The sequence below is a fragment of the Fibrobacter sp. UWH9 genome, assembly GCF_900129715.1.
GTDB lineage: Bacteria > Fibrobacterota > Fibrobacteria > Fibrobacterales > Fibrobacteraceae > Fibrobacter.
Window position 1 is genome coordinate 57,672 of the sequence record NZ_FQWP01000002.1, and the last position, 57,671, is coordinate 115,342.

At 47.8% G+C, this 57,671-nt stretch carries 38 protein-coding genes and 2 pseudogenes (2 of these 40 cut by a window edge); 20 read left to right on the plus strand and 20 right to left on the minus strand.

Annotated features, from left to right (window positions below):
- The 5 genes from BUB94_RS02080 to BUB94_RS02100 form a co-directional block, all read right to left on the minus strand.
- Window positions 1–467 carry the start of an NAD(+) synthase gene (locus BUB94_RS02080; RefSeq protein ID WP_073233795.1) on the minus strand. It extends 1,573 nt beyond the left edge of the window, so the window shows 467 of its 2,040 coding nt (coding positions 1–467); it begins with the start codon at window positions 465–467; its stop codon lies beyond the left edge, outside the window.
- A gap of 83 nt (window positions 468–550) precedes the next feature.
- A complete protein-coding gene (locus tag BUB94_RS02085; RefSeq protein ID WP_073233798.1) occupies window positions 551–2,068 on the minus strand; it encodes a sigma-54 interaction domain-containing protein in 1,518 nt (505 codons plus the stop codon).
- Window positions 2,069–2,234: 166 nt separating this feature from the next.
- On the minus strand, window positions 2,235–3,443 hold the full coding sequence (locus tag BUB94_RS02090; RefSeq protein ID WP_073233800.1) for an LL-diaminopimelate aminotransferase: 1,209 nt from the start codon (window positions 3,441–3,443) through the stop codon (window positions 2,235–2,237).
- Window positions 3,444–3,597: 154 nt separating this feature from the next.
- Complete coding sequence (dapF, locus tag BUB94_RS02095; protein WP_073233803.1) at window positions 3,598–4,488, minus strand: diaminopimelate epimerase; 891 nt, start codon at window positions 4,486–4,488, stop codon at window positions 3,598–3,600.
- A 196-nt stretch (window positions 4,489–4,684) separates the two neighbouring features.
- Window positions 4,685–6,235, minus strand: a complete 1,551-nt coding sequence (locus BUB94_RS02100) for a fibrobacter succinogenes major paralogous domain-containing protein (RefSeq protein WP_073233814.1) — start codon at window positions 6,233–6,235, stop codon at window positions 4,685–4,687.
- A gap of 135 nt (window positions 6,236–6,370) precedes the next feature.
- Between BUB94_RS02100 and BUB94_RS02105 the strand changes: the two genes are divergently transcribed.
- Complete coding sequence (locus BUB94_RS02105) at window positions 6,371–7,132, plus strand: SDR family NAD(P)-dependent oxidoreductase (RefSeq protein ID WP_073233817.1); 762 nt, start codon at window positions 6,371–6,373, stop codon at window positions 7,130–7,132.
- 389 nt (window positions 7,133–7,521) lie between these two features.
- Here the strand turns inward: BUB94_RS02105 and BUB94_RS02110 are convergent, their stop codons facing one another.
- On the minus strand, window positions 7,522–8,862 hold the full coding sequence (locus BUB94_RS02110; protein ID WP_073156569.1) for a glutamate synthase subunit beta: 1,341 nt from the start codon (window positions 8,860–8,862) through the stop codon (window positions 7,522–7,524).
- 142 nt (window positions 8,863–9,004) lie between these two features.
- Window positions 9,005–13,426 carry a glutamate synthase large subunit gene (gene gltB / locus BUB94_RS02115; RefSeq protein ID WP_073233820.1) on the minus strand — a complete coding sequence of 1,474 codons (4,422 nt, stop codon included), beginning with the start codon at window positions 13,424–13,426 and terminating at the stop codon, window positions 9,005–9,007.
- 592 nt (window positions 13,427–14,018) lie between these two features.
- Here gltB and BUB94_RS02120 point away from each other — a divergent pair.
- Together BUB94_RS02120 and BUB94_RS02125 are read left to right on the plus strand one after the other, a co-directional pair.
- Window positions 14,019–16,076 (plus strand): glutamine synthetase III family protein, encoded by a 2,058-nt coding sequence (locus BUB94_RS02120; RefSeq protein ID WP_073234174.1) that lies wholly within the window; start codon window positions 14,019–14,021, stop codon window positions 16,074–16,076.
- Window positions 16,077–16,290: 214 nt separating this feature from the next.
- Window positions 16,291–17,328 carry an FISUMP domain-containing protein gene (locus tag BUB94_RS02125; protein ID WP_073233823.1) on the plus strand — a complete coding sequence of 346 codons (1,038 nt, stop codon included), beginning with the start codon at window positions 16,291–16,293 and terminating at the stop codon, window positions 17,326–17,328.
- Window positions 17,329–17,434: 106 nt separating this feature from the next.
- Here the strand turns inward: BUB94_RS02125 and BUB94_RS02130 are convergent, their stop codons facing one another.
- Window positions 17,435–19,204 (minus strand): S8 family serine peptidase, encoded by a 1,770-nt coding sequence (locus tag BUB94_RS02130; protein WP_073233825.1) that lies wholly within the window; start codon window positions 19,202–19,204, stop codon window positions 17,435–17,437.
- Between the two features lie 462 nt (window positions 19,205–19,666).
- Between BUB94_RS02130 and pyrG the strand changes: the two genes are divergently transcribed.
- From pyrG to BUB94_RS17135, 10 genes and pseudogenes are all read left to right on the plus strand, one after another.
- Window positions 19,667–21,337, plus strand: coding sequence for a glutamine hydrolyzing CTP synthase (gene pyrG / locus BUB94_RS02135; protein ID WP_073156558.1), 1,671 nt, complete (start codon window positions 19,667–19,669; stop codon window positions 21,335–21,337).
- A 188-nt stretch (window positions 21,338–21,525) separates the two neighbouring features.
- Window positions 21,526–21,729, plus strand: a complete 204-nt coding sequence (locus BUB94_RS02140) for a hypothetical protein (protein ID WP_139260102.1) — start codon at window positions 21,526–21,528, stop codon at window positions 21,727–21,729.
- 18 nt (window positions 21,730–21,747) lie between these two features.
- Window positions 21,748–24,966, plus strand: a complete 3,219-nt coding sequence (gene carB / locus BUB94_RS02145) for a carbamoyl-phosphate synthase large subunit (RefSeq protein ID WP_073233831.1) — start codon at window positions 21,748–21,750, stop codon at window positions 24,964–24,966.
- A gap of 195 nt (window positions 24,967–25,161) precedes the next feature.
- Window positions 25,162–25,341: a hypothetical protein gene (locus BUB94_RS02150; protein ID WP_073156548.1), complete on the plus strand. Its 180-nt coding sequence runs from the start codon at window positions 25,162–25,164 to the stop codon at window positions 25,339–25,341.
- Window positions 25,342–25,902: an ATPase gene (locus tag BUB94_RS02155; RefSeq protein ID WP_073233834.1), complete on the plus strand. Its 561-nt coding sequence runs from the start codon at window positions 25,342–25,344 to the stop codon at window positions 25,900–25,902.
- Between the two features lie 347 nt (window positions 25,903–26,249).
- Window positions 26,250–29,189, plus strand: a complete 2,940-nt coding sequence (locus tag BUB94_RS02160) for an ATP-dependent helicase (RefSeq protein ID WP_175549671.1) — start codon at window positions 26,250–26,252, stop codon at window positions 29,187–29,189.
- A gap of 2 nt (window positions 29,190–29,191) precedes the next feature.
- Entirely contained in the window at window positions 29,192–31,033 is a 1,842-nt protein-coding gene (locus BUB94_RS02165; RefSeq protein WP_073233840.1) for a site-specific DNA-methyltransferase, read from the plus strand.
- Window positions 31,026–33,728 (plus strand): DEAD/DEAH box helicase family protein, encoded by a 2,703-nt coding sequence (locus tag BUB94_RS02170; RefSeq protein WP_073233843.1) that lies wholly within the window; start codon window positions 31,026–31,028, stop codon window positions 33,726–33,728. Before BUB94_RS02165 ends, BUB94_RS02170 begins: the two co-directional genes overlap by 8 nt.
- Window positions 33,729–33,917: 189 nt before the next feature.
- A complete protein-coding gene (locus BUB94_RS16115; RefSeq protein ID WP_083538027.1) occupies window positions 33,918–34,109 on the plus strand; it encodes a PIN domain-containing protein in 192 nt (63 codons plus the stop codon).
- 422 nt (window positions 34,110–34,531) lie between these two features.
- A pseudogene (locus tag BUB94_RS17135) lies at window positions 34,532–35,296 on the plus strand (hypothetical protein); the annotation flags it as partial.
- A gap of 265 nt (window positions 35,297–35,561) precedes the next feature.
- On the opposite strand, the gene BUB94_RS02190 reads toward BUB94_RS17135, so the two are convergent.
- Both BUB94_RS02190 and BUB94_RS02195 read right to left on the minus strand, forming a co-directional pair.
- Window positions 35,562–35,975: a PIN domain-containing protein gene (locus BUB94_RS02190; RefSeq protein ID WP_073233849.1), complete on the minus strand. Its 414-nt coding sequence runs from the start codon at window positions 35,973–35,975 to the stop codon at window positions 35,562–35,564.
- Window positions 35,972–36,205, minus strand: coding sequence for a hypothetical protein (locus BUB94_RS02195; protein ID WP_073233851.1), 234 nt, complete (start codon window positions 36,203–36,205; stop codon window positions 35,972–35,974). The genes BUB94_RS02190 and BUB94_RS02195 overlap by 4 nt, the downstream gene beginning before the upstream one ends.
- A 207-nt stretch (window positions 36,206–36,412) precedes the next feature.
- Here BUB94_RS02195 and BUB94_RS17425 point away from each other — a divergent pair, with 207 nt between their 5' ends.
- The gene (locus tag BUB94_RS17425) at window positions 36,413–36,565 is read left to right on the plus strand and encodes a helix-turn-helix domain-containing protein (protein ID WP_112132805.1); all 153 of its coding nucleotides are present in this window, start codon (window positions 36,413–36,415) and stop codon (window positions 36,563–36,565) included.
- 116 nt (window positions 36,566–36,681) lie between these two features.
- On the opposite strand, the gene BUB94_RS02205 is transcribed toward BUB94_RS17425, so the two are convergent.
- Window positions 36,682–39,315: a hybrid sensor histidine kinase/response regulator gene (locus BUB94_RS02205; RefSeq protein WP_073233854.1), complete on the minus strand. Its 2,634-nt coding sequence runs from the start codon at window positions 39,313–39,315 to the stop codon at window positions 36,682–36,684.
- A gap of 329 nt (window positions 39,316–39,644) precedes the next feature.
- Window positions 39,645–39,692 (minus strand): annotated as a pseudogene (locus BUB94_RS17430) (stage V sporulation protein M); the annotation flags it as partial.
- 285 nt (window positions 39,693–39,977) lie between these two features.
- Here BUB94_RS17430 and carA point away from each other — a divergent pair.
- Window positions 39,978–41,096 carry a glutamine-hydrolyzing carbamoyl-phosphate synthase small subunit gene (carA, locus tag BUB94_RS02210; RefSeq protein ID WP_073233857.1) on the plus strand — a complete coding sequence of 373 codons (1,119 nt, stop codon included), beginning with the start codon at window positions 39,978–39,980 and terminating at the stop codon, window positions 41,094–41,096.
- A 118-nt stretch (window positions 41,097–41,214) separates the two neighbouring features.
- The gene (gene carB, locus BUB94_RS02215; protein ID WP_073233861.1) at window positions 41,215–44,478 is read left to right on the plus strand and encodes a carbamoyl-phosphate synthase large subunit; all 3,264 of its coding nucleotides are present in this window, start codon (window positions 41,215–41,217) and stop codon (window positions 44,476–44,478) included.
- A 168-nt stretch (window positions 44,479–44,646) separates the two neighbouring features.
- Here the strand turns inward: carB (BUB94_RS02215) and BUB94_RS02220 are convergent, their stop codons facing one another.
- The 5 genes from BUB94_RS02220 to BUB94_RS02230 form a co-directional block, all read right to left on the minus strand.
- Window positions 44,647–45,759: a nucleotidyltransferase domain-containing protein gene (locus BUB94_RS02220; protein WP_073233864.1), complete on the minus strand. Its 1,113-nt coding sequence runs from the start codon at window positions 45,757–45,759 to the stop codon at window positions 44,647–44,649.
- Between the two features lie 5 nt (window positions 45,760–45,764).
- Complete coding sequence (locus BUB94_RS02225) at window positions 45,765–46,220, minus strand: hypothetical protein (RefSeq protein ID WP_073233867.1); 456 nt, start codon at window positions 46,218–46,220, stop codon at window positions 45,765–45,767.
- Between the two features lie 272 nt (window positions 46,221–46,492).
- Entirely contained in the window at window positions 46,493–46,618 is a 126-nt protein-coding gene (locus BUB94_RS17290) for a hypothetical protein (protein ID WP_254917750.1), read from the minus strand.
- Window positions 46,619–46,629: 11 nt separating this feature from the next.
- Window positions 46,630–46,767, minus strand: coding sequence for a hypothetical protein (locus BUB94_RS16650; RefSeq protein WP_158278287.1), 138 nt, complete (start codon window positions 46,765–46,767; stop codon window positions 46,630–46,632).
- A complete protein-coding gene (locus BUB94_RS02230) occupies window positions 46,764–51,569 on the minus strand; it encodes an InlB B-repeat-containing protein (RefSeq protein ID WP_073233870.1) in 4,806 nt (1,601 codons plus the stop codon). Before BUB94_RS02230 ends, BUB94_RS16650 begins: the two co-directional genes overlap by 4 nt.
- A 902-nt stretch (window positions 51,570–52,471) precedes the next feature.
- Here BUB94_RS02230 and BUB94_RS02235 point away from each other — a divergent pair.
- The 4 genes from BUB94_RS02235 (at window position 52,472) to BUB94_RS02260 (ending at window position 55,412) form a co-directional block, all read left to right on the plus strand.
- Window positions 52,472–53,290: a DUF6261 family protein gene (locus tag BUB94_RS02235; RefSeq protein WP_139260103.1), complete on the plus strand. Its 819-nt coding sequence runs from the start codon at window positions 52,472–52,474 to the stop codon at window positions 53,288–53,290.
- Window positions 53,291–53,365: 75 nt separating this feature from the next.
- Complete coding sequence (locus BUB94_RS02240) at window positions 53,366–53,608, plus strand: hypothetical protein (protein ID WP_073233875.1); 243 nt, start codon at window positions 53,366–53,368, stop codon at window positions 53,606–53,608.
- Between the two features lie 14 nt (window positions 53,609–53,622).
- Complete coding sequence (locus tag BUB94_RS02245; RefSeq protein ID WP_073156511.1) at window positions 53,623–54,051, plus strand: EamA family transporter; 429 nt, start codon at window positions 53,623–53,625, stop codon at window positions 54,049–54,051.
- Window positions 54,052–54,167: 116 nt separating this feature from the next.
- Entirely contained in the window at window positions 54,168–55,412 is a 1,245-nt protein-coding gene (locus BUB94_RS02260) for a glycosyl hydrolase (protein ID WP_083538035.1), read from the plus strand.
- Between the two features lie 41 nt (window positions 55,413–55,453).
- Here the strand turns inward: BUB94_RS02260 and BUB94_RS02265 are convergent, their stop codons facing one another.
- The 3 genes in view from BUB94_RS02265 to BUB94_RS02275 are tightly spaced (at most 15 nt apart) and all read right to left on the minus strand, a layout consistent with a single transcriptional unit that may run on beyond the window.
- Complete coding sequence (locus BUB94_RS02265) at window positions 55,454–56,458, minus strand: hypothetical protein (protein WP_073233892.1); 1,005 nt, start codon at window positions 56,456–56,458, stop codon at window positions 55,454–55,456.
- A gap of 15 nt (window positions 56,459–56,473) precedes the next feature.
- Complete coding sequence (locus BUB94_RS02270) at window positions 56,474–57,019, minus strand: hypothetical protein (RefSeq protein ID WP_073233895.1); 546 nt, start codon at window positions 57,017–57,019, stop codon at window positions 56,474–56,476.
- Window positions 57,020–57,034: 15 nt separating this feature from the next.
- Window positions 57,035–57,671: the 3' portion of a hypothetical protein gene (locus BUB94_RS02275; protein ID WP_073233898.1), read on the minus strand. The gene runs 50 nt beyond the window's last position; only the last 637 of its 687 coding nucleotides appear in the window; the start codon falls outside the window, past its right edge — the gene reads right to left on this strand; the stop codon is at window positions 57,035–57,037.

The following is a 57,671-nucleotide window of genomic DNA, read 5'->3' on the forward strand; positions in this document are numbered from 1 at the left end:
TTGGTTACCGGTACTTCGCCAAAACCCGGGAAATCCCAGGAAATACGATCTGCAGAATTCAGCAAGTCGCGTCCGCTATTAAAGTGGCGCTTTTCGTAGAATTCACGCTGGTTGGGCAAATGAATTTTCGGAGTCACCGCAATCAGGTTTCCGCGTTGCACAAAGGCAGCACAGTTATAGAGGCGGCCAAACATGCGCAAGGGCAAACCCACCGCCACAATCATATCGGTATCGGCAAATGCTTCTGCAATCTTCTGCAAGCTGGCATAAGCGTTCTTCAGCAGCAGTTCCTGATGGAACAAGTCACTGCAAGTATAACCCGTAATGCAAAGTTCCGGGAACACCGTTACCGCAGCCCCCTCAGCCTGGGCAAGCTTACCGCAACGGATAATTTCAGTAGTATTAAAAGCAGTGTCCGCAACCTTCAGGTTGGGGCAGACAGAAGCAAATCGATAAAATCCGAACATACTGTAAATATAAAAAAGGTCCCCCTCGCGGGAGACCCTTCTTCACTCAAATAACATCTAGTTCCGCGAACTTGCCAAGCTGATTATTTAGAATTCAGCCCCAGCTTGTTCATGCGGTAGTTCATCATGCGGGGGCTTACGCCCAGTTCGCGGCCAGCAGCAGAAATGTTTCCGTTGTGGCGCTTGATGGCTTCGGTAATCAATTCGCGTTCGTAGTTATTCATCATCACATCCAGCGGGGCGCTCTTCATTTCGGCAGAAATGATGGAGCCGGTGCTAAGGCTGGTCTGCAGCGAAGGCGGCAGGTTGTAGCTGTGGATGCAATCGTCAGCGGCAGTGAGAACTGCACGCTCCATGCAGTTTTCAAGTTCACGGACGTTACCCGGCCAATGATAGCTCATGAGCAAGTTGATGGCCGTTGTAGACAAACGAGCGACCTTCTTGTTGTAGCGCAGGTTCATCTTTTCGATGAAATGTTCTGCCAGCAAGATGATGTCGCTCTGGCGCTTGGCCAGATCCGGCATGGAAATCGGGAAAATGTTCAGACGGTAGAACAAGTCTTCGCGGAACAGTTTCTTTTCCATCAGTTCTTCCAGGTTGCGGCTAGTTGCAGCCAGGAAGCGGACATCGGAATGAAGCTCTTCGTTACTACCCACGCGGCTGAAAGTCTTTTCTTGCAGGAAGCGCAACAGCTTCACCTGGGTCTGCATGGTGAGATCGCCAATTTCGTCCAGGAACAGAGTGCCGCCATTGGCTGCTTCTGCACGACCGATACGGCGGTTCACGGCGCCAGTAAAGGCACCCTTTTCGTGACCGAAGAGTTCGCTTTCTACAAGGTTTTCGGGAAGGGCGGCACAGTTCAGGGTAATGAACGGCTTGTCCTTACGGGCAGACAGGTTCACGATAGCGCGGGCGATCATTTCCTTACCGGTACCGCTACCACCACGAATCAAAACGGTAGCATCGGAAGGAGCCACCTGGCGAACCTGTTCGTACACAATCTGCATTTCGCGGCAGTTACCCACCAGTTCCGTGGGATTGCCAGACAACATGTCACGGAGTTTCTGGTTTTCTTCCAGCAAGGCGGCATGTTCAGAATGGACTTCCTGGCATTCGTTGGCTGCATCACCCGTAATGTTGGCGATAATTTCCAGCAAGGCCACATCGTGGTCCAAGTCCGTGTTCACATCCACCGGACGGTCCACAGAAAGGGTTCCAATCAGCTCCTCGTCATGAATCAGGGGCACGCAAATAAAGGCCACCTGGCTATCGTAATTACGAGAGCCAGTGCGGTTCAGGAATCTGGAATCCTTGCGCAGGTCAGGAATCACATGGCTACGGCGAGTTTCAGCCACATGTCCAGTAATACCTTCACCGATATGATACTGGCCCAGCTGCTTTTCAGCTTCAGTCATGCCATGGGAGGCTTCAATCTTCAGGGTATCGCCAAAACGCAACGTGAAAGTACCGCGCAACATGCCAAGTTCTGTGTCCAGAATGGCAAGAACGTTGCTCAGCAGCTTTTCAGCGTCGCGTTCATGGATAATGGCAGCGCTGATTTTCTGGATGACAGATATTTCTGGACCGATGGGCTGTTTCATAATAGTCTCTAGGTTCGGGTCTTTTTCAGGCACTCTTGTTTTTATAAAAATTGCGGGGCCTGTCAGCAATCCTTATAAGAATCCTTTATAAAATACATTCGATTTTACATGAAATGTAAGATTTTCACAAATTCTACATAGGATTTTGCAAATTCCGTGCTAATTTTTACAATTTTTCCTTAATACGCTTCAGGGCAACCTTGGTCTGTTCGTGGTCACCGAAGGCGGTCAAGCGGAAATAACCTTCGCCGCAGGGGCCAAAGCCACTACCCGGAGTACCCACCACTTCGCAAGTGCCAAGGAGGCGATCGAAGAAGTCGAAGGACTTTTCGCCGTTTTCAAGTTTCCACCAGATGTAGGGAGCATGTTCGCCACCAAAGACGGTGTAGCCGGCAGCAGTCAATTCAGAGCGGATCATGAAAGCGGTATCCATGTAGCCCTTGATCACAGCCTTGGTCTGTTCCCAACCTACGGGGCTGTAGATGGATTCGGCAGCGCGCTGCACAACGTAGTTCACACCGTTAAACTTGGTGCACTGGCGGCGATTCCACATGGCGCGGAGCTTGCCCAGTTCGTGAGGAACGATGGTGTAGGCGCAACGGACGCCGGTAAAGCCAGCAGTCTTACTGAAGCTGCGGAATTCAATGGCGCAGGTGCGGGCACCCGGAATTTCATAAATGGAGTGAGGCAGGGATTCATCCTGGATGTAGCAGTTGTAAGCACCATCGAAGAGGATGATGGCACCTGTTTCGTTGGCGTAGTCCACAAACTTCTGGAGGGTTTCGCGGGAAAGAACGGTACCGGTGGGGTTGTTGGGGCTGCACAGGTAAATCAGCTGCACCGGGTTCTTGGGAAGGTCCGGCTGGAAATTGTTTTCGGCAGTAGAAGCCAGGTAGGTGACTTCAGAAAAATGGCCGTCTTCCTGCATAAAGCCGGTACGGCCAGCCATCACGTTAGAATCCAGATAGACAGGATAAACCGGGTCGGGAATGGCGATCTTCACGTCGGCAGCAAAAAGTTCCTGGATGTTGGCCACGTCGCACTTGGAACCGTCACTGACGAACACATCGTCCGGATCCATTTCGACACCGCGGGGAGTATATTCGCCGCGAATGATGGCTTCGCGCAAAAAGTCATAACCCTGTTCCGGACCGTAACCGCGGAAGGTGTTCTTGCATGCCATTTCGTCTACGGCCTTGTGCATGGCTTCAATAGCGGCAGGGATAATGGGAGTGGTCACGTCGCCGATACCCAGACGGATAATGTCGGCATTGGCGTGGGTGCCCTGGTATTCCTTGATCTTCTTGGCGATAGTAGAGAAAAGGTAGCTGCCAGGAAGACGATCGTAAAATGGATTAATGATAGATTCGTTCATAATAAAAGTGGTTAGTGATTAGTGGTTAGTGGTTAGTGAACGGGCGAAGCCCTTATCTTTTTTGCGAGCACCAGCTCGCCACTCTAAAAAAGAACTGTCAACTAACCACTGTTTACTTTGTTTAAATTTCACCTTTTTGACGCATGGCGGCGAGCTAAACCTCGCCTCTGAAGCATTCCTTAGCGGGGCCGGTCATCAAAACCGGGCCACCTTCTTCGTGCTTGATGTGGAGGGTTCCGCCATCCAGGACCACGTCGGATTCCAGGCCAACGCGACCGGTGCGCTGGGCAGCCACCAGAGTGGCGCAACTGCCGGTACCGCAAGCCATGGTCACGCCACAGCCGCGTTCCCACACGCGCATACGGATCTTGCCGGGAGCCACCACCTGAGCAAATTCAATGTTGCAGCGGTCCGGGAACTGCTTATCGTGTTCCAGGACAACGCCCCAGTTTTCAAGCTGGATCTTTTCGATATCGTCTACAAAAATCACGGTATGGGGATTGCCCATAGAGACCGTTTCACCGGTAAAATCAAAGGAGCCTGCAGAGAGCTTGATGGTGCCCAGGAAATCACGGGGAGCACCCATGTCTACGCAAACCTGCATTTTTTCTAGGTCTGCGGCACTTGCTGCGGAACCCAAAATACTCGGCTTGATCAGACCGCTCTTGGTGTGCAGAACAAAAGAGGTCCCGTTGCCCAGGCCACGAGACACAATAAACTTTGCAACGCAACGGGTGGCGTTTCCGCACATGGCGGCTTCGGAACCGTCAGCATTAAAAATGCGCATTTCGAAATCTACACCATTGCCTTTCTTGTTCCAGTCGTAGCCGGCACGGACATCCTTCTCGCCCACCACATATTCTTCGGAGCTAGAAAGCGGAGTCACCACCACCACGCCATCGGCACCAATGCCAAAACGACGGTCGCACAGTTCAATCACGCGCTGGTCCAGGGCTGCACCCGGAGTCATATCAAAAGCTTCACCCGGTTCCACCAGAACGAAGTCGTTTCCGAGGCCGGTCCACTTGGAGAATTTCATTGACATAAATTGTAATCCTTATTTTCGCCCTCAAATAGCAAAAAGCATGCCATTTTTACATTTTCAGTAAAAGTTGAAATTTTCGCTAAAAAAGGGAATTTATAAGGATGACGTCAATTTCACGATTTGAAAGTGTTTACATATTTTGTAAAAACAACTTTTGTATTTTACATCATTTGTAAAGTTTACTTTTTCGGTAAAATCAGTCTTTTATGCAACGGACAGATGCACCATACTTTTTACTGCCAGGCCAGAAATCAACCTCACCAGAATAATAGCCAAATCGTGCTTCCCAGGCGTTATATCCATTATCTTCAGTGCTGGCCCAGAATTCCGTGCGTTCGCCTGCACCGCCAAAACGATCAGGATCTTCCCAAAAGCCCGTAGGCACTGCAGAAAAACCGTAATCATCCGTTCCGTTTCCATTTTCTGCCCAACCATCTGTAGCCTTCAACTTCGGAGCAGCAGTAAACCTACCTCCCACCGCACTAAACAAGGTATTCCACTCGTCTTTGCTGGGAATATGCCAGCCTTCCGGACAAACACCACGGGTTTTCAAATTAGGCCTTTCGCAGACATGATCCCAGTTGCCTTCGGCATAACCGCAATGCTTGCCCGCCGTTCCAAATACAGCAGCAGAATCCATGGCGGCACTCCACAAATACAGGCGACCAAACTGAGCGCAGGATTCCGGATTATTTTCGAAACAGATGCTGGAAGAATCCAAAGTCGCCGTCGGAAGATTGTAGGCATAGTTCAGATTTTCAGCCATCCAGGTCTGCGTTCCGATAGTCACCGTCTTGTAAGTCTTACCGTCACGGGCATCCGTCATGGACCCCTTCACAACGGTCGAGGGATCAACAAGCGAAGCGGAAGAGGAAGAATTGTCCTGAGTCCCACTAGATTCCATTATACAACGAGCCGAGACAACAATTTCCTTTTCCAAAGAACTTCTCGACGGTTTCGGGCTCTCGTAGCCAAAAACGAAGCCAATACTTTCTTCACAGGAAGCCCCTCCCACCGTGCAATTTTCCGTGGCAGTCCAGAAAATAGCGGAGCTGCCATTGGAAGAGAAAAATCCATAAGATCCATAACCAGCAGCCAACACAGCAAAGTCATAATCATTTTTAGGTGGCATGCCCCCAGCCCATCCCTGGGAGAATCTTAAGTCTGCATCACCCACTTCATCAACCAGGGCATACCAGTCCAATTCACTGGGCAGAGTCCAGCCTTCGGGACAAGCATCCGTTGCGGCATCCCAGGAATACAGGCGACCAAAAACTTCGCAATAACCAGAGTCATCGTTATAGCAGGCGCTGCCTTGAGCTGTTTCGTAGTTCAAGTTCTCGGCCATCCAGACCTGGTTACCAACCTTCACCGTCTTGTAGGTCTTGCCATCACGGGAATCGGTAAAGGTTCCGTCAGAATTGAGATCGCCCGCAGGGTTTGATCCTGAAGAAACGGAGCTGCTGGATTTATTGAAAACAGAAGAACTTGATCCTACCGATTCCACCGAGCTACCGGATTCGTCAACCGTAGAACTTGACAAGTTCACAACCTCCGCAGAGGACAAAGTTTCCGTCGCGGAACTCGTAATCAAGTTCTGTGATGAACTCAAATTTTCATCAGCAGAGGAACTGCTTTCAAATTCGGGATTATTATCTTCGCTGGACGAGGTACCGCCATCACTGCCGCAAGCAGAAAATACTCCGCACAAGGCAAGACCAAAGCCTAATGTAGCAAGACGATTCATACAAACTCCTAACCTTTTCGAACAAAAAAAAGATAACACCTTTTCGCGTTAACTAATGTAAAAAAAAACAAACAAAAATCAAGTAAAGAAAAAATTGAAAACACACCCCATCTAAAATTATCTATACTTTCTTTTATGAGATACGCAGTAATTACAGGCGCCAGCTCGGGCATCGGCGCCGAATTCGCAAAGGATTTGTCTGCCCGCGGTTATGGCCTTATTCTGGTTGCACGTCGTGAAGATCGACTGCAGGCCTTGGCCAAGGAATTAGGTACCCCCGCAGAAGTTTTCACTGCAGACCTTTCCAGCCAAAGCGAATGCGAACGCCTGGGAGAATTCCTGGAGAAGTTCGACGTGGGCGTGTTCATCAACAACGCAGGCTTCGGCGACTGCGGCGCCTTCGCCGAAACAGACCTGAACAAGGAACTGCGCATGATCAACGTGAACGTGATTGCGCTGCATCTGCTTTCGAAATTGGCGGTCCGCATTCTGGCCAAGAACGGTGGCCACCTCTTGAACGTAGGCTCCAGCGCAGGCCTGATGCCTTCCGGCCCCTACATGGCCACCTACTACGCCACCAAGGCCTACGTGGTCAGCCTCACCCAGGCTATCGCCATGGAACTTCAGGAATCAAGGTCTAACGTATCCGCCAGCGTTCTCTGCCCGGGCCCCGTAAAGACGGAATTCAACGACGTGGCCAACGTACAGTTCGCCCTGCCGGGAATCTCCCCCAAGTTCTGCGCCAGTTACGCCCTCAAGCAGATGTTCAAGAAGAAGACCATCATCGTTCCCAGCCTCTTCATGAAACTTGCCACCATAGCAGGAAAACTCCTCCCCCGCTACGTCGCCTCTAAGGTGGCCGGCACCCAGCAGAAAAAGAAGTTGGGCAAGGCATAAAACGCCAGACATCCAAAAGATTTCTAAAAAAACAAAATCCAGCCTCCCGAAGGAGACTGGATTTTTTTGGGGGTTAGGAGGATCCTTTGATTCGCTTTTTCAGCGATATTCATCTTTACAGGAAATAAGATACAAACTTTTTGGTGGGTGAGTCAGATAACAAAAAATCAAACTATTAAAAGTGTGTTAAGTGATATATTCTAGACCCTTTTTTTTAATCAAAATGGAACGTTTAATCCCAAAAAAAACATTCCACGCCGGACTATAAAAAATGGGCCGCCGGCAGTTTTACCCACCAGCGACCCGTGTTGTTACACAAGGAACTCTTTTAGCGTAAAGCGGAAAGTTTAAAGCGTAAAGACATTACCCTTTATCCTTTAACCTTTATCCTATAAGCTCTTGACCTTTGCCTTTGCGTCGGCCATGGCTCTTACAACCAGGCTAGCTCCGTTAGCGCAGTCACCTACAGCGTAGATGTTGCGGGACGGATCCTGAATGATTGCAGTACGCGGAGTCAATTCAAGGCCCAGGTCCTTCACAATACCTTCAGCCGGAACGCCGGTAAAGCCCATAGCCAGAACCACCAAATCAGCGTCAATGATTTCTGTAGAATTGGGAACTTCATTAGGCTTGATGGGACGACCGTTGGGAGCCATTTCCCATTCAACCTTCACGGCTTCTACGCCAGCCACCTTGCCATCCTTCACAATGAACTGCTTGGAAGACACATTCCAGCGACGTTCGCCACCTTCGTGGTGAGCATAGCTGGTGCGCAGCATGTACGGCCAATCCGGCCACGGAGTAGACGGGGAACGTTCTTCAGGAGGCTTGGGCATGAATTCCACCTGGAGAACGCTCTTGCAGCCTTCACGGAGGGATTTGCCCACGCAGTCGTTACCGGTGTCGCCACCGCCAATGATCAAGACCTTCTTGCCCTTGGCATTATACTTTTCACCTTCACCATGAAGGAAGTCCAGAGCCAGGTAGATACCTTCTGCATCGCGTCCAGGAATGTTCAAATCGCGAGCGTTGGGAGTACCGATAGCCAGGAACAGGTAATCGAAATTCTTGCGGATGTATTCAGCAGAAATGTCCTTGCCGATTTCGCAGTTGCAGACAAACTTGATGCCAGCCTTTTCCATGAGGGAAACGCGACGGTCGATGACTTCCTTTTCCAGCTTCCAGTTAGGAATGCCGTAACGGAGGAGGCCGCCAACCTTGGGCTTCTTTTCGTAGACGGTTACTGCGTAACCCTTGCGGCGGAGGCTTTCTGCAGCAAAGAGGCCTGCAGGACCAGAACCGATCACAGCCACCGTCTTGCCGTTGGGAGCAGCTTCGGGCAGTTCCACCCAGCCTTCCTTGAAGGCGGTTTCGATCATAAACTTTTCCACCTGGCGAACCATGACGGCGTCATCGTTCAATTGGCGGGTGCAACTTGCTTCGCAGAGGGCGGGGCAAACACGGCCCGTGAATTCCGGGAAGAAAGCAGTCTTGCTGATAATGTCGTAGCCCTTGCGGATGTCGCCTGCAGCTACGGCGGTATTAAATTCGGGAATGAGGTTACCCAGAGGGCAGCCTGCTCCATGGCAGAAGGGAATGCCACAGTCTGCGCAGCGGCCTGCCTGTGCCTTAATTTCTTCTTCTGTGAAGAGGCGTTCAACTTCCTTCAAGTCCTTAACGCGTTCTTCTACGGGGCGGTACACGTCCTGGATTCTCTGTACTAATGCCATATAATGTTCCTTATTTAGCGTAAAGCGGAAAGGTTAAAGGTTAAAGTAGTGTAAAGCGGAAAGTTCTATTTAGCGTAAAGCGGAAAGTTTAAAGGTTAAAGAAACTCCTTCAACCTTTAAACTTTATCCTATAAGCTTTAAACTACAACTTGGCAAGAGCGTTGCGGTATTCCACCGGGAAGACCTTCACGAACTTCGGACGAGAGTTGTTCCAGTCTTCGAGAATGCGCTTACCCTTTTCAGAGCCGGTAGCTTCCACATGCTGACGGATGATGTCCAGCAATTCGGTTTCGCTTTCGGTACCCGGGAGAACGCTTTCCAAGTCAACGGAATCCACGTTGCAGCTCAAGTCGAAGTGACCGGTTTCGTCATAGACGTAAGCGAAGCCACCAGTCATACCTGCTGCGAAGTTCACGCCTACACGACCCAGCACAACCACGCGGCCACCAGTCATGTATTCGCAACCATGGTCACCCACGCCTTCGGTAACGAGAAGCATACCGGAGTTACGGATACCAAAGCGTTCGCCAGCAAGACCATTGATGAACACCTTACCGCTAGTACCACCGTAGCCGATCACGTTACCGGCGATAACGTTGTCTTCAGCCTTGAAGGTTGCGTTCTTGGACGGGCGAACGATGATCTTACCACCGCTAAGGCCCTTGCCCATAAAGTCGTTGACTTCACCTTCGATATCGAGGGTTACACCCGGTGCGAGGAAGGCGCCAAAGCTCTGGCCAGCCACACCCTGCAGGTGAACCTTGATGGTATCTTCCGGCAGGCCCTTTGCACCAAAGTGTTCAGCCACTTCACCAGAAAGTTCAGTACCCACGGTACGGTCCACGTTGTGGATCATGGCGGAAATTTCTACCGGCTTGCCGGTCTTCAGGGTATCCTGTACGAAAGGCAGGAGTTCGCGACGGTCGAAGTTCACCAGTTCTTCAGGAACGAAGTTCGGGTCATGCTTCTTGATCTGTTCCTTACCGTTACCGGCATCCACAGAAGCGAAGATCTTGCTGAAGTCCAGCTTCTTTGCCTTGTAGAATTCGATTGCAGAATTCATGTCAAGGAGATCGTTACGACCGCAGGCTTCATCCAAGCTCTTGAGGCCAAGGCTTGCGAGAATTTCACGAACTTCGTCAGCGATGAAGAACAGGAAGTTTTCAACGTATTCCGGCTTGCCCTTGAAGTGCTTACGGAGTTCCGGATCCTGAGTTGCGAGACCCATGGGGCACTGGTTGGTATGGCACTTACGGTCCATAATACAGCCAAGGCTTGCCAACAGGTTGGTAGCGAAACCGAATTCTTCTGCACCGAGGAGGGCTGCGATCACAACGTCACGACCAGTCTTCAACTGACCATCCACCTGGAGCTTCACGCGGCCGCGGAGGTCGTTAAGAACGAGAGTCTGTTCTGCTTCGGCAATACCCAATTCCCAGGGAAGACCGGCATGCTTGATAGAAGTCAGCGGAGATGCACCGGTACCGCCATCGTGGCCGGAGATAAGGACCACGTCAGCATGAGCCTTGGCAACACCTGCAGCAACCGTACCCACACCCACTTCAGAAACCAACTTCACGGAAACGCGAGCCTTGGGGTTGGAGTTACGGAGGTCATAGATCAACTGAGCCAAGTCTTCGATAGAGTAAATATCGTGATGCGGCGGAGGAGAAATGAGGGACACATTCGGGATGGAGTGACGGATGCGAGCCACAAATTCGTTCACCTTGTGAGCAGGCAGCTGGCCACCTTCACCGGGCTTTGCACCCTGAGCCATCTTGATCTGCAAATCCTTTGCCTTGCGGAGGTAATCGATGGTCACACCGAAACGACCAGAAGCGATCTGACGGATAGCGCTGCTACGGATATCGCCGTTGGGAGCCGGAGTATCGCGATCCGGATCTTCACCACCTTCACCGCAGTTGCTCATGGCACCGTTACGGTTCATAGCAATAGCGATAGCTTCATGAGCTTCCGGGCTCAAGGAACCAAGGCTCATTGCGCCAGCAACAAAGTGCTTGATGATGGATTCGCGGGATTCCACTTCGGAGATATCGATGGGAGTAGTTTCCTTGAACTTGAAGAGACCGCGGAGAGTTGCCAAGCGCTGTGACTGATCGTCAACGAGCTTGGAGTAAGTCTTGAACTTGGAGTAGTCACCCAGCTGAACAGCCTGACGGAATGCGCCCAGAGACTGGGGGGTCCACAAGTGCATTTCGCCATCCTTGCGGAACTTGTACTGACCACCTTCCTTCAGGATCGGGCTAGCGTCCTTCAGGGAAATGTTGTTGCGCTGTTCCACTTCCTGGGCGATTTCAGCAAGACCGATACCTTCGATGCGGCTTGCAGTACCCGGGAGGAATTTTTCGATAATTTCGTGGTTCAGACCAACAGCTTCGAAGATCTGTGCGCTACGGTAGCTACGGAGAGTTGAGATACCCATCTTGGACATGATCTTCAGAAGACCCTTGTCCACAGCCTTCACGTAGTTGGCAGCGGCGGTGACAGGACCCACATCCAGTTCGCCGGTGTGGCACATGTTGGTGATGCTCTGGAATGCCAGATACGGGTTGATGACGGTTGCGCCGTAACCCAGGAGCAAAGCGAAATGCATGACTTCGCGAACTTCACCGGACTGGACGATCAAACCGATTTCCGGACGGACACCTGCTTCAACCAAGGTACGGTTTACAGCTGCGGTTGCCAGGAGAGACGGCATGGGAACATAGCCCCAATCCACATTCTTATCAGAAAGAACGATAATGTTGAAACCTTCCTGAACGGCACGGACAGCGTCGCCAGCCAGGTTCTGCAAGGCAGCTTCAAGAACTTCGCCGTTACCACCCATGGGGAACTGCATCTTGAGCACCTTGGCCTTGAAGCTCTTATCGCCAATGTTTTCGAAGTGCTTGATTTCGTCTTCAGTAACAATGGGACGAGGAATCTTGATGAGGTGAGCCTGTTCCGGAGTTTCTTCCAGAATGTTACCATGGTTACCGATGTAAGTGGTAAGGGACATGACCAGTTCTTCACGAATCGGGTCGATAGGCGGATTGGTGACCTGAGCGAAGAGCTGCTTGAAGTAGTTGAACAGGGGCTGGGGCTTATCGGAAAGGACAGCCAGAGCAGCGTCGTTACCCATAGAACCGATAGGTTCCTGACCATTCTTGGCCATGGGCTGCAAAATGACACTCAGATCTTCGGCAGAGTAGCCGAAACGCTTCTGCTGGATCAGCAAATCATCAGGTACGTCAGACGGATTAATTTCGCTGAAGAGGCCACGGACGCTCATCTTGTTTTCGGCGACCCAACGACGGTAGGGTTTGCTACGAGCAACGAAAGCCTTCATTTCGGCATTCTTCAAGATACGATGGTTTTCGATATCCAGGTAGATAATTTCACCGGGTTTCAGACGGCCCTTTTCTTCTACTTCGTCATCGTTAATATCGAGAACGCCAGTTTCAGAAGCCATCACGAAGAGGCCATCCTTGCAGAGGGTATAACGTGCGGGACGAAGACCGTTACGGTCCAGGATTGCACCTGCGTTTACACCGTCAGAGAATGCGACTGCAGCAGGACCATCCCACGGTTCCATGAGCATGGATTCATATTCGAAGAAGCCACGGACGTCGCGGCCCATATAATGCTTAGCACCCCAAGCCTGCGGCATCATCATGAGGATAGCGTGCGGGAGGCTACGGCCTGCAGCCACCAGCAATTCAAACATGTTATCGAGGCTAGCGGAGTCACTCTGGCCGCCGGCAATCAGCGGCAAGCACTTCTGGAGATCGTCGCCAATGCGTTCGCTCTTCAGGTGGGGTTCACGAGCCTTCAGGCTGTTCAAGTTACCGCGGAGGGTATTGATTTCACCGTTGTGAGCCAGGTAGCGGAACGGATGAGCCAGAGGCCAGGTGGGGAAAGTATTGGTGGAGTAGCGCTGATGAACGAGAGCGATGGGGCTTTCGAAATCAACGTCATTCAGATCCTTATAGAAGGCTTCGATCTGAATAGCAAGGAGAAGACCCTTATAAACGATAGTCTTGCTGGAGCAGGAGCAGATGTACAGGCTTTCGCAGGCCTTTTCAATCTGACGGCGCAGCACAAAGAGCTTGATTTCAGCATTTTCCGGCTTGGAAGCGTCGAAAATGTACTGACGGATATGGGGAAGAGTTTCGCGAGCGGTACGACCAATAGCGTTGGGGTCTACCGGAACTTCACGAACATGGAGAACAGGGCAACCTTCGGCTGCAGCAAGTTCCTTAATCTTTTCGTCGTAGGAATCAGCGGCAACGGAGTTGTCTACAAAAACCATGGCCACACCGTACTTTTCAGGAAGGTCGCTGTAGATCTTCTTGAAGAACTTGTGGGGCATAGAAAGCAAAAGGCCAGCGCCATCACCCGTTTCCGGGTCGCCACCAGCCGCACCACGATGCATCAAACGCTTCAGAACAGTAATGCCCTGAAGCACAATCTGGTGCGATGCCACATTATTGATATTGGCTACGAGACCCACGCCGCAGGCGTCATGTTCGTTAGCCGGATTATAAAGAGCTTGAGCTTTCATTGTATTATTCCTTGTGTTTTATTTTTTCCGCGGCTTTATTGCAAAATGCGTGCCAAAATTTTTAAATCCCACACAAGAAACGAACAAAAATTGAAAATCTTTACATTTTTGGAAAAACCTTTAATTTTTTAATGAAATAAAAAGGTTTGCAGTCCTTTTCGCTTTAATTCCACCCCAAAGGCGATTACGCATTTTGTAAAAACACGATTTAATTTTACGTAGAATGTAAGAATCCTCTAAATTTGATCAAAAACGGCAGTAAACGCAAAACGACCAACAAGAAAAAGAGCGGGTCGAAAGTCCCGCCCCATACCAGAGAACCTAGAGCACCCCCTTTCACGGCACAGTTTATTTCATTTTCTGTAAAGACACGAATCAAAAGCTCTAAACGATTCCTTAGTTCATAAAGTACCCGTACTATCTTATATATCCTAAAAACAAGCTATTTCCTCCACTTTTTCCAAATCCGTAAAAGTTGGCACGGCTTTTGCAATAAGGAGGCCGAAAACAAAACAAATAGGAGTTCATTATGAGCAACCAGTATAGAATGAATGCAATTACCGAAATTGCAGAAGCACCGGCAGCAGGCATCATGGCCGCAGCTACCGCAAACGTTGACTTTTACGGCGAGGACGTGTTCAACTCCGAAGCCATGAAGGCATACCTCCCCAAGGATGTTTGCAAGAAGCTTTTCGCAACCATCGAAAATGGCGTAGCACTTGACCCCAGCATCGCTGGCGAAGTGGCTCACGCTATGAAGAAGTGGGCAATGGACCGCGGTGCAACTCACTTCACTCACTGGTTCCAGCCCCTTACCGGTTCTACTGCTGAAAAGCACGACTCCTTCCTGGAACCGGAAGGCGACAAGGCCATCATGGCTTTCTCCGGCAAGAACCTGATCGTTGGTGAACCGGACGCATCCTCCTTCCCCTCCGGCGGTATCCGTTCCACTTTCGAAGCTCGCGGCTACACCGCTTGGGATCCGACTTCTCCCGCTTTCATCAAGCGTCACGGTAACGGTGCAACTCTTTGCATTCCTACCGCATTCTGCTCTTACACTGGCGAAGCTCTCGATAAGAAGACTCCGCTTCTCCGCTCTATCCAGGCCCTCCAGAAGTCTGCCGACCGTCTCATGGGTCTCTTCGGCGTTGAAAAGCAGAAGGTCACCGTAACTCTCGGTGCTGAACAGGAATACTTCCTGGTAGACAAGAAGTTCTACCTCCAGCGCCCGGACCTTTACCAGGCTGGCCGCACTCTGTTTGGCGCACCTTCCGCAAAGCACCAGCAGATGGAAGACCACTACTTCGGTTCTATCCCGGCTCGCATTTTGAACTTCATGAACGAAGTTGAAGACGAACTGTGGAAGCTTGGCATTCCGGCTAAGACCCGTCATAACGAAGTGGCTCCTGCCCAGTTCGAACTTGCTCCCATGTTCGAAGAAGTGAACCTGGCTTGCGACCACAACATGCAGATTATGGAAGTGCTCCGTAACGTTGCAGACCGCAACGGTCTCGTTTGCCTCCTCCACGAAAAGCCGTTTGCAGGCATCAACGGTTCCGGTAAGCATAACAACTGGTCCGTGAACTACGGTAAGACCAACCTCTTGAACCCGGGTAAGGATCCTCACCAGAACGCAATCTTCCTCACCACTCTCTGCGCTGTTGTCTATGCAGTAGACACCCACGCCGACTTGCTGAGAATGTCCGTCTCTGGCGCTGGCAACGACCATCGTCTCGGTGCTAACGAAGCTCCTCCGGCAATCATCTCCATGTACCTCGGCGACCAGCTTGCTGACGTCGTTGAACAGCTGGAAAAGGGCGAACCCAAGTCCAGCAAGCAGGGCGGCGCCATGAAGCTCGGTTCCGACATTCTGCCGCCGCTCCCCCGCGACGCTACCGACCGTAACCGTACTTCTCCCTTCGCATTCACTGGCAACAAGTTCGAATTCCGTGCACCGGGTTCCAGCCAGTCCTGCTCTGAACCGAACGTTATCCTGAACACCATCGTCGCCGAAGCATTCGACATGATCGCCGACAAGATGGAAAAGGTCTCCAAGGTCAACTTCCACAAGGAACTCCAGAAGCTCCTGCAGTCCATCATCAAGGAACACAAGCGCGTTATCTTCAACGGTAACGGCTACACCGACGAATGGGTTGCTGAAGCCGAAAAGCGCGGCCTCCCCAACATCCGTACCACCATGGAAGCTCTCGGTGCCCTCACCAAGAAGGAAAACGTGGCCCTCTTCAAGAAGTACGGCGTGTTCAACAAGGTGGAACTTGAATCCCGCTACGAAGTCAACCTGGAAGACTACCACAAGCGAGTCGACATCGAAGCCAAGGTCGCTTACGACATGGCCAAGAGCATCGTCCTCCCGCAGGTCGTGAAGGCTTACTCCGAAGCCCTGAAGGTGAACGAAATGGCAATCAACCAGGGTCTGGTTTCCGTCGATTCCTACGCTAAGGAACTGGCCGAAGGCTACAAGGCCCTCGTCGAAGAAATCGCCGTCATGGAAAAGGCTATCGCCGGCAAGCATCAGCTGAAGCTGGAAGCTATGGTCTCCCTCCGCAAGGTTGTGGACAAGCTGGAAGGCATCATCTCCGACGAACAGTGGCCGCTGCCCAAGTATCGTGAAATGCTTTTTATCTATTAAGATAAAAAGCATGGCCACCCGTCGAAGGTGGGTGGCCCAATGTCACTTTATTTACTAATGAACAGCGCGAGCGAAACTGCACGCACAATTAAAAATCGAACCTCATAATGAAGGCGCGGATCGAAAGATTCGCGTTTTCTTTTTTTTAACATCCCCAAAAGCAATCAACATATAAACTCTTGTTATATTTATTTTGAACTTATTAGGAGTTAAAATGAACAAGAAAATCTTCAAATTGGTTGCTTCGGCAATCGCGCTCACGTTATGCGCCTGCGGTAACGATTCCACCAGCCCGGAAGACGATCCCGCCTCCAGCACCAGCGAAATTCAGTCCTCCACAAGCAAAGATCAGCCCTCGTCCAGCTCTTCCAAGGACACTTCCAGTTCTTCTAAAGAAAAATCCAGTTCTTCAGAAAAGGTTTCCAGTTCTTCCGAAGAAACTTCCAGTTCCTCTGACGAACCGGAATCTTCCTCCAGCGAAGACATTTCATCTTCTAGTGAAGAAATTTCTTCTTCCAGCGAAGACATCAGCTCTTCCAGCGAACAGCCTTTTGAAACAGGCGTCTTGATCGATACCCGCGATAATCAGACGTACAAGACGGTTAAAATCGGGACCACCAACTGGATGGCCCAGAACCTGAATTACAATTTCAACGACAATTACGGCAACTCCTGTCCCAACAATGACGAAGAGAATTGCGCTAAATTCGGACGTTTCTACTCTCTGGGCACGGCCATGGACTCTTCGGCCGTCTTCAGTTCCAACGGAAGAAGATGCGGCACCGACAACTACTGCGAGGCCCAGGGTGCCATTCGCGGCATCTGCCCCAAAGGTTGGCGTTTGCCTAACAAGAACGACTTCGCCGAATTGATTGAAATCGCCGGCGGCGCAAATCAGGCCGGAATGAACCTGAAGGCAACAACCAGCTGGACACCCGACGACAATGCCTCCCCCGCCACAGACCTCCTGGGATTTTCCATGTTCGCCACAGGTTCGGCAGACCCCTACCATTACGACCACGACGCAAAGGAATTCCGCACACGTTATTACGACCAGGGAATAAAGGGAGTCATTCTTTCTAGCGATTACGAAGACAACCACGAGTTAACCGTTCTCCTTCTGCAAAACGATTCCGACAAGGCAAGCATCATCAGTCAGGATCGAGAAATCTGGACACCCGTACGCTGCGTCGAAAGCAAGGAAACCGATCAGTACTTCGACATTCCCGACCAATTCGCAGACGAGCCCTAACATTTTCGGGTCCATGCAACTCTGAAATCTTTCAAAAAAAAGTAATCCTCAGCCCTTTCGGACTGAGGATTTTTCGCATCAGCAGATGGTGGTTTTAGGAGGGGGTTTAGTCCACCTGCAGAATGCTAAAGCCAAGCTTCACGTTTTCGGATGCAGAGCTGTTTCTATAGCGGGTAATGACCACCTCGATTTCGCCAGAGTTGGGAGCAACAAAATCAACCAACTCAAAGGGATTGTACGACGAAGCAGACGAAGCGATGATTGTCCCATTCTGCCTGATCACCAGGTCAATATCCTGAGGGAGTCTCTGATTATTCATCACGTACTCACCCGAAGACAGCCATGAAATAGCGGCACGGTAACGCTTGCCCTTCTGAATATTAGATTCAGTAAAACTGATTCTTCCATTTTTGTCAAAATTGGTGTTGTTCGCACCATACCAGTACCGATTCTTGAACAAGGGAGAAGTAGTCAGCCTGTCAAGCATGGGAATGCCAGCCTTGAATGTTCCGATGCCATCATAATCATAGTCCGTATTGCCCACATCACGAGTACTTCCCACCAACATTACCGCCTTCAGCATTTCAGGATGCCATTTCAAAGACGGGTACTTAGACAACAGGAGTGCAGCCATGCCTGCCGTATAAGGGGTTGCAGCACTGGTTCCATTGAATCGGCCATTGTAAGATCCATTCTCGTCACTGTAATGAAGATCCCTGCGGAAATAGAAGTTGGTAAAGTTGGCCACTTCAGGCTTATCATTATGGGCATATCCATTTCTAGAGGAAGAATAGACCATGTACTTGTAATCGATGGGAGAAACGGCTCCAACAGCCACAGCATTCATAGATCTTGCAGGAGTCGACACATAGGAATAGCGGTAATCGTTTCCTGCAGCAACGAACTGGGCTACACCATATTCATAGATGTAGTTATCCATGATGGCGTCAGCGGAGCAATAATAGGGGTAATCGTACACATAGCCCCAAGACTGGGAACCGATATAAATAGGTACAGGATACTTATCGGGATCCTCGGGATAAATAACCTCAGCAGATCCATAAATGTGAGATTCGCCGGTAGAAGACTGCAGAACACGGGCCACACCAATTGCATGGCTAGAAACGCCGTTGGGGCAGTTATTCATCTGCGTAAAGTAATTGTGGTTTACATAGTTATCGGGAACGCAACCACCTTCGCTATAGTAAATACCCACACCCTGGCCATAGTTGCCCTTATTCCAGGCGTAAGTATCAATACCAGACTTAGTGCGGATATAGAAGTCTTCCAGATAGGTGTCTTCGCCAAAATCGAGACCATCATACTTCACGCCTTTATATTCGGAAACATAAACGTTCTCGTTCGAAGAAATTTCCTGTTCAATTTCACTTGCAGTCATGTACTCTACACGAGGGGCCTTAAACTTCCTTCTGTTCTTGCGAAGTTTCTTGCGACTGTTGTCAGCCTTTTTCTGGAACTGCGATTCGGACATTTTTACGCCGTTCAGTTCGTAGTTCTTGGAATCGGCAGAGGCGCTGTAATCAAAAGAACCCGATTCAATTTCAAGGCTGGCATGTTCAACCATGACATCGTTGACCAAAACCTTCATTTTCTGCTGAGAAGCCACGTCGACTTCATAAGTGAGCGTGCTATTGCGGCTGCGGCCCAAAAGGTCAGATTTCACAGAAACCTTCTTAACCTTTTTAGAAGCCTTCTGGGTATCCACGAATTTCTTCACGCTCTCTCCCATGCGGGAAGGACGTTCCAAAGAAACGCGATCAACCTTTTCGTCAACAGGTTTTTCGTAAAGCAGCTGGGCCCAGGAGGCAACACCACCTGCCAGGACCAAAGCCGTAATCATCTTATTGTTCATCATTAACATCTCCTGCGCTTATACAAACTAGCGCAGAAAGGCAATTTATCAAAAATTAAACATATAACGTAAGATTTCAAAAATAATTTGCATTACAAAATCATTACGGAAAAATTACCGCTCACTAAGGTATAGCAGACGTATAAACAAGTGCCATATACACGCAGTACGAGCACAACACCAATTCTCAACACCCTCGAAAATCAGCTTTCCAAAACAGGACCGTTTTGACTTGCAAACGGGGGATTATACCACCAGTCATTATTATACAAAAACTGTAAAACACAGACTTAATTTTTCATTTTTTGTAAAGTTAAGCTTTTACAATTCCTGCTTTAAACCCCAAAATATGCAGTTACTCTTCCTTGGCACACTTATTGCGTATATAGGCGTTGAAATTACACAAAGTGTAAACACAAGGGACGTGATGCTGGGCCTAGAACAGCACACGAAAAAGGTTTTATTATGGCATTGCAGTACAATTACAACGGAAAGACGAAATTCATTATCGTGACCGGGGGTGTCATCTCCGGACTTGGCAAAGGGGTAGCGGCAGCGTCCATCGGGGCGCTGCTTTCTGCTAGAATGAAGGTGGTTCCCGTAAAATGTGACGGCTACCTGAATACAGACCCGGGCACCATGAACCCCACCGAACACGGCGAAGTTTTCGTGTTGGACGACGGTGGCGAGTGCGATATGGACTTCGGCCACTACGAACGCTTTTTGAACGTGACCGCCAAGAAGGACTGGAGCCTCACCATGGGCCGCATCTTCAAGATGATTCTCGACAAGGAACGTCGCGGCGATTACCTGGGACACACCGTCCAGTTCATCCCCCACGTTACCGATCTGATCAAGGAACAGTTCTACCGCATCGCCGACCAGGAAAAGGCAGACGTTCTCTTGATTGAAATCGGCGGTACCGTCGGTGACTTGGAAAACCAGTTCTACATCGAAGCCGCCCGTCAGCTGAGCCACGACGTGGGCCGCACCAACGCCATGTTCGTACACCTGACTTACGTGCCTATTCCTTCTGGCGTTAACGAACAGAAGTCCAAGCCCACCCAGATGTCCGTCCATGACTTGAACCGCCTGGGCATCTATCCGGAAATCGTTATCGGCCGTTGCGAAGAATATATCAAGCCCCATCTGAAAGAAAAGATCGGCCTGTTCTGCAACCTGCCTGCAGACCACGTGATTTCTGGTGTGGACGTGCAGCACGTTTACGAATGTCCGCTGGTTTATGACGCCGAAGGCATTCCCGAAATTCTCGCCAAGCGCCTGAACATTTACGCCCCGCCCAAACTGGATCAGTGGAGCAAGCTGGTGGAATCCCTGAAGCGCAATTCCGTAACGCCCCGCAAGACTTTGACGGTCGCCATCTGCGGTAAGTACATGGCTCTGGAAGATTCCTACGCCTCTGTGGTGGAATCCATCCGTCACGCTTCCGCTCACCTGGACCTGCGCGCAGACATCCGCTGGGTGGACACAGAAAAGATTGAAACAGGTGCCGTTTCCGTAGAATCCGCATTGAAAGGCGTCGACGCCGTTATCGTTCCCGGTGGCTTCGGCAGCCGCGGTATCGAAGGCAAGATCATGGTCATCCAATATGTCCGCGAAAACAAGATTCCCTTCCTGGGCATTTGCTACGGCATGCAGCTTTCCGTGGTGGAATTTGCACGCCACGTCTGCGGCATGAAGGGAGCCGGCACCGTGGAAATGGAAAGCGACACCTACCACGTGGAACATCCGGTTATCGCCTACCTGCCCGGCCAGGAACATATCAAGGATATGGGAGCCACCATGCGTCTGGGCGGTCACGACATCCTGATCAAGGAAGGCAGCAAGGCTCAAGAAATTTATGGTTCCAACGTCGCCCGCGAACGTTTCCGCCACCGCTACGAAGTGAACCCGCAGTATGTTCAGCAGATTGAACAGGGCGACCCCACTGGCGCAAACCCGCAGAAGCTTATCTTCTCAGGAAAGGCTTCCGGCGAAGACATCATGCAGATTATGGAACTGACAGACCACCCCTACTTCATGGCTTGCCAGTGCCACCCTGAACTGAAGTCTTCCCTGATTCATCCGGCCCCGCTGTTCCTGAACTTGCTGAAGGCCGCGGACGAACGCACGTAACACACTGACATTCAATAAGTTACGCCAATAACGTAAAAATACCGCAGGTTTACCCCCCAAGTCTGCGGTACCTTTTTGATGTCCCCATATTCCAAAAAGGCCTTTCATTTTTTGTAATTAAAGCTATATTTATACAAGTTTAACCCTTGTGAAATAAGCGATTGGCTAAAATGGCAAAAAATGTAAAGATGATGAAGCGAACTGGCACCCACGGTGCTGCTTCCGCTATTCATTGTTCCGCCGTTGCTATTTCCATTATTTCCAAGACTGTTGATTTTATTAGTGCCGGACTTGTTAGTTCGGCGTTTTTTTTATCCTCGCCCCGTGTCATCTTGATCGGCTCCCACCGCGTCATCCTGAGCGTAGCGAAGGATCTAGCATTTATTAGTTAAATCAAACGGAGATAAAAAATGAAGATCGAAGGTATCGATAAGGTTCTCATCATCGGCTCTGGTCCTATTGTCATTGGCCAGGCTTGCGAATTCGACTACTCTGGCACCCAGGCCTGTAAGGCTCTGCGCGAACAGGGTTACAAGATCGTGCTGGTGAACTCTAACCCGGCTACCATCATGACCGACCCGGTCATGGCTGACGCTACTTATATCGAACCGCTGAACCTGGAACGCTTGGAACAGATCATTGCCAAGGAACGTCCTCAGGCATTGCTCCCCAACCTCGGCGGTCAGACTGGCTTGAACCTGTCTTCTGCCCTGAACAAGGCTGGCATTCTGGACAAGTACGGCGTGAAGGTCATTGGCGTGAACCTGGACGCTATCGAACGCGGCGAAGACCGTGAAATCTTCAAGGCTACCATGCAGCAGCTGGGCATCGACACCCCGCGCTCCGGCATTTGCCACTCTGTTGAAGAAGCCGAAAAGATCGTTGCTGAAATCGGCTACCCTGTGGTGGTTCGTCCGGCATACACCATGGGTGGTGCAGGTGGCGGCTTCTGCTACAACGTCGAAGAACTCCGTACCATTTGCGGTAACGGTCTTGAACTTTCCATGACTCACCAGTGCCTCATCGAAGAATCCATTCTCGGTTGGGAAGAACTGGAAGTCGAAGTGGTTCGCGACTCCAAGAATCAGATGATCGCTATCTGCTTCATCGAAAACATTGACCCGGTGGGTGTTCATACTGGCGACTCCTTCTGCGCAGCCCCGTTCCTCACCATCGACAAGAAGCTTGAAGAAAAGCTGAAGACCGACGCTTTCAAGATCGTTGAAGCTATCGGCGTGATCGGCGGTACCAACGTTCAGTTCGCACACGACCCGAAGACTGGTCGCGTGGTGATTATCGAAATCAACCCCCGTACCTCTCGCTCCTCTGCTCTTGCTTCCAAGGCAACCGGTTTCCCCATCGCTCTCGTTTCTGCAAAGCTCGCTGCTGGCATGACTCTGGACCAGATGGACTACTGGCGCGACGGCACCCTCGAAAAGTACACCCCCAGCGGTGACTACGTTGTGCTGAAGTTTGCTCGCTGGGCATTCGAAAAGTTCCGCGGCGTTGATGACTGCCTGGGCACCCAGATGAAGGCTGTGGGTGAAGTCATGGCTATCGGTAAGACCTATAAGGAAACCCTCCAGAAGGCAATCCGCGGTCTGGAAAACGGCCGTGCAGGTCTTGGCTTTGCTAAGGACTTTAACAAGAAGACCAAGGAAGAACTTCTCGACATGATGAAGACCGCTTCCTCTGAACGTCACTTCCAGATGTACGAAGCCATCCGTAAGGGTGCAACCGACGAAGAAGTTTTCGCAGCAACTTACGAAAAGGCTTACTTCGTGCAGCAGATGCGCGAACTGGTTGAACTTGAAGAAAAGATGCTCAAGACTCCGGGTCGCATGCCTTCTGACGAACTCCTGATCCAGGCCAAGAAGGACGGCTTCGGCGATAAGTACATCGCAAAGATCCTCGGCATCCGTGAAAAGGACGTTCGTGCAAAGCGTATCGAACTTGGCATGGTTGAAGGCTGGTGCGCAGTGCCTGTTAGCGGCGTGAAGGACCAGTACTACTACTATTCTACCTACAACTGCAAGGACGAATCTACCGCCACCAACAACCCGAAGAAGATCATGATCCTCGGTGGTGGCCCGAACAGAATCGGCCAGGGTATCGAATTCGACTATTGCTGCTGCCACGCTGCAATGGCTCTCCGCGAAATGGGTTACGAAACCATCATGGTGAACTGCAACCCGGAAACCGTTTCTACCGACTACGATACCAGCGACAAGCTGTACTTCGAACCGGTTACCCTCGAAGACGTTCTCCAGATTTACAAGAAGGAACAGCCCGCAGGCGTTATCGTGCAGTTCGGTGGCCAGACTCCGCTGAACATCGCTCGCGCACTCAGCGACGAAGGCGTGAAGATTCTCGGTACCAGCATCGATTCCATCGATATCGCTGAAGACCGCGACCTGTTCCGCAAGATGATGGACCAGCTGGAAATCCCGATGCCCGAAAGCGGCATGGCAACGAACATCGACGAAGCCCTCGCTTGCGTCAAGCAGATCGGTGGCTACCCTGTGATGATCCGCCCCAGCTTCGTGCTTGGCGGCCGCGGCATGGAAGTCATCTACGACGAAAACATGCTCCGCGAATACGTTGCCAAGGCTGTTGGCGTTACCCCGGATCGCCCGCTCCTCATCGACCGTTTCCTCCACAACGCTCTGGAATGCGAAGCCGACGCCCTCTCTGATGGCGAACACGTTTATATTCCGTCCGTGATGGAACACGTGGAACTTGCCGGTGTCCACTCCGGTGACTCCGCCTGCATTATCCCGCCGGTAACCATTACCGAAGCAAACCTGAAGACCATTAAGGATTACACTCGCAAGATTGCAGAATCCCTCCACGTTTGCGGTCTCATGAACATGCAGTACGCTATCGAAGACGGCAAGGTTTTCGTTCTCGAAGCCAACCCCCGCGCATCCCGTACCGTGCCTCTGGTCTCCAAGGTCTGTAACACTCAGATGGCCCGCCTTGCCACCCGCCTCATGATGGGTGAAAAGCTGGAAGATTTGAAGCTGAAGGACAAGAAGTTCAAGCACCACGGCGCCAAGGAAGCTGTGTTCCCGTTTGACAAGTTCCCCAAGGTTGACCCGGTTCTCGGCCCTGAAATGCGTTCCACCGGTGAAGTGCTGGGCCTCTCCGAAGACTTCGCCCTGGCTTACTACAAGAGCCAGGAAGCCGCAGGCTCCATCCTGCCTTCCAGCGGTGCAGTTCTTATCAGCTTGTCTGACAAGACTAACCTCTGCGACCAGGCAATCGAAGTGGGTCAGCGTTTCCAGGATCTGGGCTTCAAGATCTACGCAACCGAAGGCACCGCCAAGTTCTACGAAAAGGCTGGCGTCAAGTGCGAAGTGGTGAACAAGATCGCCGAAGGCCGCCCGAACGTTCTGGATGTCATCCTGAACAAGCAGGTGAACCTCATCATCAACACCCCGTGGGCTCGCCGCGACGCTGTTGCCGATGAATCCGCCATCCGTAAGGCAGCCATCAAGTACAAGACTCCTTACATCACCACCCTGGCTGCCGCTCTCGACACCGTCAAGGGCATCGCCGCAGCTAAGTCCGGTAAGGGAGCTGTAAAGAGCCTTCAGGAATACCATGCTTCTATCGAGGAAGTGTAAGAGCCTTGAGCAATGAGCCGTGAGTGACGAGCTGTCGCTTACGATAAGTTCTGTTACTCTCTTGCAAGTCATTCCCGCGAAAGCGGGAATCTAGCCTAAACTTAAAGAACCCCGTCTCATTGGAGGCGGGGCTCTTTTTACATATATTTGTTTTTGCGATAGAAATATCTATATTGTTGTCAAAGGAGTTTTAAAATGTGTCAAATTGAAAAATTGCAAGAACTGTACGACGAATGCAAGAAGATGAATTTTGACGAAACTTCTGACATTCTTGAAAAGGCTCGTTCTGAAGAAGAAGCCCGTTTCTTTGCGTTGGTAAGCGATTTAATTTTGCAGCAGAAGCAAGAAGAAGTCATCGCCGCAAAGAGGTTTTAATTGCCTAAATACATTGTTTTCGCAGGTCCCAACGGTTCTGGAAAATCAACCCTATATCAAACAAATAGGGATATTTTCGACATTCCTAGAGTAAATGTTGACGAGATTGTTCGCCAAAACAATGGAGATTGGAGAAATGCCGCTGATGTCGTAACGGCTGGCAAGATTGCAATTCAGAAAATCAAGATCTATTTTGCTTCTTTGACTTCTCTCAACCAAGAAACTACTCTTTGTGGTAAAAGTGCCATTCAAAACATCAAAAAGGCACAAAGCCTTGGTTATACAATTGAACTTTATTTCGTGTATGTGGATTCTGTAGAAATTGCAAAGCAACGCGTTCTTCTGCGAGTTGCCGCAGGGGGGCATGGAATCCCCGAAGCTGACATAGAACGGCGCTATAAAGAATCTCTTGAAAAGTTAAAAGAAGTTCTCCCACTATGCAATAAAGTTGAACTTTATGACAATTCCAAAAGATTCAGGCGAGTTGCATTAATAAAGTCCGGTAAAACAATTGTCGTTTCAAACGATGTTCCAGAATGGGTTAGGAGTTTGTTGAAATAATTCCTGATTTGTCAAACTAATTTTTTAATTTTTAGTTATTTTTGCTAAAAATAGAGTTTTTGCTCTAGTTCTCGTCTGAAATCCGCGAAATTTCAAACCAATGAGAGCTGGACAGACACTCACGCAACCCCTGTCAAAGGGGGTTCTTCGCTATGTACATTGGCTACAACAGTCAATGTGTTTTGCGTTGCCTTTATGGGCGTGGGTCGTTTGTGCTTTTCATTGGTGGGTCTTCGCGGAACCTCAGGCGAAATGCGCATTCGACTTCACGCCTTTTCTATATAGTGGGCTGAACGCACTTTTGAACGACAAGCAGAACTCCACATTCTTATATGGAGCATGCGGTCGTGGCGAAAAGTAACCCAGAACAGCTAGAAGTTATTAATACAACAGAATCTCCTTTGTTGGTGATTGCTGGTCCTGGCGCAGGCAAGACGAAGACGCTTGTGGACCGTGTATGTCACCTGATTTACGACCTTGATGTAGCTCCCGAGAATATTCTGGTTGGAACATTTACCGAAAAAGCAGCTAAGGAACTTCTTTCGCGAATTTCCACCGCATCAGCTGCTTACAGAAATCAAAAGAACATTTCTGAAATTCGTGTGGGAACTCTTCACTCCCTGTTCCTTGATTTTCTTGAAGAATATCGTGATTATACGGACTTGCGTCGTGGCTATCAGGTATTAGATCAGTTTGAACAGACTTACCTTTTTTACCGAAACGCTTTTCGTTTTAACCAAATTGATGGAATAACGGACCTTATCGGAGGCAACGCTCGTTCAGCTTATGGCTGGAACGCAGCGACAAAACTCGCGTCTCTTGTGAACAAGGTTGCCGAAGAAAATCTTGATGTTGAAAAACTTGCCAAATGTAAAAAGGCGGAACGACTTCCTATCCTTGCAGAAACAGTCGCTCTTTATAGGGATTTACTTGCTGAACAAAATGCTTTGGATTTTTCGTTGATTCAAACGAAAATGTGGGAACTCATTGAAAACGAAGATGTCCTCAAGGATGTTCGTTCAAAAGTTCATTACATCATGGTGGATGAGTACCAAGATACCAACCGCATTCAGGAGCAAATCCTATTGAAATTGGCTGCTCCAGCAAATCGAATTTGCGTGGTTGGTGACGATGACCAAGCTTTGTATAGATTTCGCGGCGCAACAGTTGAAAATATTTTGCGATTTCAGGAGAAATTCCCTAGTCGCGGAAAAAATCAGTGCATAAAGATTGAATTGGATAAAAACTATCGTTCTCACCCTGACGTCATTGATTTCTATAACGATTGGATGAATGGATTATGGGAAGAGGAATGGGGCGAATTTAGACACGAAAAAATAATCAAGAATGCTGGCAAGCAAAATCGTAAGAATACAAAGTACACTGGCGTTGTAAAGTGCATGGGTGAAAATAGCACGGATTGGTGTAAGCACTTTTATGATTTAGTTTGCAAATTGAAAACGAACGGGGCCTTAAAAGATTACAATCAAATAGCATTATTGTCTCGCTCCGTAAAAAACGACAAGGTTGTGGAACTTTCCAACTATCTGGAAGAACGAGGAGTTCCTGTATTTTCCCCTCGTTCAGCTCAGTTCTTTGAACGTAAGGAAATCAAGCTAGCTATTGGTGCGCTGCTTTTCTTGTTCCCGAAGTTAGAAGAAACGTATTTGAATGATGGCCGCAATGAATCTTTCATGGAAGATATTTGGGCCTATTATGATTTGTGCCTAGATACTTTTACCCAAGAATTACGACAGGATTTGAAACTTCATGGTGAGTTGCGTGTTTGGGCTGTAACCAAAGCAAAGGAGATTGCTAAAGCAACCCGTAATACAGACTACACCTTTGCCAACTTGTTCTACGAATTGCTCCAGTTCCCGATGTTTGCGAATTTTCTGCAAGCAGAACTTAGCGATGGTGTACAAGATTTGCGACCCATGTACAATTTGGCCATGTTCAGCCAATTACTTGGAAAATTCGAATACCTGAATAATGTTGTTGCGATTTACTCGGACGTGGATAAACGAACAAAACTGCTGCGCCGTTTATTCAATGAGTATCTGAAGTTCTTGAAAGAAGGTGGCATTGCAGAGTATGAAGATTTTGACATGGTGACTCCACCTGGGTGCATAAGCATCATGACAATCCACCAGAGTAAGGGACTTGAGTTCCCAATAACTTGCGTAGATTCTTTGGATAGTACTCCGCGAAAGAATTATGATGATATTGACTTGGAAATAGCGGAATATTACCACAAGAATTCTCCCTGGGAACCCTTGGAACGAGTAAAGTTCTTTGATTTCTGGCGACTCTATTACACCGCATTTAGCCGTGCTCAAAATTTACTCGTGCTAACCGGGATCGACAACGAAAATTCTCGTGTAGAAAAGGAACGCAAATCACCTTCTAAATACTTTGATTCCGTCTATAGGAATGTGGTTGACTACACGGAACTTTTTAAGAAAGACGCTCCTGGCATTTATTTAGACGAAGTTAAGGCCAGTAACATAAAGCATCAGTATTCCTTTACAAGCCACATATTACTTTATGAAAACTGTCCGACACAGTATAAGTTTTTTAGGGAAGTGGAATTTTCTCCTGTACGAACTAACGCAATTTTGTTCGGTACTTTAGTGCATGAAACTATTGAGGATGTTCATAAACAAGTACTGGCGGGAAATCCAGAAAAGGTAACTCGTGAAAATATGGAAAGTTGGCTCAAGGAAAACTACCACCAACTTTCGAAACAGCAGGGTGTTTACTTGCGAGAGTCATCTTTGAAATCCATTTTGAACCATGTAGAAAACTATGTGGAATATGCTAGCAAGGATTGGAAGCGTATAAAGGAAGCGGAAGTTCCGTTGACATTGTTAAAGGATGACTACATACTGGAAGGCCGCATTGACTTGATTCAAGGGAAGGGCGACGCCTTAGAAATTTTGGATTTCAAGACAGATGTAAAACCAGATGTGAATAACGCCAAGGATCGCGAGAAACTAAAGCGTTACAAGCGTCAGCTAGAAATTTATGCACACATCGTTCAAGGAAAATACGGTAAGCCCGTAAGCAAGATGCACCTGTTTTATACAGGAACAGAAGATGGTAGCCCCTTTGTGAGCTATGACTTTAATTCCAAATCCATCGAAAAGACTATTGCTGAAGTAGATGATGTGGTGATGAAAATCGAACGGAAAAATTTTGAACATAGCGGGGAGCGCGACCCCAAGAAATGCAGTGAATGCGACTTTAGACATTATTGCAACAACTGTTCCAAGAAGAGGAAGTGATTATGACCGAACAGAAGGATATGTTTGAATTCAAGAATGAACCCATTAAGGGGTTCCCGGAACTTCGTTGGGCCGGCAAGCGTCCTTTCACGGGAACGCCTTATTATCCGGCTCAGCTGAAGGAAACCCATGGCGAAGCTGCCGAAGATGGCTGGATGAACAAACTCTATTGGGGAGACAATTTGCAGGTGATGAGTCACTTGCTTAAGGAATATCGTGGCAAGGTCAATTTAATCTATATTGATCCACCTTTTGATAGTCGTGTTGATTATAAGAAAACTATTTCATTAAGAAATAGTAAGGTTGAAAATGATTCTTCCTCTTTTGAAGAAAAGCAATATGGCGATATTTGGTTGAATGATGAATATCTTCAGTTTTTGTATGAAAGATTAATTTTATGTAAAGAACTTCTTTCAACACAAGGGAGCATATATATACATTGCGATTGGCATAAAAGTCATTTTATAAGAAACATATTAGAAGAAATTTTTGGAACACAAAATTTTAGAAATGAGATTGTATGGAAAAGATGCTCTGTAAAAGGGGCTAAGGTTTTAGGAAAACAATTTCCGAGAAACCACGATAGTATACTTTTTTTTACCAATTCAGATTCATACATTTATATTAGACAAAATTTGCCTTTTGATGAAGAATATAAAAAAAGGTTCAATAAAGATGATCATGATGGTAGAGGCCCCTATAGAGATGATCAAGCTATTGGAACTAGAAGTTCTGAATCCATTGCCGAATTAAAAAAGCAAGGCATTATTTTCGAACAAGATGGTAGATTAAAAATAAAATCGTATTTATATGAAAGAGATGGAGTTGTTGTTGATGATAATTGGTCCGACATTCCTGATGAAAATGTAATGTCAAAAACAAGGACTGGTTATCCCACACAAAAACCAGAAGCTCTCTTGGAACGTATAATTAAGGCATCCTCCAACCCAGGCGACATCGTTTTTGATTGCTTTATGGGGAGCGGTACTACCCAAGCCGTGGCCATGAAACTCGGTCGCAAATTTCTTGGTGCAGACATTAATCTTGGCTCAATCCAGACCACAACAAAACGCCTCATTAATCGTGCAAAAGAAATCCAATCCGATAGTAACTTGCTTTCTACAAAAACATACACAGGTTTCGAAGTCTATAATGTAAATGACTACGATTTCTTCCGTAATGAGCTGGAAGCAAAACGCCTTATCATCGATGCCATGGGCATGCAGGCGCTCCCTGAAAATAACCTCTGGGATGCGGAAATGGATGGTCGCATGGTAGCAATTCTTGGCATTAACCGCATTGCTACTGCAGCAGAATTCAGCAAGATCATCAACAATATTGATATGGCCAGCTGGACAAAACGGCAGTCGGAAAATTTCAACAAACCCATTGAAAAAATCACCTTCGTCTGTATGGGCCACGATCCTAATCTCAAGGCGATGTTCCTTGATGAAATGCAGAAAATGGGTTTCAAGGTGGATCTCGAAATAGTCGACATCCTCCGCGATAAAAAGGATTTGACCTTCAAGCGCGATGCCGATGCTAAAATCAAGATTACAAAGGATAAACTCACTGTCAAGGAATTTTATCCCATGAATCTTCTGCAAAAACTGAGCATCGAGAGCCAGGATGTTGAAGATTGGAAGGAACTTGTGGATTCCATTATGATTGACTGGAATTACGATGGCGTCACTTTCAGCCCATCCACTACAGACATTCCTGAAAAGAATGAAATGGTGAAGGGCGAATATTCAATTCCAGAAGATGCCGGAACCATTCACGTAAAGATCACGGATTTGCTCAGTGAAAGTTGGGAAGGCTCCTTTGAGGTAGAAAATGGCTAAAAAGCAAAAATCTGTAGAGGTTCCATTCTACAAATACCTCTGGAATTTCTATTCGGCAAATAAATCAATGATTAAGGCTGAGTATAAGGATTTAACCAAGAGAATCCTTTCTCACGCCAATCCCGAAAATCCAGGAGCATTCCTTCGCAAGCCTCAGTATGAAGCTTTTGAAATTTATGTGTTCCTTAAGGAATATCTGAATAATCCTCGTTTATCAGATTTGTTCAATGATTGGTGTCATGACGAAGGTAAGTTTTGCTTAAAAGATACCACGTTGGAATCTGGCGCCCAGGACCTTTTTGCAGAGGAAGAAGCTCACAGGAAACTATCTGATGCCGCTGTAATTGGCCCCGCCATTCAACAGTTTGAAAATCTGAGACAGGGTTATTCTAATTACATTTTCTCCTTGACTATGGGAACGGGCAAGACTATTTTAATGGCTCTTTGCATTTTCTATGAGTTTCTGTTAGCAAAGAAATATCCTAAAGATGAACGCTTTTGCCATAACGTTCTTGTTCTTGCCCCGGATACAACGGTTCTTCAATCTTTGAAAGAAATCCAGACTTTTGACAAGTCCAAAATTTTTGCACCTGAATATGCTAACGTGCTGGACTCAATTTTGAAGTTTCATTTTCTTGAAGATGACGGAATTAGCCTTTCAACAATGGACGGCTCTGATTTCAATGTTATCATTTCGACAAGTCAAAAAATCATTCTTCACAAACGTCATAAAGATGATTCCGCCAGTATCCAACTATTTAAAGACAACTGGAACGCTGCAATGGAAAATGACCCAAATGCAGATTTGTACCAGATTGATGAAACAGAATTGACAGCAAACCAACGCTATATCAAAATTACCCGATTAAAACAGTTGGGTATCTATGTGGATGAAGCTCACCATGCTTTTGGTAAGTCACTGAAAAGTGATATGTTTGATCGCAGTAAAGAGACTAGCTTACGTTTGACTATTGATAATTTGGCTAAGGAATTGGAACGGTCCGGGTCTAAGGTGGTTGCCTGTTATAACTTTACAGGAACGCCCTATGTTGATAACCAGATTATGCCAGAAGTTGTTTATGAGTACGGTCTCCGCAGTGCCATAGATAATCGTTATTTGAAAGAGGTTGAGGTTAAAGATTTTAAGAATGTCAAGAGTGGAACTTTTATTCAGCGAACCATTGATGAGTTTGTAGAAATTCATCGTGGAAATAAAAAGCATTTTAAACGCTACGAGGGTATGCTGCCTAAGATGGCTTTTTTTGCAAATACTGTTGATGAACTTACCAATGAGTTAAAACCTGCTGTTGAAAAAGCTCTTATCAATAACGGTATTTCATTAGATTCTGTTTTGGTGAATGTCGGCGACGAAAAAATTACCAAATCCGATGACTTGCGCGAATTTAGACTTTTGGATACACCAACTTCGGAAAAACAGTTTATCCTCTTGGTTGGAAAAGGTAAGGAAGGTTGGAATTGTCGGTCACTTTTTTCAGTAGCTCTTTATCGCGAACCTAAAAGTACAATCTTCGTTTTGCAGGCGACCATGCGTTGTCTCCGTTCCATAACGGATATGCAACAGCGAGGAAATGTTTTCCTCTCGGCCGAAAATCTTGAAATCCTTCAGAAGGAACTGGAAAGTAATTTCAGAATGTCTGTTTCTGATTTGACTCGTAAAAATGCAGAACCGGCCAAGGAACGTCGCATTTATGTTCGAAAGAAAGTCCCAGTCAAGATGATGGAACAAATTTCCAGGTTTAAGGTTGAACCTAAAAAAGTTGGAACATATACAATTTTTGATGAATCTTTTGATTTTGAAAAATATCGCAAAACGGAAGGCAAACACTCTCTACGAAATATTGATTCCGCAACAATTCGTAAGGAAATTACTAGCACCGTAGATCGCAGATTTTCTCCATATAGTCTCATTGCAGAACTTTCTCTTTACTTGACACAGCATGAAAAATCAGGCGTACTTTTTGCCCCTTCTGAAATCCGAGAATTGATAGAGAAATCAACTGACGGAATGGATGTGATTTTAGAGAAGGTAAACTACGCGAATGAAATTCTATACGACTTTGTAATACCAAAGTTGTTTGAACAGCTTTATTCTGTGAAGTATGAACCTGGTGAAGTTAGGGAAGTTGTAAAGTACATCGTAAAAGATCCTCCACAAAATGGAACCGGTCCAGAAGCAGCGTATTATACAATGCACTTTAGCGATGAAATGTTTATCTCCGACTCTTCTGCGAAATATTGCGCGTTTAACCAAACGGAATCGGGTAACAAAAAGAGCTTTGATTTGTCGGGCTATGGCTTTGATTCAAATTCCGAAAAAGATTTCTTCATTAGAAACCTTGTCAGCAATAATGAAATCAAGCACATTTGGTTTACGGGTATGCTGACCAATGGACAGTCGAATTTCTACGTTCACTATATTGATCCAGAATCTCATTCACTCCGTTCTTATTACCCCGATTTTTTGGTTGAAGATAAGGATGGCAAATTTTATATCGTTGAGATCAAGGGACGTCATTTAATGAGTGCTCCATCTACACAAGCAAAGGTAGAATATGCAAAGCAAATGGCAGCTCTAAGCAAAATGGAATATGTCTTTATCCCTGATGATCTCGCTGATATGATATTGCAGGAGTTCGTGAGAGAAAGCTATATCAGTAATGCCGTTTCAATGTAGGATCCAAGAATGTAGAGACTCCTATGACTCGCTCATTGCTAGAAATAAATACAAAAACCGTTCCAAACGAACGATTGAATACACCTGCCCCAAAACAAAAGCGGAAACTTGGCGTGTTAAAGAACAAGGCTTCCGTCAAGTTCGCCGATGATTTCGAAATAAGCCCCGATAAAATGCTGGGGCTTTAATATGAATATTCTGTTTGACACTCATATTTTGATTTGGTCCATTGTTAATCCGGACCAAATTCCAAAGCCGATTCTGAACAAGATAGAGGACTCTGGCAACAAGGTTTATGTTAGCTACATAACATTGTGGGAAATCGCCTTGAAGCAATCTATTGGAAAACTGGATTTGAAAGGTTTTGACATAAAAAACTAGCCAGATTTTTGCATTCAGCAGGGTTTTGAATTCATATCTCTGGAATCCTCTGATTCACTGGGAATTTCCAATTTGGCTTCAAAAGAAAATCATCGTGATCCGTTTGATCGAATGCTCATTGTTCAAGCAAAGAATAGAAATTATTTCTTTGCGAGTGTTGATGAAAAAATGGACCAATATAGAGCAGATGGCTTAAAACTGTTGAACTCCTAAAATGCGTTAGGGATAGTGACCCGTATGGGCCGAGACTTTAGGCTCGGTGAGCGAAGCGAGTATAGCCCGACCTTGCCATAGGCAAGGGAACGCTCGAAAAAGAAGGTGTTGTCCAGCACTGCTGAATCCCTCCATGTTTCCAGAAACGTCTTCGGTTCGGTCATGCCAGCCCGCAAGCGGTCTGTCGCGACACTCACCTTGAGACGTTTTGCGGTCTCATGAACATGCAGTACGCTATCGAAGACGGCAAGGTTTTCGTTCTCGAAGCCAACCCCCGCGCATCCCGTACCGTGCCTCTGGTTTCCAAGGTCTGTAACACTCAGATGGCCCGCCTTGCTACCCGCCTCATGATGGGTGAAAAGCTCTCCGACCTGAAGCTGAAGGACAAGAAGTTGCAGAAACACCTTTGCCTCGGCAATGTCCACGCAAGCGTGGCCGCTGCACTCGGCTTACGGTGTTTTCCAGGAGCTGGGCTTCAAGATCTACGCAACCGAAGGTACCGCCAAGTTCTACGAAAAGGCTGGCGTCAAGTGCGAAGTGGTGAACAAGATCGCCGAAGGCCGCCCCAACGTTCTGGATGTCATCCTGAACAAGCAGGTGAACCTCATCATCAACACCCCGTGGGCTCGCCGCGACGCTGTTGCCGATGACAAATGCACAAGGCGAATGCCGCGACAGAAAACTTGTTTTCTGGCATGGCTGAGCCAAGCATTTGGGCTATGCCCATGCGCCATCCGTAAGGCTACCATCAATAGTACGCAAGGTGAGCGTCGCACAAAAATGCTTGCGCTTTGCAAGCTATTTTTGTATGACCGAACCGCAGTACGGACGCCAAAGGCGTCCAATACAAGACTCCGTACATCACCACCCTGGCCGCCGCTCTCGACACCGTCAAGGGCATTGCCGCCGCCAAGGCTGGCAAGGGCGAAGTGAAGAGCTTGCAGGAGTACCACGCTTCTATTGAAGAGGTTTAATTAACTTCTTCTGGGCGTTGCCCGGCCAAGGTCACTGAGCTTGCCGAAGTGGGCCGGGCCGGTGCCTTGCGCTATAAAAAGACCGAGCTGGAAAAATCCAGTTCGGTCTTTTTTTACAGAAAAAGCTTCGCCTCGGCCATGTCGAAACAAACAAGTTTGTTCGCCGCGGCACTCGGCTCGATTTTTTTTCGTTCAGCCGCTTCGCGTCCTAACCCTTACGGGCAGCGGCACCTAACGCAAAAATCCAGACGATGTCTGGATTTTTCTATTTCAACAGTTTAATGAAATCTTCAGGAGAAATGCAAGAAATCCTGGAATTTTCAAAATCCTTCGGGTTTCTTGTAACAATGTAGTCTGCTCGATATTTTTCAGCAACCTCGCTTTGAACACAATCTTCAAAGTCTGGAAAATTTTGATACTCCAAAGCTCTCACGATAACATTCTTATTTACATCTCCGACATCGAAAAGCTCTGTAAGATTTAAGAGAACAGTCCTTCTTGTGGCGTCATCGTAAACCTTGCGGAGAATGTAGAACATGTTTGTGAAAGAATGGGCTGCGACACAGCCATCGAAGACATTCTGCCTTCTTGCATCAACAATAGACCTTGCAAATGCGAAATATGGTTCACGTTTTACAACGTAATCCATTAGGACGTTGGTGTCAATAAGAGCCCTCATCCGACAAACCTTTCATCACGCCAAGATGCAAGTTCCTTTTCGTAGTCCAGTTCAGGAGCTGCCTTGATAATCTTCTCAAGGGTGTCAAAGGCCTGATCTCGTGCAGTTTGCTTTTCTTTGGCATCCCTTAGGAGACCTTCCAAACCGTCAAGGATTTGAATGACATAAAAAACCTTGTCATCAGACAAAGTCTCAATTCGCTTAATGGCATCCATTTGTAGCGTTGTCATAATAACCTCCTTGGATAGTTTCCCATAAAATATATGAAATCCACAAAAAGATAACGATGTTTTGCTGTAAAAACAAGCTGTTTTGATAAAAAATTAAAATGGTAGATTATTGAAACCACGAAATTTGGACCGTTGTGGAGTTTGATAAGAGGGGTGTCGCATGACCATACTCATTGTTAAATTGCCAAAAACAAAAGGAAAATAACAATGTCAAATGCCCGCTATAACGAAGAAATGCGGCTTCAAACTGTAAAACTGGTCCTGAAAGGCGACAAGTCGGCCGCAAAAATTGCCAAGGATCTCGGAATCAACCAGAATACGGTAAGTCCATCAAATACAAAATATGTATCAAATCAATAACTAAAGTTATTGATTATTAAAAAACAATTAATTTTAATGAATAGTCGCAATTTCAACCCATAACAATAAAACCCCGTCAGTTCATTCTGGCGGAGTTCTTATTTTATAGTCGAAATTTACTTTCGTCCGTTCAGTATGCGGCTTATGGTTTTCGTAAGGACGATCATGTCAATGGGTTTTGTCACATGGTCGTTCATTCCGGCTTCTAGAGCGGCACGGCGGTCTTCCTCAAAGGCATTGGCCGTTGTCGCAATAATGGGAATGTTCTTACGGGAATCAGGAAGCTTACGAATTTGACGGGTAGTTTCATAGCCATCCATTTTAGGCATTTGGATATCCATCAAAATAAAGTCGTAATAGCCCGGGTCGGCCTTAGTCAACATTTCCAGACATTCACAACCATCTGCGGCACGTTCAACCTTGAAGCCAACTTCTTCCAGAAGCGTCGTTCCGATTTCCACATTCAGGTCGTTATCTTCTGTGAACAGAACTCTAAGACCTGCAAGATCCATTTTTTCTGCATCGGAACTTGACTTTTCAGAAACAACATTTTCTTCACAGATTTTATGGACAAAGCCAAGAGTAAACTTGGTTCCCTTTCCAAGGCTACTTTCTACTTCAATGGTACCGCCAAGCAGGTCCACCAGTTTCTTCACGATGGGTAAGCCAAGACCAGTTCCCGCAATCTTGCTTTCGGTGGAATTTCTTTCACGGACAAAGGAATCGAATATATGGGGCAAGTAATCTGGAGCCATACCGATACCATTGTCTGAGATGATGAAATCGTAAGCGGCATAGCCTTCCTTATCGCAAGGCTTTTCTGTCAGTTCGACGTTAATGGTTCCGCCTTCTACAGAATACTTTACAGCATTACTCAAAAGGTTTACGGAAATTTCGCGCATCTTCACAACATCGATGCAGACATTTTCGTGAACAATATTCACGGCAAAATTCATGGTCAGATGATTTTCTTTAAGGGAAGCCTCAAAGATACTTGACGTAACCTCGACCGTTTCGCGCAGATTAACCGGGCTTTCCACCACCTCGGATTTACCACTTTCAATGCGAGCCATTTCAAGCACATTGTTAATCAGCGAAAGCAGGAAGTCTCCGGCATTCATCACCTTCTTCAGGTATTCCTTCACCTTGGCCGGATTATCGCTTTCCTTTTCGATTAGGCTTGCAAATCCAAGAATGGCATTCATGGGAGTACGGATATCGTGACTCATGTTGTTAAGGAACGTCGTCTTCGCACGGCTGGATTCCTCTGCAGCGGCAAGGGCCTTTTTCAGGAGTTCCTGCTGTTCTTGTTCATTGGCCACAATTTCGGTAGCGTCACCGTGATAACCACGGAGACAGTAGGCCCCATCGGGCAAACGCACTGCAGTTCCACCACAACGGTTATACACGATTCCCAGCTTAGGATGATTCCAGCGGTAAAGCGCTTCGGCAAACTGGCCAGACTTCATCTTTTCAACAGCAGCACCAAATATGGGGACATCTTCCGGGATGATTCTCGACGCGAAGTATTCATGCAAGTCTTCCTCAGACATGGAACCGCCATCAACGCCGATCAGTTCGTAGAACTTTTCGTTTCCATTCAACAGACTGGGCAAGCCTTCTCTAAAGGTAACAAACCAGACCCCAAGCCCGGCATTGGTAATAATGTCGTTGTATTCCGCCAATTTTTTACGACTATTTTCTGCATTGACAAGAGCCGTTTCCGTCCGGACGATTTCATCCTTGTCAAAGACGACGCCCCAAATTTCATCTTCGGCGCCTTCGGTCTTGATCAAGCGGCCACGTTCTTCCACATGTTTCCAGGAACCATCCTTGCAGCGCAGGCGGTAGCTGACAGTATAGATTTCACTATTTTCCAGCGTGGGAATATCCTGTCCAAAGTCATCGGGATGAACAATCCCCTCAAGACAACCACCAGATACCGACAGCAATTCTTCTACAGTATAGCCGAGCATTTGCGCAAACTGTTCCGACACATACTTGAAGGAAAAGGCATCGTCATTCCGTCCAATCTTAAATCCACCGCGGATCGTTTCGGCGATAGTCTTCGCCTGCATTTCACCACGCATCAGGAGCTTTCTCATTTTTTCGTTGACGTGCTGCAGCTGGCGGTTAAAATTGGCCAGGTCCTTCATATGACGGTGTTCTTCAGCATCACCCATGTACATGCCGATATAGACGAACACAAGGGCAACACTCAAGCCCAATTCCGAGAAGCATCCCTTCAAGTTCATAAGAACCTGAACACAGGATCCAAATACGGGGGGAATCACATACAGTAACAGGAAGCTGATCGCTCTAGGCTGCAGCGAAAATTTTCCCTTGGAAGTCTTTTCACGAAGCAGGTAAACAAATACACTCAGCACGTAAGAGTACGGCACCAGCAGTTGCAGCAAGAACAGGCTTCCGCGACGGTAGACACCACTCTCATCAATATAAAACACCCAATGGGTCTTAAATGAAATTAGGCAAACCAGGGCATAGGCAATCAGGGGGATGGCAACAAACCATTTCTGTTTCGTAAACTTTTTGTTCTTTCTAAGGGCAAACAGACGGAACATCCAGACAGAGGCAAGATAGCTGGCCACAGCCGGGAACACCACCAACAGAAAATAGAGCAGACCTTTACCCCACAAGGGGAAATCAACTAATCCATGTTCCGAGCAGATGACACCGATTGCGGAAATCTGAAGCAAAGTCACAGCCAGTGCAAAAGCGCTGAACGACAAATGCGACGAAGATTCCGCTCTTTGAGAAAAAGCCTTGCCCAAGACAAATAGGTCTATACCAAGGAAAAATAACGCATGAACTACGTAAACTACACCTGCATCCATATACAATATCCCGTTCTAATTATTACAATAATAATATAAACAAACATTGCTCACTTTTATTTGGCGGGTCCTCCAGAAAGTGATTATTATAACATCTTTAGGGCATCGCATACCTTACAATTTATGTAAACACACAAAATCTTTTATTTTTCAAGCAATTACGTTAAGACGCAGCCTATTTTATTCATTTTTTGTAAAAAATTAGACCGTTTCACCCCTCTTTTTCACAAAATAAAAAGGATTTTTTTTATAAAACCACCTATTGCCGAGGGGAATCTCCTTTTCTATTTTTGCACCCGATGAAGAGAACTGAAGTACAGAATCTCCAGCATGCACTCCAGGGTGCAGCACCGGCAATCCAGAAAGTCGGTTGGGTTTCTACTTTTCAAGACGTTGTTTCTGTTTTCAGTTTTAGTGTTTTTAAGGCAAAGGCTTTTAGCTTTTGCCTCTTTTTTTGCTCTACGAAAAGGGGCCGCGCAGCACACCCCTCCGCGTCATTCTGAGCGAAGCGAAGAATCCAAAAGAGTTTTAATTAGAACAAGTAAAAAGGTAAAACGATGAACGATAAATTCAACTGGAAAGCAAAGCGCGATCGCAAGGCATTCATTGCCCTGGCCGATGGCACCGTATTCCACGGCTACGCATTCGGCGAAGCCAAGGACACTGTAGGCGAAGCAGTGTTCAACACCGGTATGGCCGGCTATAAGCAGATTCTGACCGACCCTTCTTACGCTGGTCAGTTCGTAGTGTTCACCACCGCAGAAGTGGGCGCCTACTCCGCTAACATCGAAAAGTCCGAATCCCGCCAGGTGTTCCTGAACGGTATCGTCATCAACGACCTTTGCGACGCCTCCGAAAACGTGGGCGAACAGTCCCTGGATTCCTACATGAAGGAACAGAAGAAGGCCGGCATCGCAGGTGTAGACACCCGCGCCCTCACCCTCCACCTCCGCAACAACGGCGCCCAGAAGGCCTACCTCCATGTGGAAGACTCCGAAATGTCCGAAGCAGACGCCATCAAGAAGGCTCAGGAATGGATCGGCCTGGATGGTCAGGACTACGCTTCTGTAGTAAGCGACCCCAACGGCTACGAATTCTCCACCGAGGGCAAGTACAACGTAGTTGCTCTGGATTTCGGTATCAAGACCAACATCCTCCGCGACTTGGCCAGCCAGGACATGAAGGTGACCGTCATGCCCATCAACACCACCTTCGAACAGATTCAGGCTAAGAATCCCGATGGCGTGTTCCTCTCCAACGGCCCCGCAGACCCCAACTCCCTGCCCCAGGTTGCAGCCCTCGTAAAGCAGCTCCTTGGCAAGTATCCTCTCATGGGTATCTGCCTGGGTAACCAGCTCCTGGGTCTCGCCCTGGGCGCAAAGGTTTCCAAGCTGAAGTTCGGCCATCACGGTTGCAACCATCCGGTTAAGTACCTGAAGACCGGCGCCGTGGAAATCACCAGCCAGAACCACAACTACGCCATCGACGAAACTAGCTTGCCGGCCAATGTGGAAGTCACCCACATCAACCTGAACGACAACACCGTAGAAGGCATCCGTTGCAAGGACGTTCCTGCATTCAGCGTGCAGTACCATCCGGAATCCGCTCCGGGTCCCAACGATTCCTACTACCTGTTCGAAGAATTTAAGAAGATGATTGAAGAATTTAAAAAGTAGTGATTAGTAAACAGTGGTTAGTAAACAGTGAAAATAAGGCGGCTACGCCGCGATTATAGAACCAACCACTAAACACTAATCACTAACCACTTGACGATTTTTACAAGAGGAAATTAATATGCCTAAGCGTACAGACCTCAAGAAGATTATGCTCATTGGTTCTGGTCCGATCGTTATCGGCCAGGGCTGCGAATTCGACTACTCCGGCGTGCAGGCCTGTAAGGTGCTCCGCCGCGAAGGTTACGAAGTGGTGCTGGTGAACTCCAATCCGGCAACCATCATGACCGACCCGGAAATGGCCGACCGTACCTACATCGAACCGCTGAACGTGGACATTCTCCACGAAATCATCCGCCGCGAACGTCCCGATGCATTGCTCCCCACTCTGGGTGGCCAGACCGCTTTGAACCTGGCCATGGAACTCCACGAAAAGGGTGTTCTGGAACGCTACAACGTGGAACTGATCGGCGCCAAGGCCGAATCCATCGCCCGCGCAGAAGACCGTAAGCTCTTCAAGGACGCCATGCTGAACATCGGCCTGGACCTCCCCCGCTCTGGTTCTGCACACTCCATGAGCGAAGCTCTCGCCATTGCAAACACCATCGGCAGTTGGCCTCTCATCATCCGTCCGGGCTTTACCCTGGGTGGTACCGGTGGCGGTATCGCACACAACCCGGAAGAATTCGAAACCATCGTGAACCGCGGTCTCGACGCTTCCCTGAACAACGAAGTCTTGATTGAAGAATCCCTCCTGGGCTGGAAGGAATTCGAAATGGAAGTCATGCGCGATAAGAAGGGCAATGCCGTTATCGTCTGCTCCATCGAAAACCTGGACCCCATGGGCGTTCACACAGGCGACTCCATCACTGTGGCTCCGATCCAGTCTCTTGACGATCGCGCTTATCAGGCCATGCGTGACGACTCCCTGAAGGTGATGGAAGCTATCGGTGTTGAAACCGGTGGATCCAACGTTCAGTGGTCTATCGACCCCAAGACGGGCCGTCGCATCATCATCGAAATGAACCCCCGCGTGAGCCGTTCTTCCGCTCTTGCTTCCAAGGCAACGGGCTTCCCCATCGCAAAGATTGCAGCCCTTCTCGCTGTGGGCTACACTCTGGACGAACTGAAAAACGATATTACTCAGTCCACCCCCAGCTGCTTCGAACCGGCTCTGGACTACGTCGTTACCAAGGTTCCCCGCTTTACCTTCGAAAAGTTCCCCAAGGCAGATAGCACTCTCGGCACCCAGATGAAGTCTGTGGGTGAAGCCATGGCTATCGGCTCCAACCTGAAGCAGTCCCTGCAGAAGGCACTCCGCTCTCTGGAAACTGGTTTCGGCGGCTTCGGTGCCTGCGCCAAGTGCGAACAGTTCCTGGCCTACGACGACGAAACCTTGACTCGCGAAGTGGCTCGCCCCAGCGCAGAACGCATCTTCGTGGTGTACGCCGCCTTCCGCCGCGGTTGGGACGTCGAAAAGCTTTACGCACTCACCAAGATTGACCGTTACTTCCTCCGACACATGGAAGAACTGGCCCAGTTCGAAGACGAAATCCTCTCTGCAGGTTCTCTCGAAAACCTCTGCAAGGACAAGGACCTGTTCCGCCAGGCCAAGGAATTCGGCTATAGCGATATCCAGATCGGTTACCTGTTCCACAAGACTCCGGAAGAAGTCATGGCAGCCCGTAACGGTATCAACCTGAAGCCCAGCTACTATTCTGTAGATACCTGCGCCGGTGAATTTGAAGCCGTCACTCCGTATTACTACTCCTGCTACGCCGACAATACCGAACCCGTCCGCGAAGTTCCGAACCGCGACAAGAAGAAGCGCATCATGGTGCTGGGCGGTGGCCCGAACCGTATCGGCCAGGGTATCGAATTCGACTACTGCTGCTGCCACGCTGCATTCACTTTGAAGAAGCAGGGCTACGAAGTCATCATGGTAAACTCCAACCCGGAAACCGTTTCTACGGACTACGATACTTCTGACAAGCTGTACTTTGAACCGCTGACCCTCGAAGATGTCATGGGCATCTACGAACGCGAAAACTGCTACGGCGTTATCGTTCAGTTCGGTGGTCAGACTCCGCTTAACTTGGCAATGCGCCTGAAGAAGGCCGGTGCAAACGTTGTGGGTACCAGCCCCGAAGACATCGACCTTGCAGAAGACCGCGACTTCTTTAAGCAGCTGGTTGACAAGGTGGGCATCAAGCAGGCCGAATCCGGCATCGCCCACAATGTGGAAGAAGCCCTCGCCATCGTAGACAAGATCGGCTACCCCGTTCTGGTCCGTCCCAGCTTCGTTCTGGGTGGCCGCGGCATGGTGATCGTCTATAAGGAAAAGTACCTCCGCAAGTTCGTGGAAGAAGCTGCCGCCATCGGCGAAGGCAAGCCCATCCTCATCGACCGCTTCCTGGAAGATGCTACCGAACTTGACGTGGACTGCATCAGCGACGGCAAGCACACCGTGGTTGGCGCCATCATGGAACACGTGGAACCTGCAGGTATCCACTCCGGCGACTCCGCAAGCGTTATCCCGCCCATGTCCCTCTCCAAGGATTTGCAGGACCGCGTACGCGCCTACGCCAAGGAATTCGCAAAGGAACTCCATGTGGTTGGCCTTATGAACATGCAGTTGGCCGTCAAGGATGGCGAGCTCTACATGATCGAAGTGAACCCCCGCGCCTCCCGTACAGTGCCCTTCGTTTCCAAGTCCATCGGCGTGCCTCTGGCAAGCTACGCAAGCCGCTGCATGTTGGGCGAAACTCTGGAAGAAATCGGCTTCACCGAAGAAGTTGCCGTTCCTTACGTCAGCGTCAAGGAAGCTGTATTCCCCTTCGTGAAGTTCCCGGGCGTGGACGTCACCCTCTCTCCGGAAATGAAGTCCACCGGCGAAGTCATGAGCCTGGATCGCGACCGCGGCCTCGCCTACCTCAAGAGCCAGCTGGCTTCCGGCAACCGCATCCCCGACAAGGGCAACATCTTCGTATCCCTCAAGGACGAAGACAAGGAACGCGCAGTGCCTCTCATCAAGAAGCTTGCAGACCTGGGCTACGGCATCTACGCCACTCGCGGTACTTCTACCATCCTCTTCAACGCTGGTATCAAGACTCGCGCCGTGTTCCGTATCTCCCGTGGTCGCCCGAACCTGCTGGACCTCATCCACGATAACGAAGTCCAGTGGATCGTGAACACCTCCGAAACCGGTGCCGAAGCCATGGTGGACGAAATCCAGATGCGCAGTAAGGCAGTGGTCTGCGGCGTGCCTATCACTACTACCATCGCAGCCCTCACCTCTACCGTTGAAGGCCTCATGGACAAGTACGACTACGGCCGCTTCGAAGTCTGCAGCCTCCAGGAATACCATCGTCACATTGTGAAGTAATGGGCGTTGCCCTGGCGGGCCGGCCCTCTTGCGCTATAAAAAGACCGAACTGGAAAAATCCAGTTCGGTCTTTTTTTCGTTCAGCCTCGCGCTCCTTGAAACTGCACAAGGCAAGCGCCGCGCGAGTCCGACCCCATGCGGGCTGCGGGGCCTAACGCGAAAGCATTATCAGAACTTCACATCCCTTAATGAAATCTTGCGCAACCGGATTCGTGTCGAAGTGTTTTCTACAAAAACTTTCCAGTAATCGACTTCCGCCCAGAAGGTTTCCGCCAAATCGAAGCGCCAGTAACTTAAGGACTTCTTGCGCTTGCCAAGCCACCAGTAGAGCCATTTGAGGCGACCGCCTCCTACATGGCGACCAAAGTTGCCACCCTGCAGGATTTCCCGCAGGAGCCACCTCCCGCGGAATTCGTCGGGCTTGCAAAGCATCAGACTTTCGTCAAGACCAAACGATTCACAAAGCAGCCACATGAGGGCCCCCGCAATTTTTCGCAATCCAAAGCTGTTCAGGTTCGCCTTCAGTTCGTGGCGATCACTTTCGCTGGAATGCCTAAGCAACACGTAATAATCTACAATCTGCCGGAGCCCTACCCCGCCACCAATAAAATGGCGATAGATGTGCGATAGCTGCATGGCCAGCGCAAACTTCATGGAATGGGCGCAGAAACCTTCGGGAACCTCCACCGAGTTCAGGATTTCCCTGTCCAGATATTTCAGCAGCCGCCTTGTCGTAAAAGGATTGTAGTTGCCCGAAGACGTGCGGAAATGAACTTCCACATCAATTCCACGGTCATTTTTCATGTGGGTGTGGTGCGGCGAAGCCTTCTGCGATTCCTGCATTCCAGTTTCCCGCAGCATACCCACGACGCTCTTTTTCCCGCCGGAAACCCAGATGTCGATGTCACCCGGCTGCCGACAAAGCGGATTCGGGTAAAGGCGAGCATTGGCCTGCCCCTTCAAAACGGCGCAGCTTCTGCCATGCCCCTTGAAAAATTCAGTAAGCTTTGCGGCTTCCTCATTCAAAATCTTGTTCAGGCCACTAAAGGATTCCGCTTCGCTGGCCCACTGGAACATCAGTTCCATGGGAGGGCGCAGCTCCTGAGGCAACATCATCACCCCGTCAAACGCAAGCCCCAGAAGCGTCTGCCGGTCCGCCTCGTTGTAAATGCGTTCCCACTCATCCGCAGACAGCTGCGGAAACGCACCAGCACTAGCCCCCGGACACCCAAGGGCGATACGCAACAGAAGAAAAAAATTATCGTATCTGGAAAAATCCATAGCATTCAGACAAAATACTGTAAGGCCGAATATTTTATTTCGGGAAGATCCTTCAAGTTAGCATCATCTTTTGATGCTATGTAAAACTCATAGTATCTTTTGAACATTTCCACAATTCTAGTGTAATTTGAATTAAGCTCTTGGAACTCCCGTTTATCAATAGACGCAGGAAGACCAACATCTTCATCTACAATTACAACAGCCTTGCAAAAATCTAGTGCAGGAACTTTTTGTTCATTACTTAATTCGGAACGGCCAGATGATCCGAAAAAATATACGGATTGAGGAACGCCTTTTCGTTTTTTTGGCTTATGAGCATTTGTCCTAAAAGGAACAGCAAACTTTTTTCCAAAGGCCTCTATTATTAACGTTAGGTAGGGGCGCTGCTGCTTGCAAAGAATTTCGGAATCCAATACATGCTTTGCGTAAAATGCTGGCGTCAGTACAACAATGTTAATCACTTGTTCCTCCTTACAAGAAATGCCGGATTTTACTCCGGCACATCTAGTTGGCCTTTCTTTTTTTTCTCAGGTGGCGACCTACCACCCTGTTTCATCTAGTCGGCCTTTCTTTTTTTCTCAGGTGACGACCTACCACCCTGTTGCATTACTTAATATAGTTTTCCGCAGAACCTTTGTCAAGCACCTACCCTAAAATCCGCACAAAAAAGTCCCTCCGATTTTGGTCGGAAGGACTTTCGTTTTATACTTCAAGGCGAAATCGTAAAAACAAACTAATCGTCAACGACAACACCCATTCTGTCGGGAAGGCTGCTCTGCAGCAAGTTTGAACGGTGCTTCAGCTTGATCACCTTCACCTGGGGCTTTTTGTACTGTTTCTTCTGCTCTTGCTTTTTCATTTCTACTCCTATTACTGAAATTTGCCGCCATAACCCTTGGGACCGTCATTTTCAAAACCGCTGTTTTGCAGCAGGTTCGCACGGTGTTTTAGCTTGATCACTTTTACCTGGGGTTTGCAATACAGTTTCTTCGGTTCCGGCCTTTTCATTTTACGATAACCTTGCTCTTGTTATTGAAGAAGGAGCCCTTAACGCTGGGTTTGCCGTTGAGTTTACGGCCCTTCATGTCGAACCAGCGCTCTCCCGCGGCGTTGAACTCGCCGGTGCGGGTATTGAGTTTACCGATATACAGAGTTCCGCCCTCATCGTCATCCACGACCACATCCAAGTAATTCGGGGTCTCGATACTGGAAGTCGAACGAGCCATGGGAGCCATGCCACGGAAGGATGGTTTCGGAGAAGGTGCCGGAGTTGCGACAGGATTGTAATAGAGGTAGGCTCGCATAGGCGGCAGATTTGCACCAGCGGTAGCTTTCACAAATTCGCCAATATGGACATCGGCAACATTCTCGGCAGCAAAACCATAAACATACCCAAGATCCGGATGACCTTCCTTCCAGACCATTTTTCCATAGGTTCCGCGAAGTTCCCAGCCATCACCCTCATCCTGGCCCTGGTCCGTGGGAGAGGCATCCAATGTACGTTCCAAGGTAGCCCCAGTCTTAAAGGAGATGGTCTCGCCAGTAGTTTTCACTAGGTACGGGGTGTTTGCGATCAGTTCGTCACGAACGGAACCCACGTGAACAGTCCAGTCATCCGAAGAAACATACTTAAATCTGTAGAATACAGCGCCCTCCACATTTTCCACATACATGCTAAAAGGCAGCGTAATGGTGGAGATTGTGCCAGCGGCAAAGGTCCTATTCAGCTCAATTGCGTCCACATCGATATTCCAAGGGAGCAGTACGGAGGTTTCGGAGTTTCCGTCGATAATTGCCTTGCTATCGTCATTGTATATACAAGCTGCGCCGTAGGTTGTGCCAAGGGCGGCCACCGGGGACATTTCAACATGGCCATCCACATCGGCAAAGCGCTTGTGGCACTCATTGCAGATATAGCCAGCTTCCCAACCTGTTTCGGAGCATGTGGGTACTACAGCATCATCGGTCCAGACCAGCATAGATGCGTCGTGATCAACAATGTGGTCCTTGTAATCCTTCCAGCCATCGGCAAACCTGTAGGCGTCGGCTGAACCATGAGGCACGTGAATCAAATATTCATCAGGAACGCTGTAGAAAGTCATCCATTCCCCCAATTGAGGGGGCACTTTTGACTTCATATCCACACGGATCAAAGGAGTTTCTGCAAAAGCGAAATGCCCAATAGTTTCAATACTGCTCGGGATTTCAATACTAGTCAAGCGTTTATTACCATGAAATGCGCCACTTTCTAGTTCTGTAACACCATCGCCCAAAAACATGACACACAGACCGTCCTCGCACTTATTTTTCTTAATATCATACATAGATGAAAGCACAGGCAAAGCAGTATCACCGTCGCTGGTTGTGTAAGCAATATAGTGATTGCTGAAAGTTGCTTCTAGGCTATTCTGTTCAGCATCAACCGTGTATTCAAATGTTGCTGGGACATCGACATCACTGTTCCAGCTAAGGAACTTGTATCCGTCTGCAGGCTCCGCGGTAAGGGTAAGTACTGTACCAACAGGGTAGAATTCGTCGGGATCGTAGCCACTTACAGAACCGTCGCCAACCACGGTCACATCAACACGAACCGGCACCTGAATTTCAACACTCCCTGCGGCACCAGACCAGTTATCGCTTTCCTCGACCTTATAGTAAACCGTATAATCGCCGCCTTTATCCGCACAAGGAATATTTTCCGAGTAATCATCATCATCATCTAAACTGTAAAGCATCGTTCCAAAGTTCGTAGATCCGGCGGTAACAAGCGCGACACATGCACCAGCGTACTTCGGATCAGCAGAAGTCGGCGGAATAACAGTAGGCGTAGCCTTTGTGATATTAAAGGATTTCGAAACAGAACCAAATTCCGCATAATCGCCCTTGAATGTAACCGTTACAATTGCAGAAGAGCCAACATTTACATTGTTGGAATATGAATATTCATAGTCAAGTCCTTCTTCAAAATTAAGCGAACCTAATGAAACTATAGGTTTTGGAGTAATCGCTTCTCCTGTATATGTCTGATCCTCTACATCAGAAATTGGATTTCCAGTATATATGATTTTACGTTCTCCATTTTCAATAATGGTGAAATAATCATTTTTACTTTCAGACACATCAGTATTGTCATGCATATAGATAATATCTTTTCCAATACTTGAGGCATCTACCAAATCAACAGTATCATAAATGGTTATTGTACCAATTTCGTTAGTACCTCTACTAACAATATTTCCTACGCCAATACCATAAATATTTCCTGTGCCAAAACCTCCATCACTACCGCCTATTGCCTTTACAGTCCCACTCTTGATAGTGATGTCACCAAGTCTTGCAATCTTATTACTTACACCAGTTCCGATTCCAGCACCATCTTCGCCACCTACAGCGGCAATGTTTCCTCCATCGATAACAATATTTCCACCAATAACCTCAACATCCCATGCCGCACTAAGCCCAATTCCTGCCGCCCTAAATGCACCTGTTGCCACAAGCGAGCCACTTCCTTTAATAACGAGCGTTGTGCCAGCACCTCCAACTTGAATACCAGCATTCATGCTATAACTCTTTACATTATTATCTCCATCAAGAATAATTGTTGCTGTTCCCTCACAAACAATACCGCCATTTATTGTTGCATTTGAAAGTGTAATCGTTGCTCCATCTGCAATCGTAACTTTCCAGTATGTTCTGCCACTTAGTACATCTGCATTTACAGCAGTAAAACTGTATGGCGCATCTGACAAATTGATATTATTATTATGACTTATTGTTGCTGTAATGTTTATATCAGTTTCTTCAATAGTAATAGTATAAACACCATCTGAATCATTTAAAATATTTGTTCCATCAGAAACATTAGATGCTTCATATAGAAAAACAGGCTTAAATTTAATAATCGTACCAGCAATATACTTTCCTTCACCATCCGCAGGATTTGAAGTACTTATGATTTCCATATTGTCAGGGAGACTGATAGAATATGTTTTTGCTACTTCTGCAGTCACATTTACATCGATTTCAGGCATTTCAAAAGTATATGTGTTATTCCCTGCATCCAATAATGGTACAGTTCCTCCATTTACTTTTATAGATGCAGCATCAACCGCAGAACCTACAATAGTCAGCGCAACCCTCTCACCAGCAAGAGCATATTCAATATCTGCAGTTATGTGAGCCTTGAGATCATCGCTTATTGCAATGTGATGACACAATGCTTTGATACGAATATTTCGCTGTTCTCCCTCACCAGAATCATAGAATATCGCATCCTTGGCAGCACCAGTCACTATACTTCCTTCATTCTTAAAATTAACGGTAATATTTTCTTTATTCCCTATACATCCTGAATTATTAGATGTTGCGACGATTTTCTTAATTCCGTTTGAAATATTAACAGTTATACTGCCAGTTCCAGATTGTCCAGCTCCAATGCCCTTTGCATAAATAACACCACCATTTAGATTAATGACACTAGCTTTCCCTAAATTACCACTTCCAATTCCAGCACCACTTCCCTCAGTATCTGCAGCATCGACAATTCCACCATTAATCGTAATTGTTCCAACCGATCTATATTGAACTGAACCGATACCAGCACCTATAAATCCGCGTGCTGTAATCTTTCCGCCATTGATCGTTATCGAACCCGCGTCACCACTACCATACGCACAACCAATTCCTGCATATGGATTACCCAAATGATTTGGAGCCGTAGCATTCAGCACCCCCATATTCGCTTCATCTTCTGTTTGTGCATATATGTTAAACGATGCATCAGTTGATACTGTGATGCCTCTATTTGCATTAAGAGTCACTCCATCTGCCAATATCAAATGAACTTCACCATTTACAATAATACGATCAGATATTGTTACATTTTCGGATACTAGATACCAGCCTGCATTCCATATTGTCGTGTCACTTGTAACTTTTGTTGCAACCTCGTTTAGCTGCACCAAATCCCCAGAAGAATTCATATATGAGATTTTTTGAGTCTGTACTTCTGTAATTTCTGCTGTCATCTTTGCATCAGAGAAAAAATGTCCACACACTGAGCACTGCCAGTATTCTATATAGTTAGCCTCTTCTTCGTGATGCACACCTTCATGAGGCAACGCTGGCGTTACACACTCTTCTGCAGTAAGTTCCGTAACTCCTAATTCATCTGCAAAATATTTTCCATCGGTACGACGATAACATTCTTTCAATACACCTTGCTGGGTGCAAGTTGCTTCCTGCGGAGTGAGGTATGTATAAGCCCATTCCTTGTATCCATAAAGCCTAATTTCAGTCAACTTCATGTTTCGGCCACTATTCGCACATTCAAATTTGAAATACCGATACATGGTATTGTCTTCCTTGGTAATAGGAAAAGTTCGCTCCATATCCAAATAAGAAGGAACAGAATAAGAAGAAACTTCGACATATTCGTCAGTTTCGCTAGCTTTCGCATATAATCTCAACTCCGTTGGATGTCTCGAAGCAGTAGTATTATATAAGTTTACTATGAATCCCCTTAAGATAATAGGGTAGTCAGACGAAAACTCAACAGATGCATATTCTCCGGAAAGAGAAAGTACTACATTCCACAAAGATTCAATATCCCCATCTACCATTTTAGAAGATTCAGGATCAGCATTAGTACCAGCGACTCCTTTTATGGCATTAAAACCTGTGAACAATGCGTAGTCTTTGCCATCTATCTCGATAGTTGATTGTACTGTTTCAGTAGCAAAGGCATTTGCCGAGAGCAACAGAAGCATAGCCAGCACCGACAGAGTTTTTGTAAATCCACGAAGTTTCATAAATTTTCCTTACTTTTTCCCTAATTTTCGAAAAAGATAGAAAATACGCACAAATTTACAATAGCACAAAGGTCCTAAACAAAAGCTATTCATCCCCGGATAGACAAAGTGTCTCCACGAACTGAGGAACTTACTTCTTCACATAGACATAGCGTCTTCACGAATTGAGGAACTTGCTTCTTCACATAGACAAAGCGTCTTCACGAATTGAGGAACTTGCTTCTTCACATAGACAAAGCATCTCCACGGATTGAGGAACTTGCTTCTTCACATAGACAAAGCGTCTTCACGAACTGAGGAACTTACTTCTTCACATAGACAAAGCATCTACACGGATTGAGGAACTTGCTTCTCTACATAGACATAGCATCTACACGGATTGAGGAACTTGCTTCTTCACATAGACATAGCATCTCCACGAACTGAGGAACTTGCTTCTTCACATAGACAAAGCGTCTTCACGAATTGAGGAACTCGCTTCTTCACATAGACAAAGCGTCTTCACGAATTGAGGAACTTGCTTCTTCACATAGACAAAGCGTCTTCACGAATTGAGGAACTTGCTTCTTCACATAGACATAGCATCTCTACAGGTTCGTAGAGCAGCTTCTTCACCGAAAACAAGCTCCTTGCAAGTTTTTTTTGAGGCAATCGATTCCAATCGGGAATATTTTTCTTTATAAAAAAGGCCTGCAAGCCTAGAAAAACCGGCGTTTTTTGAAAAATTTCGCGTGGTGCAAAATGGTTGCATCCTTTTTAGAAAATCTTCATTTACATACAAACTTTGTATAGATTTTTAAACTTTTCTTTAGCGGCGGACCCTTGTAGTTTAGTGATCAATGAGCCGGGAATTGCTCGGACAGATTGACCTAAACATCAACACTCTTTACGAGGGTACCTATATGAAAAACGTTAACGCAATCAACTTCAACCGCATCACCAACGACGGCTTCATCGGTTTCCACAACAACGTGGCAACGGCAGCCGCATCCATCAACCTCAAGGATGTCCGTTCCCAGCTGGACGCATACAAGGCAACCATCGGCAAGTTCTCCGACTACACCACCAGTGTGGCGGAGGCCGCGGCAAAGAAGGGCGCATCGGAACAGGATTCCAAGCGCACCGTCGCATTCCGCAATTTCCGTGGAACGGTAAAGGTTCTCACAGGCTCCCTGGACCAGCAGCGTTCCGCCCTGGCCAAGGAAATCTGGGAATACGTAAAGGGCTACGGCAATGCAGGTTCCGTTGACCAGAAGAGCCTCACCGGCATCATCGAATCGGTCATTGCTAACGTCCAGGCGGTTATTAGCAAGGAAGAATATGCCGGGGCCCTGGCCGGGAGCGAACTGGAGCTTGCCTTCAACGCCCTGAAGGAGGTGCAAGGCGCATTCGCCGAAGCCAACCAGACCCGTGCCGAAGAACGCCGCATCCGCGAGGAGACCACCAGCAAGAATCTCCGTAACGATTGCATCAGCGCCTTCCGCCAGCTGATTAACTTCGCGCAGTACAACGCAGCCACCAAGGGTGACGAAAGTTGCATGGCCTTCATCGACAAGGTGAACGTATTCATCGCCAACAGCCGTTCCCTCTACAAGGCTCGCGCAAAAGCCCGTGCAAAGGCCCGCGAAGGAGCCACCCCGGAACCCCGTGACGCTGCCGCCCTCGCACTCCCGGTGAACGCCGCCGCAGGCGTTGCCGAAGGGAGGATTAATGCCGCATAGCAGCTACATCAACCCCGACAACATTGCTCAAGAAACCTTCGGCGACTGTGTACAGAAAATCCATTAATCAATGTAATGCGAATTACCAATCGCGTTATCAACGGCGGACACGAAGTTCCCATTTCTAAAATCATCTCTCGTTATTACAAATCAAAAACAAACGCAACGTTAATTCTGCCTTTAGTCGATCGAGCTTATCTCTACGACAATTCCATCGAGAACGAAACACCCCGCCTGATTTGCAGAATGGTGGACGGCACATTGATCAAACAATACTCCGACACCATTCCCGAATGGGCAAAAGACCTGCTTAAATAATCTATATTCCGCCTATGCTCTCCTACGTTTGGCCCATGGCCCTAATCATTTCCTGCAACGTTATCTATCAGATTTGTGCCAAGTCCGTGTCCAAGGGAATGAACCCCTTCGCAGCATTGGCCATTACCTACAGCGTTGGAGCCATAGCCTCGCTCATTCTTTACTTTATTCTGGGAAAGTCCGGCAGTCTGCTTGCTGAATTCAAGCAGCTGAATTGGGCGCCCATCGTTCTTGGCCTTATCGTGGTTGGCCTTGAAGTGGGCTTCATCTATGCCTACAAAGCCGGCTGGCCCGTAAGCATCGCGCAAATCGTGCAGGCCACCATTCTCGCCATCATCCTGATTTTCGTTGGGTATGGGCTTTATAACGAAGCCATCACCTGGAATAAAGTGGTGGGCATTCTGGTTTGCCTGGCGGGCTTTGGACTGATCAACCTGAAATAGAGTACAACTCAGCAGCAAGCTCAAAACAGTTAAAACATTTTTTATTCCAAACTAAATAAAAAAATGTAATCTCTCCACAATTTCCTTCTATTTTGAGGGCAGGAGAACAAAATTCTATGAAAAACGCTTTTATCAAGTCATTTATCATGGCTAGTGCGTGCCTGTTCATGTTCGCATGCAGCACTTCCAAAACGTCCAATCCAGCAAGCAGCATCGCCAGCCCCGATGATCCATCCATTCCTGCTGAAATTCAAACCGGCGAAGTCACAAATCCAGAAATCACCCAGCCAACAGAGCAACCTGATTATGGCAGCGGAGTCGTTGAAAATCCGTCAAATCCAATAGAAAATAGCGACTCCTTGACAATCCCGCCAAGTTCTTCTGCGGACACTCCTATAGCACCTTCATCCAGTTCTTCAGAACTAAACATCATTTCATCATCAAGCACATCCGAGCCACAAGTGGGACCCATTACACCAGATGCAGAGACTTTCAACTCCATGTTCTTTGGAGCATGGGTGGGCGGACCGGAAGAAGTCCCCCAGCCTACGGAAGCCAACGTCGAGGCTTTTGAAAGATTGCAGGGGCGCCATCTCGACGTCATCCACCATTTTGTCCTTTGGCAATACAATGACTGGGCCTGGACAAAGCCCTACGTTGAAATGGCAAAGAAGCGCGGTTCCATCATGATGATTACCTGGATGCCCCAACCTTACACAGCGCAGGATATCCTCGACGGCAAAACCGACGCCTACCTGGATGATTTTGCTAAGGGCGTGAAGGAATTCGGATCCGAAATCTGGTTGCGACCGCTTCATGAATCCAACGGCGATTGGTACACCTGGGGCACAGGCAAAGATCCCGTCAATAACGCCGAAGACAAAGTTGCCGCAGCCTACCGCCACATCGTAGAACGTTTCCGGGCCCAGAACGTCTCCAACGTCAAATGGGTTTGGACAACAAACGCTAGCAACAGCGGCGCAAAGTCCACATTGAAGGGTTCCTACCCTGGCAACGACTACGTAGACTACACCTCTATCGACGGCTACAACTGGGGTACCGCACAAAGCTGGTCTAGCTGGCAAAGCTTCTCACAAGTGTTCAGGGCTGCATACAGAGCCATCGAAGGCTTCAACAAGCCCATGTTCATCGCAGAATTTTCCTGCAGCGAACATGGCGGTAGCAAGGCAGAATGGTTCCGGGAAATGTTCCGCATTTTGCCCACGGAATTTCCCAAAATAAAAGGTCTCGTCATCTTTAGTCAAAGCAAAGGCCATGAAGCCGACTGGGGTGTAGATACTTCCGAAGAAGCCCTAAAAGCATGGAAGGAAGGCATTGCTGCCTTCCCTGCCACTAAGTAACCGCCTAGCTCCCAAAAATGCGTTAAGCGTCAAGCCCACTTCTAATTATCGGATGTGGGCTGTTCTTGTGGCGTACTTGGCATCTGAAGGCAATCTACCACAACATCGTTGCTAAACTGCCCCCAAGATTCATTTGCGTAGGAATAGTACGTTGTCTCCTGCAAGCAAACGCCATTAGCACAAGTGACGTTAGAACCATCATGGAGTTTCTTGAATTCTTCTTCAATAGCATCAAAGTCTAGTTCTTCTGCACTTTTTGCATCGGAATAAACCTTGTACACATATTCATAATCCACATCGGAATCGTCATCCTCAATGTACCCATTGTGATCAAGTTCAATGCAATAAGCCGCTCCAGAGGCTTTATCTACGCCCTTGACTACGCATGTCAAACTGCTAAAGTCAGGACCATCCTCCTTTTCATACGTATTTCGAATCAGCACATACTGTTCCTTAAATACATTCGGTTCAATCACTGTGGTACAGCTATAGGAACCTTCATCCACATTGTGGCTATACTGGCCCTCGCAAGAAAGGGACAACCTTGTTTCACTAGAGCTGGCATAGAAAGGAATCGTATCCACAAGACCCTTGGCTTCGGACACGGTCAACGTCTGGGTTACCACAGAATCCTTTATTGAAACACGATATTCCAAGGCGCGTCCTTCATACTGTTCACAACGAATATATTCCTCCGAGCCCAGGTAATTGAAATAGACACTGCCTTTGGCATAATCTTTTTTCAACATGCAGTGGTCATCCTTGTCATCAGCAGTAGAACAAGGCTCCACTTCGACCCTCTCGTCCAAGAAATGTCCCGCATCCCGATAGGAATCCAGAATTTCTTCACGAGATTGCGAATTTTCTTCACGCGTCACGGAATCCATGTCAGGAACCTTAGGAGTTTCATCATTCGGTTTCAAAGCCTCATTCAATCCCGCTGCCGGCGTATATTGAGGAGAGACTTCCTCGGGACTTGAGCTGTTATCGGAACAGGCAAGCAAACCCAGGGCGGCAATGCCGCATGTTAGCATTTTGTAATTCATAGTTTCCTCCTTACTTTAATTGTGACATTTGTTTATAACTTCTGCGGCAAAGGACGCCCAATAAGGATCTTCATAAGGTGTTTTATTTGCAGCCCCTTCAGTAAGCACAACCTTACATACATCTTCTGCCAGAATTCCGTCTTCGGCAGCACAGGCATTTTCAAAAACATCCCGAACATTTTGATCATCTGTCCTCAAGATCTTTTGAACAACACCGGCTTCCCTGACCACCCTGTAGGAGTAGGTAAAACCAGCTTCACACATAACTTCGGAAGAAAAATCATGTTCCTCAAGAGACAAGTAGCCAGATTGGGTACCTCCCTTAACCGTACGGAAATCACATTCCGGCAAGCCGCAATTATCAGGAGCCATATCATAAAGTTCGCGGGGCAAGAGAATGTAGTTGTACACGCTATCTAAAGATGCTCCAGAGAACTCAACCTCATTCAATCCCGCTGCCGGCGTATATTGAGGAGAGACTTCCTCGGGACTTGAGCTGTTATCGGAACAGGCAAGCAAACCCAGGGCGGCAATGCCGCATGTTAGCATTTTGTAATTCATAGTTTCCTCCTTACTTTAATTGTGACATTTGTTTATAACTTCTGTGGCAAAGGACGCCCAATAAGGATCTACATAAGGTGTTTTATTTGCAGCCCCTTCAGTAAGCACAACCTTACATACATCTTCTTTCAGAATTCCGTCTTCGGCAGCACAGGCATTTTCAAAAACATCCCGAACATTCTGATCATCTGTCCTCAAGATCTTTTGAACAACACCGGCTTCCCTGACCACCCTGTAGGAGTAGGTAAAACCAGCTTCACACATAACTTCGGAAGAAAAATCATGTTCCTCAAGAGACAAGTAGCCAGATTGGGTACCTCCCTTAACCGTACGGAAATCACATTCCGGCAAGCCGCAATTATCAGGAGCCATATCATAAAGTTCGCGGGGCAAGAGAATGTAGTTGTACACGCTATCTAAAGATGTTCCAGAGAACTCAATTATATGAATGTTCCCCTGTGGGATGCTGGGATCAAAGCCCGGATCAAAACCCGGATCTGAAGATCCGTTATCGTTGCTAGAATACCCCATACCGGAGCCAGAACTTTCGATAACTTCGCTGGAACTGGAATTTTGATTTCCTCCAGTCGGGTCATCGGCAATAGAATTACCCTGTTCGTCAACACCAGCCACGCCTTCGGATCCGCAGGCG

What these genes read in the sequence shown, in the direction of transcription:
- BUB94_RS02085 (WP_073233798.1), bottom strand. Translation starts at nt 2,068, where the DNA reads ATGAAACAGCCCATCGGTCCAGAAATATCTGTCATCCAGAAAATCAGC.
- BUB94_RS02090 (WP_073233800.1), bottom strand. Translation starts at nt 3,443, where the DNA reads ATGAACGAATCTATCATTAATCCATTTTACGATCGTCTTCCTGGCAGC.
- dapF (WP_073233803.1), bottom strand. Translation starts at nt 4,488, where the DNA reads ATGTCAATGAAATTCTCCAAGTGGACCGGCCTCGGAAACGACTTCGTT.
- BUB94_RS02100 (WP_073233814.1), bottom strand. Translation starts at nt 6,235, where the DNA reads ATGAATCGTCTTGCTACATTAGGCTTTGGTCTTGCCTTGTGCGGAGTA.
- BUB94_RS02105 (WP_073233817.1), top strand. Translation starts at nt 6,371, where the DNA reads ATGAGATACGCAGTAATTACAGGCGCCAGCTCGGGCATCGGCGCCGAA.
- BUB94_RS02110 (WP_073156569.1), bottom strand. Translation starts at nt 8,862, where the DNA reads ATGGCATTAGTACAGAGAATCCAGGACGTGTACCGCCCCGTAGAAGAA.
- gltB (WP_073233820.1), bottom strand. Translation starts at nt 13,426, where the DNA reads ATGAAAGCTCAAGCTCTTTATAATCCGGCTAACGAACATGACGCCTGC.
- BUB94_RS02120 (WP_073234174.1), top strand. Translation starts at nt 14,019, where the DNA reads ATGGCCGCAGCTACCGCAAACGTTGACTTTTACGGCGAGGACGTGTTC.
- BUB94_RS02125 (WP_073233823.1), top strand. Translation starts at nt 16,291, where the DNA reads ATGAACAAGAAAATCTTCAAATTGGTTGCTTCGGCAATCGCGCTCACG.
- BUB94_RS02130 (WP_073233825.1), bottom strand. Translation starts at nt 19,204, where the DNA reads ATGATGAACAATAAGATGATTACGGCTTTGGTCCTGGCAGGTGGTGTT.
- pyrG (WP_073156558.1), top strand. Translation starts at nt 19,667, where the DNA reads ATGGCATTGCAGTACAATTACAACGGAAAGACGAAATTCATTATCGTG.
- BUB94_RS02140 (WP_139260102.1), top strand. Translation starts at nt 21,526, where the DNA reads ATGATGAAGCGAACTGGCACCCACGGTGCTGCTTCCGCTATTCATTGT.
- carB (WP_073233831.1), top strand. Translation starts at nt 21,748, where the DNA reads ATGAAGATCGAAGGTATCGATAAGGTTCTCATCATCGGCTCTGGTCCT.
- BUB94_RS02150 (WP_073156548.1), top strand. Translation starts at nt 25,162, where the DNA reads ATGTGTCAAATTGAAAAATTGCAAGAACTGTACGACGAATGCAAGAAG.
- BUB94_RS02165 (WP_073233840.1), top strand. Translation starts at nt 29,192, where the DNA reads ATGACCGAACAGAAGGATATGTTTGAATTCAAGAATGAACCCATTAAG.
- BUB94_RS02170 (WP_073233843.1), top strand. Translation starts at nt 31,026, where the DNA reads ATGGCTAAAAAGCAAAAATCTGTAGAGGTTCCATTCTACAAATACCTC.
- BUB94_RS16115 (WP_083538027.1), top strand. Translation starts at nt 33,918, where the DNA reads ATGAATATTCTGTTTGACACTCATATTTTGATTTGGTCCATTGTTAAT.
- BUB94_RS02190 (WP_073233849.1), bottom strand. Translation starts at nt 35,975, where the DNA reads ATGAGGGCTCTTATTGACACCAACGTCCTAATGGATTACGTTGTAAAA.
- BUB94_RS02195 (WP_073233851.1), bottom strand. Translation starts at nt 36,205, where the DNA reads ATGACAACGCTACAAATGGATGCCATTAAGCGAATTGAGACTTTGTCT.
- BUB94_RS17425 (WP_112132805.1), top strand. Translation starts at nt 36,413, where the DNA reads ATGTCAAATGCCCGCTATAACGAAGAAATGCGGCTTCAAACTGTAAAA.
- carA (WP_073233857.1), top strand. Translation starts at nt 39,978, where the DNA reads ATGAACGATAAATTCAACTGGAAAGCAAAGCGCGATCGCAAGGCATTC.
- carB (WP_073233861.1), top strand. Translation starts at nt 41,215, where the DNA reads ATGCCTAAGCGTACAGACCTCAAGAAGATTATGCTCATTGGTTCTGGT.
- BUB94_RS02220 (WP_073233864.1), bottom strand. Translation starts at nt 45,759, where the DNA reads ATGGATTTTTCCAGATACGATAATTTTTTTCTTCTGTTGCGTATCGCC.
- BUB94_RS17290 (WP_254917750.1), bottom strand. Translation starts at nt 46,618, where the DNA reads ATGAAAAAGCAAGAGCAGAAGAAACAGTACAAAAAGCCCCAGGTGAAG.
- BUB94_RS16650 (WP_158278287.1), bottom strand. Translation starts at nt 46,767, where the DNA reads ATGAAAAGGCCGGAACCGAAGAAACTGTATTGCAAACCCCAGGTAAAA.
- BUB94_RS02230 (WP_073233870.1), bottom strand. Translation starts at nt 51,569, where the DNA reads ATGAAACTTCGTGGATTTACAAAAACTCTGTCGGTGCTGGCTATGCTT.
- BUB94_RS02235 (WP_139260103.1), top strand. Translation starts at nt 52,472, where the DNA reads ATGAAAAACGTTAACGCAATCAACTTCAACCGCATCACCAACGACGGC.
- BUB94_RS02240 (WP_073233875.1), top strand. Translation starts at nt 53,366, where the DNA reads ATGCGAATTACCAATCGCGTTATCAACGGCGGACACGAAGTTCCCATT.
- BUB94_RS02245 (WP_073156511.1), top strand. Translation starts at nt 53,623, where the DNA reads ATGCTCTCCTACGTTTGGCCCATGGCCCTAATCATTTCCTGCAACGTT.
- BUB94_RS02260 (WP_083538035.1), top strand. Translation starts at nt 54,168, where the DNA reads ATGAAAAACGCTTTTATCAAGTCATTTATCATGGCTAGTGCGTGCCTG.
- BUB94_RS02265 (WP_073233892.1), bottom strand. Translation starts at nt 56,458, where the DNA reads ATGAATTACAAAATGCTAACATGCGGCATTGCCGCCCTGGGTTTGCTT.
- BUB94_RS02270 (WP_073233895.1), bottom strand. Translation starts at nt 57,019, where the DNA reads ATGAATTACAAAATGCTAACATGCGGCATTGCCGCCCTGGGTTTGCTT.